Genomic DNA, 55262 nt, shown 5'->3' on the forward strand with positions numbered 1-55262 from the left:
GGCTGAGAACGCGTGGACCAACTGGATCGCGGTCACGGAAATACCGTAGCCGTAAGACAGCGTGGCGGTTTCAGCCTTGCGCCATTCGCGGTAGTTCGGCAGGTTGCCGACTCGCTCGCCCGGGAAGCCCAGGCCGGTGTCCTGGCCGAGGCCGACTTTCTGCGCCAGGCGGAAAATGGTTTCGCCACCGATATCGAAAGCGATCTTGCTCATGCCGACGTTACTGGAATTGATCAGGATACCGGTCAGGTCAAGTACCGGCCCTTCGGACTTGGAAACGTCCTTGATGGTGTATTTGCCGATCTGCAAGGTACCTGGGTAAACCTCGACAGTATCGGTCGGTTTCCAGCGGCCGGACTCGATCGCGGCGCTCATGGAAATCGCTTTCATGGTCGAACCCGGCTCGAACACGTCGATCATCGCGCGGTTGCGCATCATCGCCGGCTGCAGGTTGCGACGGTTGTTCGGGTTGTAGGTCGGCTGGTTGACCATGGCGAGGATTTCGCCGGTCTTCACATCCATGATCACCAGGCTGCCGGCTTTGGCGCCGTTCTCGATGATCGCGTTGCGCAGCTCGCGGTTGGCCAGATATTGCAGGCGCAGGTCAATCGACAACGCCAAGGGCTTGCCGGCCTTGGCGTTTTTGGTGACCTGGACATCCTTGATCAGTCGGCCGCGCCGGTCCTTGATGACCTGGCGTTTGCCCGGGACACCGGCGAGCCATTCGTCATAGGCCAGCTCGACACCTTCGCGACCGTGGTCGTCGATGTCGGTAAACCCGACCATGTGCGCGGTGACTTCACCGGCAGGATAAAAACGCCGGAATTCTTCGATGCCGTAGACACCTGGCACTTTCAGATCGAGGACCGACTGGCCTTGTTCCGGGGTCAACCCCCGCACCAGGTAAATGAATTCCTTGTTGGCCTGGGCTTCGAGACGCTCGCTCAGGGCTTTCGGGTCCTGGCCCAACGCAGCCGCCAATGCCGGCCATTTCTCCTTGGCCAGTTGCATTTCCTTGGCGTTGGCCCACAGCGTGGTGACCGGAGTACTGACCGCCAAAGGCTCGCCGTTACGATCGGTGATCAGGCCGCGGTGAGCTGGAATCGGAATATGCCGCACGCTGCGCGCGTCGCCCTGGCCTTTAAGGAAGGCACGGTCGACGATCTGCAGGTCGATGATGCGCCAGCAGATAGCCGCGACCATGACGCCGAGCAAGCCCAGGACCAGGCGAAACCGCCATGGGAACAGTGCGCCTTCGAGTTTCATCATGGCGCCACCATCTGGACTTCAGCGGCGCCGGGGATGCGCATCTTCAGCTGCTCGGAGGCCAGGACTTCGATTCGGCTGTGCGCGGTCCAGGTGCTCTGCTCGAGAATCAAGCGGCCCCACTCTGCCTGCGCCTTGTCGCGCACGCTCAATTCGTTGTAAAGCGTGTTCAGCAGCTGACGGTTCCAGTGGGCACTGTAGGAAACACCGATAGCCGACACGAGCACGCCGACAAACAACAGCAGCATGAAAAAGCTTCCGCCGGGAAGTGGCTTGGCGAAAAGCTTGCTCACCGCAACTTCTCCGCGACACGCATGACGGCGCTACGGGAACGTGGGTTGGCTTTGAGTTCGGCCTCGGAGGCGGACTGCGCTTTGCCATGGACTTTGATTTTTGGCTCGAAGGCCACGTGCCGGACTGGCAGATTGCGCGGCAGGTTGTCGGCTTCGCCCTTCACCAGCTTGCGCATGAACAGTTTGACGATGCGGTCTTCCAGGGAGTGAAAGCTGATCACTACCAGGCGGCCGCCGACTTCCAGGCACTCCAGGGCAGCTTCGAGACCGGCTTCCAGGTCGCCCAGCTCGTTGTTGACGTGGATACGCAAACCCTGGAATGCACGGGTCGCCGGGTTCTTGCCCTTCTCCCAGGCAGGGTTGGCCACTTTCAACACTTCAGCCAGGTCGGCGGTGCGCTCGAATGGCTTGATGTCACGACGCTCGGCGACAGCGCGGGCCATGCGTCCGGAGAAACGTTCTTCGCCGTATTCCTTGAACACCCGGGCGATCTCTTCCACAGGCGCAGTGTTGACGAATTCGGCAGCGCTGACCCCTCGCGAAGGATCCATGCGCATGTCCAGCGGGCCATCGTTGAGGAAACTGAATCCGCGTTCCGGATCATCAAGCTGCGGCGAAGACACGCCGAGGTCGAGCAGAATGCCGCTGACCTTGCCCGCCAGGCCGCGCTCGGCAACTTCCGAACCCAGCTCGGCAAAGCTGCGCTGCACAACGACAAAGCGGCCGTCTTCGGCCGCCAGCGTTTGCCCTGTGGCAATCGCTTGAGGATCTTTGTCGAATCCGAGCAACCGGCCATCGGGACCGAGCTGGCTGAGGATCAAACGGCTATGCCCGCCGCGTCCGAACGTACCGTCCAGATAGCAGCCATCAGGACGTACGGCGAGTGCCTCGACGGCTTCGTCAAGCAGTACGGTGATGTGGTTGAAGCCGCTATCAATAGTCACAGAATTAAATCACGCAGTTCATCAGGCATGGCGCCCGGTTGTTGAATAGCAGCCAGGTCAGCGGCAGAAACCGCATCCCAGGCATCCTCGTCCCATAATTGGAACTTGTTCAGCTGGCCTACCAACATCGCGCGTTTATCCAACTTGGCATATTCACGCAAACGCGGTGGAACCAGAAAACGACCGCTGCCATCGAGCTCGAGGTCGACGGCATTACCGATCAGTAAACGTTGCAGCCGGCGGTTTTCTTCGCGAAGCGAAGGCAGTGCGCGCAGTTTGGTTTCAATAATTTCCCACTCATCGAGGGGGTAAACACATAAACATGGATCAACGGCATCGATTGTGACGATTAATTGCCCGGAACTACGCGAAACGAGCTCGTCGCGATACCGGCTCGGCATAGCGAGACGGCCCTTTGCGTCGAGACTGATAGCGTTAGCTCCGCGAAACACGTCAGCGTTTCTCCAAATTTTAGCGTTTTGAGCTCAAAAAACCCACTTCATGCCACTTTCCGCCACTTGCGCACACTATAGGAATGCGCCCACCACACCGTCAAGGCGCGCGGTAAAGGAAAAGTCTTACATAACTGTGATTTAGGAGCGCAAAAGGAGGGGTAACGGGAATCTGACACATAATCTTGCTCAATAACTTGAACCAGCACTGAGGGCTGCGCTCGGAAGTTAAAGTAGTTTGTTAAGAGTAAGATTTTTTTGGTATTACGAAAGTGCTTCTGCTGACGTTTCTGGAAGGGGAAAAAGCGTTACTGTCTGCGCCCTGTCCATTGCTGCAAACAGGGAGGGAAAAAAGGTGGAGAGTCGATCTGTAAGCCGGGTTCTGTCTTGAACAGTCATTCGTCTACGATGGCCATCACTGGACACCTTTAGCAACCTACCCGGTCCCAGCGCGGGCCACGCCTTGGGACCCTATTTGGTCTTGCTCCAAGTGGGGTTTACCTAGCCACGAACTGTTGCCAGACGTGCGGTGCGCTCTTACCGCACCTTTTCACCCTTACCGGCGCCGAAGCGCTTAGGCGGTTATTTTCTGTGGCACTTTCCGTAGGCTCACGCCTCCCAGGCATTACCTGGCACTTCGCCCTATGGAGCCCGGACTTTCCTCCCCCCCCTAATTTTCATAGAGGGCAGCGACTGTCCGATCGACTCTCCGCCGCGAAGGTTAACGGCACAGCGCCCGAAGAACAAGCGCTAAACGCCTTTGGCCGCTCCTGCGCGTCGGGTTTTTACTCGCCCTTCTGTTTATCCAGGGCGACTTGATAAAGCACATTCTTGCGTTCGCCAGTGATTTGCGCGGCCAGAGCGGCGGCACGCTTGAGCGGCATTTCTTCGAGCAGCAGATTGAGAATGCGCATCGCCTCGCTGCTGACCGCGTCTTCAGTCTCGGGGACAGACCAACCCGCCACCAGCACCACGCACTCTCCGCGCTGCTGGTTGCTGTCCGACTCGACGAACTCGCGCAACTCGGCCAGCGGCAAGCCTTTGAGGGTTTCAAAAGTCTTGGTGATCTCCCGGGCCAGCAACGCCGGCCGCTCACCACCAAACACCAGCTCCATATCCTGCAGGCACTCCAGGATACGGTGCGGCGCCTCATAGAAGATCAGCGTGCGCGGCTCTTCCTTGACCAGCTCCAGGCGGGCCCGGCGCCCTACGGCCTTGGCAGGCAGAAAGCCTTCGAAGATGAACCGGTCCGACGGCAGGCCCGCCGCCGACAATGCCGCAATCAGTGCACAGGCACCCGGTACCGGCACCACATTAATACCCGCCGCGCGGGCCTGGCGCACCAGGTGATAACCCGGATCGGAAATCAACGGAGTGCCAGCATCGGATATCAATGCCACATCGTCACCGGCCAACAGACGGGTAATAAAGCGACTACCTTCATCCCGCTCGTTGTGCTCATGGCAGGCCGCCAACGGCGTTGGAATGCCGAAGTGCTGCATCAGGCGCTGGGAGTGCCGGGTGTCTTCGGCGGCAATCAGCGCGACATCGCGGAGGATCTTCAGGGCGCGCGCACTGATGTCGTCCAGGTTGCCGATGGGCGTCGCCACCACATAAAGCGAGCCAGCAGCGGAATTCAAAGCACCTGGAGCAGTCAAAGCGCACACCTCATGATCGGTAAAAGTCGCCATTGTAGCGCGTAGCGCCGCCGGCGACAGGCGTCAGGTAATGCGGGTTTTCCAGCTGCAGATGCCGCGCTGCAACATTTGCATGAGCTAAATTGATCGATTCACGCCAGTAACATCGCGCCCCGGCCAGTGCTTGGGTACAATTCCACGCTAATTTGATCGAGTATCAGGAACACTACATGATCGCTTGCCTGCGGCTGTTCACTGCCCTCTGCCTCGCTGCCTTGCTGGCGGCTTGCGCCAGCTCGCCCTCTTCCAGCCTTGGCGACCTTCCACGGACTCCGGATGCCAGCATCGAGCAACTGCTCGAACAGGCTTCCCAGAGCAAAGACCCGGAGAAAGCTGCACTGTTGCGCCTGAGCGCCGCCGACCTGGCTTATCGCCAGGGTAACGCCGGGCAATCCGCGCAAATTCTCCAGCAAGTGCCTGTGGAACAACTCAAACCTGGCCAACAGGTGTTCGCCAGCACCCTGGCGGCGGAACTGGCGATGGTGCGCAACCAGCCCAAGGCAGCCTTGACCGCCTTGAGCCACCCGAGCCTGCAACGCCTGAGCGAACTGCCGGTCGAGCAACAGGTGCGTACCGGCACCGTGCATGCCCGCGCGCTTGAAGCCGACGGCCAGACCCTGGCAGCCGCACGGGAGCGCATTTTCATTGCCCCGATGCTCGAAGGCGAAGCGGCCAGCAAGAATCATGAAGCGATCTGGACCCTGATCGCTTCGTTGCCAACCGATCAACTGCAGCCGACTTCCACCGACGACCTCGGTGGCTGGATGAGCCTGGCGCTGGCCGTGAAGACGGCGGGCACCCTGGAACAACAGCAAGCCGCAATCGATAACTGGCGCGCACAGAATCCCAAGCACCCGGCCGCCATCCAGCTGCCGATCCCCCTGACCAAACTCAAGGAGCTGGCCAGCCAGCCCCTGGGCAAGATCGGCTTGCTGCTGCCGCAGGACGGGCCACTGGCCGCAGTCGGCAAGGCGCTGCGTGAAGGCTTCATGGCGGCTCACTACCAGGCGCAGCAAGCGGGCCAGAATCCTCCAGCGATCGAGTTCTATGACAGCTCGCGCCTGACCTCCATGGACGAGTTCTACCGCAAGGCCCAGGCCGACGGCGTGCAACTGGTGGTTGGGCCGCTGGAGAAGCCGCTGGTCAAACAGCTCAGCACTCGCCTGCAACTGCCGATCACCACCCTGGCCCTGAACTACAGCGAAGGCACCCAGGGTCCGGCGCAATTGTTCCAGTTCGGCCTGGCCGCAGAAGACGAAGCCCGCGAAGTTTCCCGTCGCGCTCGCGCCGATGGCCTGACCCGCGCCGCCATCATGGTGCCGAAAGGCGAATGGGGCGATCGTGTGTTGCGCGCGTTCAGCCAGGATTGGCAAGCCAACGGTGGCAGCATCGTCGCCACCGAACGTGTTGACCAACCGGTGCAACTGGCCCAGCAGATCGCCGACATGTTCCAGCTGCGTCAGAGTGAAGGTCGCGCCAAGAGCCTGCAAAGCACCGTTGGTTCGCAGGTCGCTGCCCAGCCTTCACGCCGCCAGGACATCGAGTTCATCTTCCTCGCGGCAACTCCACAACAGGCCCAGCAGATCAAACCGACGCTGAACTTCCAGTACGCGGGTGACGTGCCGGTCTATGCCACTTCCCACGTTTACAGCGCCAGCGGTGATGTGAACCAGTACAACGACATGAACGGCGTGCGCTTTTGCGAAACCCCGTGGCTGCTGGACGTCAACGATCCGCTGCGCAAGCAGGTTACCGCGCAGTGGCCGCAAGCCGCCGGCAGCCTCGGTCGCCTGTATGCGATGGGCGCCGATGCCTACCGCCTGGCACCTCGCCTGGGGCAGCTCAAGGCTTTGCCGGACAGCCGCATCGAAGGTGAGTCGGGCAGCCTGGGCATGACCCAGAACCAGCGCGTCGAACGCCAGTTGCCATGGGCGCAGTTCGTCAATGGCCAGGTCCAGCGCCTGCCGGACACCTCGCGCTGATGCCCGAGAGGTCTCGTCGACAAAGCGGTCAGGATGCCGAGCGCCACGCGCTCGAGCATCTGCAACAACAGGGTCTGCGCCTGGTGGCGCAGAACTGGTTATGCAAACGCGGTGAGCTTGATCTGGTCATGCTCGATGGCGATACAGTAGTATTCGTTGAAGTCCGCTACAGAAAAAACACTCAATGGGGTGGCGCGCTCGATAGCATCGATGAGCGCAAACGGCAGAAGCTGATTTTTGCCGCGCAGTATTTTCTTCAGCGAGAGTCGCGCTGGGCCAATTCCCCTTGCCGTTTCGACGTGATTGCCATCGACAGCAATCTCGATCAGTTGAACTGGTTGCAAAATGCCTTCGACAGCTGACCGACCGCGCGCTGAACCGGACACTTCCACCCAACACTTTTGCTCTTTGCTTTGCGGGCTGCACATCCCTGTGCCAAGTAGCCGCGCCAATTAAGGTCACACAGATGGACATGCAATCCCGAATTCGCCAGCTTTTTCAGGCCAGTATCGATACCAAGCAAATGGCGATGGACGTACTTGCACCGCACATCGAGCAAGCCAGCCAGGTGATGGTCAACGCCCTGCTCAACGAGGGCAAGATGCTGTCCTGCGGCAATGGCGGCTCGGCTGGCGACGCCCAGCATTTCTCCTCGGAGCTGCTCAACCGCTTCGAACGCGAGCGCCCGAGCCTGCCAGCCATTGCACTGACCACCGACAGCTCGACGATTACCTCGATCGCCAACGATTACAGCTACAACGAAATCTTCTCCAAGCAGATCCGCGCCTTGGGCCAACCGGGCGATGTACTGCTGGCGATTTCGACCAGCGGCAACTCGGCAAACATTATTCAAGCGATCCAGGCCGCACATGATCGCGAAATGATTGTCGTAGCAATGACGGGCCGCGACGGTGGCGGCATGGCGTCGCTGCTTTTGCCCGAGGACGTCGAGATCCGCGTCCCGGCCAACGTCACTGCACGTATTCAGGAAGTCCACCTGCTGGCGATCCATTGCCTCTGCGACTTGATCGACAGCCAACTGTTCGGGAGTGAAGAATGACCCCTAATCGCCTAGGCCTACTGGCCCTGACACTGTGCCTCGGCATCAGCGGCTGCACTTCGGTGGTTAACGCCAGCCGTGAAGCGCCAATTGATGATGACCGCGGAACCCGTACTTTCGGCAGCAAGATCGATGACACCCTGATCGAAACCAAGGTCGGCGTGAACGTCGCCAAGGCCGATCCAGCCCTGGACAACGATTCGCACATCGTCGTCACCAGCTTTAACGGCGTCGTACTGCTGGCCGGGCAAACGCCTACCGCCGAACTCAAGGCCAAGGCCGAACAGGCCGCATCCACAGTCCAGCGCGTGAAGAAGGTGCATAACGAACTGCAGGTGCTGCCTCCTTCCGGTTTCCTGGCTCGCCAGAACGACACCTGGCTGACCTCCAAGATCAAGACCCAGATGCTCACCGATGCGAGCATTCCGGGTTCGCGCATCAAGGTTGTCACCGAGAACGGTATCGTCTACCTGCTGGGCCTGCTGACCAAGCAGGAAGCGGCCCAGGCGACCAATCTGGTGCAGGGCGTTTCTGGGGTGCAGAAGATTGTTAAGTTGTTTGAATATATCGACTGACACCTGTGGGAGCGGGCTTGCTCGCGAAGACGGTTTAACATTCAACGACGATGTTGACTGACGCTCCGCTTTCGCGAGCAAGCCCGCTCCCACATGAATTGTTGCGCACAAAAAAGGCGATCCATTCGGATCGCCTTTTTTATTACTTCACCACCTTCAAACTTGGCCGTCCGCTTGGTCGCGGCGGCTCGCTGTCGGGCGGCGGGATATCGTCATCCGGCTCGATCTCTTCCTCGTCTTCCATAGGCGATTCCAGATCAAACACCATGCCCTGACCGTTCTCCCGAGCGTAAATGCCCAGGATCGATGCGATAGGCACGTACAGGGTGTGCGGCACGCCACCGAAGCGCCCTTCGAAGCTGACCGCTTCGTTGTCCATGTGCAAATGCCGCACGGCTGCCGGCGATACGTTCAGGACAATCTGTCCGTCACTGGCAAAGCCCTGAGGCACCTGAACCGACGGATACTCGGAATTGACCAGCATGTGCGGGGTGCAATCGTTATCTACAATCCACTCATAGAGCGCGCGGACCAGATAAGGTCGACTGGAGTTCATAGCGGCTCCTTAAGCCTTAGCGCATATCGCGTTCGACGCCAGACAGACTCGCCTGGAAAGCCTCACGCGCAAACGAGCGCTCCATATAATCAAGCAGCGGCTTCGCAGGCCGCGGCAATTCGATACCCAGAATCGGCAAGCGCCAGAGTATGGGTAATAGGCAGCAATCCACCAGACTTTGTTCCTCGCTGAGGAAAAACGGCTTGTCCGCGAACAACGGCGACACGCCTGTCAGGCTTTCGCGCAGCTCCTTGCGGGCCACGACTCGGGCTGCTTCCTTGGTCCGCGAATCCAGGATCAGATCCACCAGGCCACACCAGTCACGCTGGATACGATGGATCAGCAGACGGCTGTTGGCACGCGCCACGGGATAAACCGGCAGTAGCGGCGGGTGCGGGTAACGCTCATCCAGATATTCCATCACTACGGTCGATTCCCACAACGCCAGGTCACGATCGACCAGGGTGGGCAAACTTCCGTAAGGGTTCACTTCGATCAGTTTAGGCGGCTGGCGACCAGCTTCCACATAAATGATCTCGGCGCTGACACCCTTCTCTGCGAGTACGATACGTACCCGGTGGGAATAGTGGTCGGCGGGGTCGGAGTAACAGGCCAACCGATTGGTCACGCCCATGGCGGTCCTCCTCGCTTGTTGAAATTTCGAAAGCGGAAAAACGAGCGCGCCCAGAGGGCGCCTCTCCGTAACGTCTGGATCACCAGATACGTTACATCTTCAGAGACGCCCTTGGGCGCGCGCGATTAACAGCAATTGCTTGAAACGTTATCAGTGCACGTCTTTCCAGTATTCGCGCTTGAGCAGGTAAGCGAATACGAAGAAGAACGCCAGGTACAGCAATACGTACGTACCGATGCGCTGATGTTGCAGCTTAACCGGGTTAGCCGAGTAAGCGAGGAAGGTTACCAGATTCTTGACCTTCTCATCGAACTGCTCTTCGGTCAGCGCTCCACTTTTCGGCACGATAGTCAGCTGATCACAAGCTTCATGAGTCAGCGGCGTACCGGTCAGAGGGTCATATTGCTTCTTCCCGTCCTCGACGATCTGCACCTGTTTGCAGCCAACTACCTGGCGACCCTGCAGGCCGACCAGCACGTTAGGCATGCCGACGTTCGGGAAGACCTTGTTATTGACACCCCAAGGGCGCGACGGATCTTCGTAGAACGACTTCAGGTAACCGTAGAGCCAGTCGGTGCCACGTACGCGGGCAACCAGGGTCAGGTCGGGCGGTGCCGCACCGAACCAGGTCTTGGCGTCTGCAGGCTGCATGCCGATGCTCATGTGATCGCCGATCTTGGCACCCGTGAACACCAGGTTCGAGAGCATCAGGTCGTGCGGGATGCCCAGGTCGTCGGCCACTCGCTCGTAACGCTGGAACTTGGCGCTGTGGCAGCCCATGCAGTAGTTGGCGAACGTACGAGCGCCGTCCTGCATGGCCGCTTTGTCGGAAACGTCGATATCGACCTTTTCCAGCTCCGGGCCACCATGTTCAGCGGCAAAGGACAGCACAGGCATTGCAGCAAGAATCAGTACAGCAAATAGCTTTTTCATCAGCCAGTCACCCTTTCCGGAACCGGTTTGGTCTTCTCGAGCCTGGTGTAGAACGGCATCAGAATGAAGTAGGCGAAGTACAGGAAGGTACACACCTGCGACAGCAAGGTACGGCCTGGAGTCGGAGCCAGGACACCGAGGATGCCGAGGATCACGAACGAAACGCAGAACACCACCAGCCAGATCTTGCTTAGCCAGCCCTTGTAGCGCATCGACTTGACCGGACTGCGATCCAGCCAAGGCAGGACGAACAACACCGCAATGGCCGCGCCCATGGCGATAACACCTAGGAGCTTGTCCGGAACCGCACGCAAGATCGCGTAGAACGGAGTGAAGTACCAGACCGGAGCAATGTGCTCTGGGGTCTTGAAGGCGTTGGCCACTTCAAAGTTCGGCTTCTCGAGGAAATAACCGCCCATCTCCGGGAAGAAGAACACGATCGAGCAGAAGATGAACAGGAACACCACCACGCCGACGATATCTTTCACGGTGTAGTACGGGTGGAAAGCGATGCCATCCAGCGGTACGCCGTTTTCGTCCTTGTGTTTCTTGATGTCTACGCCGTCCGGGTTGTTGGACCCGACTTCGTGCAGCGCAAGAACGTGCAGCACCACCAGACCCAGAATCACGATCGGCAAGGCCACGACATGGAGCGCGAAGAAGCGGTTCAGGGTGATCCCGGAAATCAGGTAGTCACCACGGATCCACTGGGTCAGGTCGTCACCGATGAGCGGGATCGCACCGAACAGCGAGATGATCACCTGGGCACCCCAGTAGGACATCTGGCCCCACGGCAGCAGGTAGCCCATGAAGGCTTCAGCCATCAACGCCAGGTAGATCAGCATGCCGAAGACCCACACCAGCTCACGCGGCTTCTGGTACGAACCGTAGAGCAAGCCACGGAACATGTGCAGGTAGACCACGATGAAGAACATCGAAGCACCGACCGCATGCAGCAGACGCAGGATCGAGCCGTATTCGACGTCACGCATGATGTATTCGACGGAAGCAAAGGCTTCTTCCGCCGACGGGGTGTAGCTCATGGTCAGCCAGACACCAGTGACGATCTGGTTGACCAGAACGAGCAGCGCCAGCGAGCCAAAGAAATAGAAGAAGTTGAAGTTCTTCGGAGCGTAATACTTGCTGAGATGGTCTTCCCACATTTTAGTGGCGGGAAAGCGCGCATCAACCCAATCCATGAACTTGCTCATCACGCGTTCTCCTTATCGACGCCGATTACGATGATCTCATCGGTCTCATAGGAATGCGGGGGAACTGGCAGGTTCAAAGGCGCAGGTTGCGACTTGTAGACGCGACCAGCCAGGTCGTAGTGGGAGCCGTGGCAAGGGCAGAAATAACCACCTACCCAGTCCTTGCCCAGATCAGCAGGTGCCACTTCCGGACGGAAAGTCGGCGAGCAACCCAGGTGCGTGCAGATTCCGATCAGCAGCAGAACCTCTGGCTTGATCGAACGCGTTTCCGGGTCGACATAAGTCGGTTGTGTCGAGTTCTTGGAGGTCGGGTCAGACAGCTGGCCCTCGATCTTTTTCAGATTCCCCAGGATTTCCTCGGTACGGCGGACGATGAATACCGGCTGACCGCGCCACTCAGCAATCATCTGCTGGCCTGGTTCGATTTTGCTGACATTCACTTTCACCGGTGCACCTGCGGCTTTCGCCTTGGCACTGGGAAACCATGACCCCACGAACGGGACCGCAGCCCCCACCGCTCCTGCAGCACCCACCACGGATGTGGCTGCTACCAAGAAGCGACGCCGGCCTGCATTCACGCCGTCATTGCTCATTCAGTCCTCTCCCATCAGCTTTGTGGCCTGTTAAATCAGGCATCTACTAAGTAAATCTATGTACTTATAAAAATTTTGCCGAATGGTAATGAAAAGCCCCAATTCTGACAAGGTAATTACCCAAGGGCTCCACTGCCAAGCCTTGCAGTATAGGGCCTCTACGGCTGTGGCAAGTTGTCACAGAGCAATTCTTTGATAAATCGCTCCCATAAAAAAACGCCCAGCTCCGTGAGGAAACTGGGCGTTCTTTTTTGAACGTGGAAGCGAATTAACGCTTCGAGTACTGCGGACGCTTACGCGCTTTACGCAGACCAACTTTCTTACGTTCAACTTCACGAGCATCGCGAGTCACGAAGCCAGCTTTGCGCAGAGCGCCACGCAGGGTTTCGTCGTACTGCATCAGAGCGCGAGTGATACCGTGGCGGATTGCGCCAGCTTGACCACTTACACCACCGCCGATCACGGTGACGTAGATGTCGAACTTCTCGACAGTCTCAGTCAATTCCAGCGGCTGACGAACTACCATGCGGGCAGTTTCGCGGCCGAAGAAATTATCCAGCGAACGGTTGTTGATGGAGATGTTACCAGTACCCGGACGCAGGAAAACGCGTGCGGTTGCGGTCTTGCGACGGCCAGTGCCGTAATTTTGAGTCGCCGACATAATGAACTATTCCGTTAAAACTTCAGTTCTTGGGGCTGCTGAGCAGTATGAGGGTGTACAGCGCCCGCATAGACTTTCAGCTTACGATACATGTCGCGACCCAGCGGGTTCTTAGGCAGCATGCCTTTGACCGCGGTCTCGATCACGCGCTCAGGGGCTTTAGCGATCAGCTTTTCAAAGTTGATCGACTTGATGCCGCCCGGGAAACCGGAGTGGGAGTAGTAGATTTTGTCGGTGGTTTTAGCACCGGTTACACGAATCTGCTCGGCATTGATAACGACGATGTAGTCGCCGGTGTCAACGTGAGGAGTGTACTCAGCTTTATGCTTGCCACGCAGACGGCTCGCGATTTCGGTGGCCAGACGACCCAGGGTCTGACCTGCAGCGTCGACGACAAACCAGTCGCGCTGTACTGTTTCCGGTTTAGCAGTAAAAGTTTTCATTCTTTATAGCCTCAGGGGCCGCCCTGTAAATTAGACGGCGGATCTTACTGAATAGTGCGTACTTTGACAAGTCAAAGGCAGCCGGATACAGACGCTTTCGGGGGCTCGGGTCGGCGCGTCCGTTCAACGGCAAGATTCTTCGGCGGCGGCGCATCACTTCCACTGCAGAAAGAGGTGCGCAATTATGCAGATTGCGAAAAATATTTCAACCTGCTTTTATGATTGTTTTGCCCAAGGAGCACCCGATGGACTATCGACAGCTAGGCCGGACCAACCTGAACGTGAGTGCCATCTGCCTCGGAACCATGACCTGGGGCGAGCAAAACACTGAAGCTGAAGCCTTCGCGCAGATCGAACGGGCCAAGGAAGCCGGGATCAATTTCATCGACACCGCAGAAATGTACCCGGTGCCGCCCAAGGCCGAAACCTACGCGACCACCGAGCGCTACATCGGCAACTACTTCAAAAGCCGCGGCGATCGCGCCGACTGGATCCTCGCCAGCAAGATCGCCGGCCCCGGCAACACCATCGACTATATCCGCGACAAGAACCTGCGCCACAACCGCCAGCACATCACCGCAGCCGTGGACGCGAGCCTCAAGCGCCTGCAAACCGACTATATCGATCTGTACCAGTTGCACTGGCCGGAACGCAGTACCAATTTCTTCGGCCAGCTTGGCTACAAACACCAGACGGAAGCCAACCTGACGCCACTTGAGGACACCTTGGAAGCACTGGACGAGCAAGTCCGGGCCGGCAAGATCCGCCATATCGGCCTGTCGAATGAAACGCCGTGGGGCACCATGCGCTTTCTGGCACTGGCCGAAGCCCGTGGCTGGCCGCGCGCGGTGTCGATCCAGAACCCTTACAACCTGCTCAACCGCAGTTTCGAGGTCGGCCTGGCGGAAATCGCCATCCGCGAACAATGCGGCCTGCTCGCCTACTCGCCTCTGGCGTTCGGTTTCCTGTCAGGCAAGTACGAAGGCGGCGCCCGCCCGCCAAAAGGCCGCCTGAGCCTGTACAGCCGCTTCAGCCGCTATTTCAACCCACAGTCGGAAGCGGCCTGCAGCCGTTATGTGGCCCTGGCCCGCGAACATGGCCTGGACCCGGCGCAAATGGCGCTGGCGTTCGTCAACCAGCAGCCGTTCGTCACCAGCAACATCATTGGCGCCACGACCCTGGAGCAGTTGGAGAGCAACATTGCCAGCTTCGAGCTGAAGCTGTCGGATGAAGTGCTTGAGGGGATTGAGGCGATTCACAAGGATCATCCGAATCCGGCACCTTGATCGCCCGATAAAAAGCCATCGCGAGCAGGCTCACTTCTACAGCTGGAATGCGTTCCCCTGTAGGAGTGAGCCTGCTCGCGATGGCGATTTAACAGGCGCCGTAGATCAAAGCGACCGCGCAATAATCTCCTTCATGATCTCATTGGTCCCCGCATAAATCCGCTGCACCCGCGCATCCGCCCACGCGCGCGCCACCGGGTATTCCCACATGAATCCGTAGCCGCCATGCAACTGCACGCACTCGTCGAGCACCTTGCATTGCAGGTCAGTCCCCCAATACTTGGCCATCGCCGCCGTCGGCACATCCAGCTTGCCCTGCAAGTGCAGCTCCAGGCAACGATCGACGAAGACCCGGCCAATCTGAATTTCAGTGGCCATTTCCGCGAGCTTGAACCGGGTATTCTGGAAGTCCGCAATCGCCTTGCCGAACGCCTTGCGCTCACGGGTGTAATCGAGCGTCCACTGCAGCGCCGCCTCGGCCGATGCCAGGCCACCGATAGCCACGGTGAGCCGCTCCTGTGGCAACTCCTGCATCAGGTAAGCAAAGCCCATCCCCGCCTGCCCCAGAAGATTTTCCTTGGGTACCCGCACGTCCTGGAAAAACAACTCCGAAGTGTCCTGCGCCTTCATGCCGACTTTCTCCAGGCGCTTGCCCTTGTCGAAGCCCGGCGTATCGGCCTCCACCAGGAACAGGCTGGTGCCCTTCGCGCCGGCCTTCGGGTCGGTCTTGGCCACGACGATCACCAGGTCGGCCAGAAAGCCATTGGTAATGAAGGTCTTGGAGCCGTTGATCACATACTCGTCGCCATCCAGTACCGCAGTGGTCTTGACCCCCTGCAAGTCGGAACCGGCACCCGGCTCGGTCATGGCAATCGCGGTGACCATCTCGCCAGAGACCAGTTTTGGCAGGTATTTATGCTTCAGCGCCTCGCTGCCGTAATGCAGGATGTATGGCGCAACAATGTCCGAATGGAGAGAAAAACCAATGCCGGTCAGGCCGAGTCGGCCAACCTCTTCGATCACCACCGCGCTATACAGAAAATCCGCCCCGAGCCCGCCATATTCTTCCGGAAGATGGGAGCACAGCATCCCCGCCTCCCCCGCCTTGTTCCAGAGCTTACGGTCGATGTAGCCCTGTTTCTCCCATTGCCCATGGAACGGCACCGCCTCCTTTTCGAGGAACGTTCGAACGCTGTCGCGAAAGAGTTCGTGCTCGGAACTGAACAAGGTTCTGGGGATCATGCGGCACCTGTCGTTATTGTTGGAGGGAGTGGCCTCCAGAGACTATGCCTCGCCTCCGATACAGGACACTGGACACATCAGACAAAAAATAAGACGATCCAGCCGTCTGGTGACCACTTTCCCTTATAAAAATAAAGTTGAATTATGTCCAACCAAGTCTCCACGCCGTTACGGCGCGTCAGCATCCTGGCTATCGATCGGGTTTTCGCTTCCACTCTCATGCAAGCCAAGGATTTCTTCCACCTTGCCAGCCTGCGCTACGGCAAACAGCTGGGCCACGGCCTCGTGCCGGCCTTCGAGACTCGCCTGGTCAGCCCGGATGGCAAGCCAGTGAACAGCTTCAGTGATGTGATCATGCCGGTGGATGGCGGCCTGGAAAACGCCGACATCATCGTCCTGCCAGCGTTCTGGGACGACTTCGAAACCCTTTGCCAACGCTATCCGCAAGTCCTGCCATGGCTGCGCCAGCAACATGCCCGCGGTGCTGTGCTGTGCGGCGAAGCGACCGGCGTGTTCTGGCTCGCCGAAGCCGGGCTGCTCGACGGCAAGGAAGCCACCACTTACTGGCGCTTCTTCAATGCCTTCGCCGAACGCTTCCCCAAGGTGCAGCTCAATCAGGACAAACACCTGACCGACGCCGACAACCTGTATTGCGCCGGCGGCACCACATCCGCCTGCGACCTGTATATCTACCTGATCGAGCGCTTCTGCGGCGCCAACGTGTCACAAGCCGTGGCCCGTGACATCCTTTATGAAGTGCAGCGCAGCTACTCCCCCGGCCGCATCGGCTTCGGCGGACAAAAACTGCATCAGGACGTGATCATCCTGCAGATCCAGCACTGGCTCGAAGAACACTTCGCCGACAAATTCCGCTTCGAAGACGTCGCCCGCGAACACGGCATGAGCATCCGCAACTTCATGCGCCGCTTCCAGACCGCCACCGGCGACAAACCCCTGCATTACCTGCAGCGCCTGCGCATCGAAACCGCCAAGGGCCTGCTGTCCGGCAGTCGCAAGAGCATCAAGACCATCAGCTATGAGGTGGGTTACGACGATGCGAGCTTCTTTGCGCGGCTGTTTCGCCAGCATACGGAGCTGTCGCCGAATCAGTATCGGCAGCAGTTTCAGCAGGCTGCTTGATGTATTAGCCAACCTCCAATCCAATCTTGAAATCCAATATGGGTGCGCCTGCTCGCGATGAACGATGATTTTGTTTTACGAGATAAACCGAATCGTTGTATTCACGGCCAAGCCCATCCATGCAAGTTCATGGTCCGCTGCTAACATTCTTCCTACATAAATATAGGAAAACACTTCACCTTGCAGTTGTATTTTACTACTGCAGCGAGACACTAAAAGATCAAACATACTTCCCGAGCAAATCTACTACAACGCATCAGGGAAGATAAACAGATGACCATCGGTTCCAGCTACAACTACCCCTCAGAAATCGCAGAGAGCGCGCCTCGAACAAAGCGCTCAGTTCAAAACAAATGGCACGGCCGTTTTCCTAACCCTCCTGACTTATGCTTCGACTACCGCTCTTTGGTGGAACAAGCTAATGGTATCGCTCGAGCAACGAATTCAGATCATAAAATTTGCATAATTGGTGCTGGCATAACTGGGCTCACTGCTGCGCGCGAGCTATACCGCTGCGGCTTTAATAATGTAACCCTCATCGAGCAGTCCAAACGAATAGGAGGCAGACACTTGACTGTGTCCGGCAGCCTAAGCTCTCCAAAGAGTCACACCCCTTTCGAAATGGGCGCCATGCGGATGCCTTTCTTCAACCGCGCAGGGGAGCCACCGAAAGATGGCCGCTCGTTGATGGCTTACTACGCGAGTGAATTCGGACTGAGTATTTCAGACTTTGCAAACCCAGGCAGTCCATGGGTGGCGTCTACGGGCATATATCTTCGAGAAGGCAGTGTGGGCGGCCGATCGCTACCACATATGCTGATATGGAAGAATGAAGACGGCCTCACTCCGCCCCCAGGAGAAGAGCTCCAACGTGTATACGCCAAATGGAGAGCCTTCGCCGACCGAATGAGCCTCCACATTTCGGAGGAGTATGCTACCCAAAAATGGGAGCAGATGTGGGCTGCCATCGTCCAGAAATATGAAAGCACTTCGTTTCGCGACTTGGTTACCATGCCCGCCATCAATGCCTGGGAAGAAAACTCTCCCGGAAATTTCGGCGGTATGGGCATGACAGCGGATGAGTCCGCGATTTTCTATGCCATCGGAATTGGTGACGGAAGCTGGGGCGCCTTCTACGATGTCTGCTCTCTTTACCCGCTGCGCACTGCGATTTTTGGATTCAGCAGCCAGCTGCAATTGATCCACGGGCGAGTCGATTCAACTGGCGACCCCGTCGAATCCCCTCACCTCAGTAGTGCAGCAGTTTACGACTCACGGGGCTTAGCGTTTGACAAACCAAGATACATCGGGCTCGCTGCTTTAGACGAATGTATGTTGTTCATGGAGACAGACACAACCGGGACGTCTTATTACGAGCATGCATTGGAGAGAAGAGATGCCTTTTTAACCGACTCGCCGGTAACGAAGCTTCAAAAACTCGATGACGGTAAAGTGCGAGTCTTTTACAACTGGAATGACAGCGATCCAGATCAAGCTGAGGAGCAATTTGCCGACTACGACTCAGTTGTCATGACCCTCCCTTCCTGGCTGATCGAGACTCGAATAACGCTGGAAAACTTCACTCAGGAAATGCTTCCGTTCGAAACAATAAACGCTTATAAAACGGCTCATTGGGAAACCAGCTGCAAAGTCTTTGCGCCCCTGAAGAAATCTTTTCTGAACAAAAATAAAAAAATCCCACAAACGATCGTCACTGATAGTTTCATTCACGATGTATACACCTATCGCTATAATAAAAACTATAGCTACGACTGCATTCTTTTAAGCTACACGTGGGAAGACGATGCAACCAAGCTGGCTTTATTTACGGACAAGGAACTGGTCAAAAAATGCGTCAAAGAGCTCGACCGAATACTCATGAACTCCGAAAACATTCGAGAGCGGATCTCACCTTACATCGGCATGGATCAAGCCGTCGTGCAACGCTGGATGACCGACAAAAACGCCTTAGGGTGTGCAAAATTGTATAGGCCAGGTACCTATTACGACGCGGTCAGCCTGATGAAATATAACAGGGACTACGCCCATATTTCCGGTTTGTACTTTTCGGGAGAGTCTTTTTCGGTAGACGCGGGCTGGACCGAACCCTGCTTTCGCGGTGCCGTCGATGCCGTCATTCATATCTGCAACAAAACGGGAGCCACCTTCAACGGAGGTTTTACGATGGCGGAATATCCTGAATACAAACTAAAAACCTGAGTAAATTTCCTCGTATCGAATTCCAATATAGCCCCTTTGCATTAGCTTGCTTTTCGCCATCTTGGGATTTGGACTACAACCAAAAAGGAAACGGCTGACTTTCTCGATCTTGGATCTTCAACGCCTAATGCATGCGCAATTAAACGGGTTGAAGAAAAATAAAAACGAGGTCGTCATGAGCAAGTCAGTCAGTCCTGTCCGTGTAGCAGTCGTGCAATTCGATCCACAAGTCGGCATGGAAAATCGTGAGGGAAATCTGTGCCGCAGCCTGGAATTGGCTTTGGAGGCAGTCAGTGGTGGTGCGAACCTCATAGTCCTGCCGGAGCTTTCCAACACAGGTTACTTCTTCAGCAACCGGAAAGACGCCTTCGAACATTCAGAGGCGGTTCCCTCGGGACCAAGCGTCCAAAGCTGGATGGATTTTGCCATCGAGCACAAGGTGTATCTGATTGCTGGGTTGACCGAGCGAGATGGTATGCAGCTCTTCAACACCGGTGTACTGGTGGGCCCGGATGGGTTCATTGGCAAATACCGAAAAGCCCACTTGTGGAACCTCGAAAAGCTTTGGTTCACCCCGGGCGATACAGGCTTTCCGGTGTTCGATACGCCGATCGGTCGAATCGGGTTGTTGATCTGCTGGGATATCTGGTTTCCCGAAGTGCCGCGCATTCTTAGTCAACAAGGCGCGGACATCATTTGCAGCTTGAACAATTGGGTATGGACACCTCCACCATTGTTCGATTGTGCCGGCAAATGCATGGCATCGTACTTGACGATGACCGCCGCTCACGTCAACAACGTATTCATTGCCGCTGCCAGTCGGATCGGCGAAGAACGAGGCGCTCGTTACCTGGGCTGCTCACTGATTGCAGGCACTAATGGATGGCCTATTGGGGAAGTGGCGTCAGCAGATAAACAGGAAATTTTGTTTGCCGATATCGACCTGACCAGTTCTCGCAGTGCTCCGATCTGGAACAACTTGAACGATCTACATCGCGATCGCCGGACCGATCTCTTCGATCAGATGCTCGGATACACCCAGCACCCTCCCCTCCCACGCTGACCGAGGAATTCAATCATGAAATCCGATACCGATCGGCTGGACCCGCTCGACCGCACGAAACTCGATACGTCGATTATCGTGCTAGTGCTAGCCACTGGATTGCTTATTCCCTGGCTTACATTTACCTACCGCTCGTCATGGTCAATGCTTTGGCCTGACTACAACCATATGGTGTCGAATCTCCCTGACCTGGCGGCATGGCTGCGCTGGATCGTGGGAGATATCAGTGAGGTAGCATTCTACAAGCACGAGTTCGCCTCCTTGGGACTGTTAGCCGGAGCATATCTGGCTTACTGGGCTAATCGCACTGGGAAATCATGGCAAGGTTTTGCCATCTCATACGGCACCGGGCTGTGGCCGTGGTTAGTCACAAGCTCTCTACTTGGCTTGTTGCTGAGCAACCTGCTGTGGGGCTGGACGGTAACAGCGACCAGCTGGCAACCAACATTTGCCGCCTTCGTTTCACTGCCGGCAGCAATGGTGCTGATGTTTGGAGGTGGGTGGAAGGTCACGATCAATGGCGCCGTAATGGGGGCCACGCTTGTAACTCCCATGTGTTTGCTCATCGTGAACTACGTGTGCATTCCAATGAACTTGCCTGCGGTCATTGGTAATGTCTCTGGAATGGCGGTTGCCAGCGTCGCGGCGTTCCTCCTGTGTCGGTACATCCCCGGCCTGGTCAAGACTGAATCATCGGGGCCACCCGGAAATCAATCCAGCAACACAGTCGTTCCCTTAAAACCCAAAACACCTGACTACGGAATAATCTGGGGTCTACGTCGGGTATTGGCTGATTTTTCGGAAGCGCCATTTTTCGGCAACGAATGGGCAAGCGTGGGTCTTTTGGTGGGCGCACTACTCGCCTTTACGTTGAACCCCTTAAGCCCCGCCTACGGTTCGGGCTTGTTACCACACCTGATCGGAGCACAGGCGCTGACGTCAGCGATCGGTGTGGTGATCTGGCGCAGGCAATGGAAGTTGCTCGGCTGGTACCCCACCTATGTCCCGTTGGTTTCGGTCGTCCCAGCGGCCGTTCTGACATACGGCGGCAGCTGGCATGTAATTGCAATTAGCGCAGTGCTGGGTGCACTCATCGCTCCGCCACTAGCATGCGCAATAGCCAGGCGAATTCCTAAGGACATGCACCCTTACATTGGAAACGTCCTGTCCATGGCTATCAGTACTTTGCTGATCATTCCGTTTATCGGTTGGTTCTTGTCTGTTTAATACAACCTGCGGGCGGGCTGTAACGATGATTGCAGCCTGCCCTGGTCATCTTACGCGAGGTATTACATGGATCTGCCCACACTGGCCATTGCGGCTTTAGGCGGCACGGTGAGCATGCAACCCAGGAATTTCGGTGAAGGAGTCATCCCGACCATCAGCGGTGACACTTTGTTGGACGCTGTACCAGAACTGAAAACTCTCGCCAGGATCAACGTTGAAACACCTGGACTGCATCCGAGCGCTTCATTGAGTTTCGATTTTTTGCTAAGGGTTCTCTGCTGGGCGAACGATCAGGTAGAGAACGGTGCTACGGCTGTTGTCATCACGCAAGGTACGGACACCCTTGAAGAGACAGCGGCATTTTTTCATCACTTGTGGAGCCACGAGGCGCCTCTGATCCTCACCGGAGCCATGCGCTCGGCAAATCAGGCGGGAGCCGATGGCCCAGCTAATCTTCTGGATGCTTGCCGGGTTGCCCTGTCGCAATCGAGTCGATGCCGCGGCGTTCAAGTGGTGATTAACGGACAGGTTCACCACGCGAGCGTCGTGCGCAAATCCGATTCATTGGCGTTGCATGCATTTACATCTCCCATGGTTGGGCCCACAGGCATTCTTCTGGAGGGACAGGTTCGCTATTTCCACGGGCCAATCAAGCGACAGTTGCTTCCCCTCCCGCAACAGACAACACAACAGGTTGCCCTACTGGAAAGTACCTTGTCGGCTGACACCCTGGTGCTGGAGAAGATCGTGGAGCTGGGCTACGACGGCCTTGTGATCGCTGGGTTCGGGGCGGGACATGTCTCGGAGCATTGGGCAGAAGCAATTGCAAAGATCGCGACAAAAATTCCGGTAATCATCGCTACTCGCACCGGTTCAGGACCAACGGCTCAAGCCTCATATGGTTTTATTGGCAGCGAGATGGATCTGATCCGCAGAGGCGCATTGATGGCAGGTTTTCTATGTCCACGCAAAGCCAGGATACTGCTGTGGCTGCTAATTGGCTGCCAACGTCTAGAAGAACTGCAGTCTTTCCTCGACGAGGGCTGATGCATCAGTATTTGCGCTTCTGTGGAAAGAAAAAAGGGCCTGCATATGCAGGCCCTTTTTAATGATTTCGAATTGCCTACGGCTTATGCGCCCGCGACAGGAATTCGTGCGACTGCATCTCCAGCAAACGACTCAGCGTGCGCTGGAATTCGAAGTTCAGGCGACCGCCGGTGTAGAGATCTTTCAGCTCGACTTCTGCCGAGATGATCAGCTTCACGTTGCGGTCGTAGAATTCGTCGACCATGTTGATGAAGCGCCGGGCGATGTCGTCGGTGGTGACGCTCATCTGCTCAACTCCGCTCAGCAGGACCGCGTGGAAGATCTTGCCCAGTTCGATGTAGTCGTTCTGGCTGCGCGGGCCGTCGCAGAGCTCGCGGAAGTCGAACCAGGCCACGTCGTCGCAAGTACGCAGGGCGCGGATTTCGCGGTTTTCGATGATCAGCACGTCGTTCTCGACCGCTGCGGTGCATTCCGGCGTCAGGGCGCGGAAGCTCTTGCGCAGGCTTTCGTGGGACGCTTCGTCCAGCGGAAAATGGAACAGCTCTGCTTGCTCAAGGTGGCGCAGGCGATAATCGACGCCGCTGTCGACGTTGACGATCTCGGTGTTCTGCTTGATCAGCGCGATGGCCGGCAGGAAGCGTGCACGCTGCAGGCCGTCCTTGTACAAACCATCTGGCACGATGTTCGAGGTCGCAACCAGGGTCACGCCGTTCTTGAACAGCTCTTCCATCAGGGTGCCGAGGATCATGGCGTCGGTGATGTCGGAGACGAAGAACTCATCGAAGCAGATCACCCGAGACTCATCGGAGAAACGCTTGGCGATGATGGTCAGCGGGTTCTTTTCACCGCCCAGGGTCTTCATTTCTTCGTGCACGCGCTTCATGAAGCGGTGGAAGTGGGTGCGAGTCTTTTCCTTGAACGGCAGCGCTTCGAAGAAGGTGTCGACCAGGTAAGTCTTGCCGCGACCCACGCCGCCCCAGAAGTACAGGCCCTTGATCGGCGCCTGGTCTTTCTTGCCGAACAGTTTACCGAGGAAACCCGGTTTGTTCTGCGAGGCCGCCACCAGATCGTCGTACAGGCGCTGCAAATGGCGCACGGCAGTTTCCTGCGCGGCATCATGGAAGAATTCCGGGCGTTTCAGATCAGCTTGATATCGTTCTAGGGGCGTCATAATTCGTTAGCAAGGCAACAAAAACGGGCCGTCACTGTAGCGACGGCCCGTGGGAATGGCAATCAGCCCTTGGTCGGACCGAGCCGTTGATTTATTCCTGAACCGGGGTCAGTGCGATCCGCAGTGCGTCTATGCCAGCGTCGCGAGCGGCGCTGTCAGCGAACGTGGCGCTGTCGGCAACGCACTCGCCTTCCAGCCACACGCTGAAGCTCAGGTCTTCGCTGCGCACGTCCAGAGCCTGGCCCGCCTGCAGCTGCTTGGTCACCTGGCCTGCAGTTTTGCCATCGGCAAAGTTACGCGACAGCAGCAATTGCTCGCCATCGGCCGCCAGCAGGCGGAAGCGGAAGCTGCCGTCATCTTCGCGGAAGCTGACGAAGCGCGCGGCCTTGGCAGCTTTCTTTTTGGTGGAGGCAGCCACTTGCGTCTGGGCGACGAACGACCGCAGGCCGACGGCTTCGCGCAACTCGTTAAGGAACGGAGTGGCCACGGCGCGGGCCTTTTTGGCGCCGATCTGCAAGATGTCTTCCAGATCTGCCGGACGCTCGATCAGCTGGTGGTAACGCTCGCGGGATTCGCCCAGCTCGCTGTCCAGCAGCTGGAACAGGCGGTTCTTCGCCTCGCCCCAACCCAGGCCCTGCAGCAGTTCGCTGCGGAATTCGTCCGCCTGCGCCGGCGTTGCGAACGCCTGGAACAGGGTGAACAGGTGTGAGTTGTCCGGGTCTTTCGCTTCGCCCGGTGCACGGGAGTCGGTGACGATCCGCGAAATCGCGTCTTTCATGTCTTTGGCGCTGCTGAACAACGGGATAGTGTTGTCGTAGCTCTTCGACATCTTGCGACCGTCGAGGCCGGGCAGCGTGGCGACGCTTTCTTCGATCAGCGCCTCGGGCATGGTGAAAAACTCCTTGCCCTGGCCGAACAGGTGGTTAAAACGCTGGCCGATATCCCGGGCCATTTCCACGTGTTGTATCTGGTCGCGGCCGACCGGCACCTTGTGCGCGTTAAACATCAGGATGTCCGCGGCCATCAGCACCGGGTAGCTGTACAAGCCCATGGTGATGCCGGCATCCGGGTCTTCGCCGGTTTCGACGTTCTTGTCCACCGAGGCCTTGTAGGCATGCGCACGGTTGAGCAGGCCCTTGGCGGCGACGCAGGTCAGCAGCCAGGTCAGCTCCGGGATTTCCGGAATGTCGGACTGGCGATAGAAGGTCACGCGCTCGACATCCAGGCCACCGGCCAGCCAGGTCGCGGCGATTTCCAGACGCGAGCGCTGGATGCGCAGCGGGTCATCGCATTTGATCAGGGCGTGGTAGTCGGCCAGGAAGTAGAACGAGTCGGTATTGCTGTCACGGCTGGCCAGGATCGCCGGACGGATGGCGCCGGCGTAGTTGCCCAGGTGCGGCGTGCCGGTGGTGGTGATGCCGGTGAGGATACGGGTACGAGTCGTCATGGGTAATCGCTTGTCAGACTGCAATCAGTTCGAGAGACGCGGCAGGATCAGATCCTTGAGATCAGTCAGCTTGCCATGAAAAAAGTGTCCGCATTCTGCCACTTTCAGCAGCTCATGGGGGCGATCGAGTTTGTCGGACCAGTCGTAGACCAGCTGCGGATCGATGACTTCGTCGGTTTCCGGCTGAATCAGGGTCAGCTCGCCCTGCTGCGGTAGCTGATCCTGATCACTCAGGCGCATGACGGCCGGTGCCACCATGAACAAATGCTTGAGCTGCTCGCCTTGGGCTTCCAGGCGACCGCCGAGACTTGCTGCAACAAAACCGCCGAAGGAGAAACCGAACAGCGTCAATGGTAAATCAGGATGTTTCGCCCGCAGCCAGGCAGCTGCGGCCTGGGCGTCATCGACTTCGCCGGTGCCCATATCGTGGGAGCCTGAACTGGCACCTACTCCACGGTAATTGAAGCGCAGGGTCACCAGACCGGCGTCGCGAGCCGTGCGCTGCAGGGTCGAGACCACCTTGTTGAGCATGGTGCCGCCCTGGACCGGGTTAGGATGGCAGATCAGCGCAATACCGCGCGACTGCTCATTATCCAGGTACAAACTTTCCAGTTCACCGACTGGGCCATCAATCACTACAGGGGTTTCGCGCATAAGCAAGGAAGGAACTCCGTGACCTCGAATCGGGTCGACTCGTCTAGCAAATTGTCTGTGCCAATCTATCTGCGAGTGAATCGCGGTATACAGCGCAGGTTCGAGCCGTTAACGTAAAGCAAAGCCGTTTATAGAGGAAGGACTCGTGGAACACTCGCTCTTAGTTTGGTTGTTGCCGACTCTTGCCCTGGTTGTGGGTGTCGCCATTGGTTTCCTGATCGCTCGCCTGGTGCCGAATGCCGCGCCTAACAGCACGCAACGTCAGCTGGATGATATTCAGGAACGTTTCGACAGTTATCAGAATGAGGTGGTCACCCACTTCAACAGCACGGCGACCCTGGTCAAGAAAATGACCCAGAGTTACCAGGAGGTGCAGGATCATCTCGCCGATGGCGCCAACCGTCTTGCCCTGGATGAGCAGACGCGCCAACGCTTGCTGGCCGCACTGCATGCCGACGCCGCCCAGCCGCCCCGTGAGCGCCTGACGCCGCCGCGCAACCAGGAGCCGCCGCGCGACTACGCACCAAAAGCCCCGAACGCGCCGGGCATGCTCGATGAGCATTACGGCCTGAAGAAGTAATTAGGTTTCGCGCGACCTGCAAAAGCCCCCGGATGAGTGATTGTCCGGGGGCTTTTTTATGGTCAAGCCTTTTGCTGCCTGACCTGGCCCCATCGCGAGCAGGCTCACTCCTACAGTTTAGAAGCGCGCTCCCCCCCTGTAGGAGTGAGCCCGCTCGCGATGAGGCCAGGACAGAGTCCACAAAAAAACCCGCCCGATCAGTTAAGGATCGGGCGGGTTATTTTCACACCAGGGGTTCACCCAAACGCTTACGGATATTGCTGAACACTACCCTGCTGCTGCCCACCATACTGCTGACCGGGAATCGCCTTAAGGTTGACCTCAACCCGACGGTTCTGCGCGCGGCCATTGACGTCAGCGTTGCTGGCAACCGGGTTATCCGGACCCGCACCACGGGCCGTCAGGTTGGCACCGCTGACGCCCTGGGACGTCAGGTAAGTCGCCACGCTCTGCGCGCGACGCTGGGACAGGTCCATGTTGTGCTGGCGGCTGCCGGTGCTGTCGGTATAGCCGACGATTTCGATCTGGTTCTGGTTGAACTCCTTCAACGAGCCCGCCAGGTTGTTCAACGGCTGATAGAAGCTCGAAGCGATGTTCGCCGAATCGGTAGCGAACGTGATGTTGCCCGGCATGATCAGCTTGATCTGATCGCCTTGGCGCTGCACTTCCACGCCCGTGTTGGCCATGCTGGCGCGCAGCTTTTTCTCCTGCTGGTCGGCGTAGTAGCCGTAACCGGCGGCGGAAGCACCGACCACAGCGGCGCCAATCAGCGCGCCTTTGCCACGGTTGTTGTGGTCAATGGCGGCACCCGCCAGCGCACCGGCCAGAGCACCGAGCCCGCCGTACTTGGCGGTTTTGCTCATACCCTGGGAGCCGCTGTCGGCCTGACCCTGGTTGTCATACGGGTTAGGCGAGGCACAGCCAGACAGCACGGCGATGGCAGTAGCGGCAATAATCAGACGAGGCGTGGTGAACATGAAGAGCTCCTACTTTTTGCATTCTGTGGTGCAACGGACTTAAGCATTGAACCTTTGCCGGCGTTGGATCATTTTGCGCGATAAAAATTCCGTCGGGCAGACATCATGCACGCACAAACGGGTTCTCGCGCATCTCATCGCCAAGGCGTGTGTCCGGGCCATGCCCGGTCACTACGGTCGCCTCTTCATCGAGGGTATACAGGCGCTGCTTGATCGACCGTACGATAGTTGCCTGATCCCCACCCCACAAATCCGTGCGCCCTACCCCGCGCCGAAACAAGGTGTCGCCGGCAATCAACAGCTTGGCCTCGGCAAACCAGAAACTCATGGAGCCGGGAGTATGACCAGGTGTGTGCAAGGCTACGCCACAACCGCAGGCCAGTTCCTCATCGTCGGCCAACCAGCGGTCCGGCGAAGGCACTGGCGTGTAAGGCACGCCGAACATCTGGCACTGCATCTCCAGGTTATCCCAAAGGAACTGGTCTTCCTTGTGCAGGTGCAGGGTCGCCCCGGTTTTCTCTTTCATCTGCCCGGAAGCCAGGAAGTGATCCAGGTGAGCGTGGGTATGGATGATGCTCACCACCTTGAGCCCGAGCGCGTCGAGACGCGCCAGGATCAGCTCATGATTGCCACCCGGATCGACGACGATGGCCTTTTTCGTGATCGGATCGCCGATGATCGTGCAGTTGCACTGCAACGGCCCGACGGGGAAGGTTTCGCGGATCAGCTTGGGTTTGGCGGCGTCCATGGTGGTTCCTGGAAGAATGGATGGCCTATTCTGGCGGAACAAGTCTGCGATTACCTCCAATAAAATATCTCTGCCGCATATGCTCAAAGCGTTATCTCATGACCCTGGAAGTCGCGAAATCACGGGATCGGGATTGAAAAGTCCACGGCAGTGGCGTGCGATGGGCTAGGTGAGACGCGTTGGTTGGGGGCGTTGGGTCATATTACGCATGCTGCCGAACACTCACCCCAACACCCCCAACTCCTTCGCCCGCGCCACCGCCTGGGTCCTGCGCTCTACCCCCAGCTTGCTGTTGATGTGGCTGGCGTGGGTCTTCACCGTATGCAGGGAAATGAACAGTTGATCGCTGATCTCCTGATTCGAGCAGCCTTGGGCAATCAGTTTCAGGACGGCCAGTTCACGGGCACTCAGTTGCTCGCAGGTGTGGGAGGCTTCCGAGGCAATGCGCGGGGCTATGGCGGGCAGGTGCTCGGCGAGGGTGAAGGACGCTGAAGTCCGGGCATTAACCTGAAGCTGTTCGCGCAACCAGGCCGGGTGTTTGCTCAGCAAGCCGTCGAAAGGCTGCAGGACGCCGCCGCTGGCCGCCTCAAGGGCCTGGGTGACGGCTTGCCGGGCTTCAGGTTCGCGGTTGCTGGCCAGTAGCAGTTCGGTCTTCTGGGTCAGCGCCATCACGCTGAGCATCTGGCGCCCGGTTTGCTGGCCGTTTTGCAGCAGCGCATTCAGCCGCCCTTCCGCCAGCATCGGCTGGCCTTGAATGACCTCCAGCAAAGCTTGCTGCAGTTCGATATGCAATGGCAGTTGCGGATGAAACTCCGGCGGCGCGGCGGGGTGTTCGCCGTTGTAGGTCTGGCTCAGGCGCGCCAGCCAGGCTTCGGCCAGGTCGGTGCGGCCCTGGGCCAGCCACAATTCGCATTTGACCAGGGTGATCATTGCCAGGTAATAAATCGGCGGCACATCCCAGATATGCATCAGGCGCTCGGCTTCGGCGAGTTCGGCGAAGGCTTTGGCAAATTCGCCGCTGCTGCCTTCGAGCCTGGCGATCACGCAATGGCCGATCAATACGCTGATATCGCGACAGGCGCGTGCTTCGTTCAGGCCGGCCTGCAGCCGACCGCGCGCGGCCTGTGGCTGCAGGCGCATGGCCAACAGAAACCCTTCGTATAACGTCAGACGCGCGCGCACGGCATACAGTCGTTGCGGGGACAGCCCCTGCAGGCGCTGCAGGCCCTGACGCACTTCATCCAGCGCGCGCAGGATTTCCCCGCGCGCCTGGAGCACTCGGGCACGGTCGTAGTGCGCCAGCGCCTCGAACAATGGATTACCGACCCGCTGCGCCAACTCCAGGGAGTCGCGGTTCAAACCGCGGGCGCGCCACAGGTCGCCGTCGGCGATGGCCAGGTTGGACAGGGTCGACAGGCACATCAGGCGCTGGCCGTAACGCTTGGACGGCAAGCTCTCCAGGGCTTCGGTGCAATACAGCAGGGTCAATTCGCGATTGCCGCGCCCGCGGGCGATGATCCCGCTCAGGGCCAGCCACTGCGCCAGCATGGATTTTTGCGCGGTGGCCGACGGTGCCGGCAGGAAGCGACTCAGATGGCTGGCCAGCTCCTCGGCGGCGTCCAATTGGCAAGCCAGCCCCAGGGCCCAGCTGTACAGCACGATCAAGCGCGGAGTGCTGATCAACAGGCTGTCGGGCAAGTCCATCTTCCAGCGCAGCAACATGCCGACGTTCTGCTCGGCCAGCAGCTGTTCCTCAGAAAGGTTCTGGACCAGGTTCGCCGCGACGTCCAGGTGGCCGGCGCGCAATGCCTGCTCCACCGCTTCATCGAGCAATCCCTGGGCGTTGAACCAGCGACACGCACGCAAGTGCAGGCTCGCCGCCGGTACGATGGCCTGGGCGGTCGGGCGAGTGCGCAGCAGATCGGAAAACAGATGGTGATAACGGTACCAGTGACCCTGTTCGTCCAGCGGTACCAGAAACACCTGATGAGCCAGCAGGTAGCGCAGGATTTCAGCGCTATCGTGAGCCTCGCGAACGGCGTCGCACAGCTCGCTGCAAAAGCGTTCCTGGGGCGCGGTGTCGTAGAGAAATGCCTGCACCTCGACGGGCAGGCAATCGATGACTTCTTCCAGCAGGTAATCGCGGATCAGCCCTTCCCCACCGTGCAGGGACTGTGGCAATGCACCGTCACCACCCGCCTCGGAGGCGGCCAGCAGCCAGAACCGCAGGCCAGCGACCCAGCCTTCGCTGCGCTGGATCAGGTTTTCCAGGGCTTCGCCGCGCAGCGAGGTGCTGTGGCGATCCAGCAGGGTCAGGGCTTCGTCGTGAGTCAGGCGCAAGTCCTGCTCATGCAGTTCGAGCAATTGCCGGGACAAGCGCAGGCGGGCCAAATGCCAGTCCGGACGCTGGCGACTGGTGACCATCACCAGCAGGCCGTCGGGCAGGTGGTTGAGGAAAAATTGCAGGCAACGGTCGAGCACCGGGCCCTGGGCCAGGTGGTAGTCATCGAGCACCAGCAATAGTGGAGCCGTTGGCAGCAAGTGCACCGACAGCTCATCGAGCAAGCCGTCCAGCCACTCTTCAAAGGCAAACGGCTGATGACGCTGACGCATTTTCAGCAGGCCAAGGGACTGGTTACCAAGCTTGGGATAAAAATCCTGCAGGCCTTCGAGCAGCCGCTCCAGAAACCTCCCCGGGTCGCTGTCACGCGGGCTCAGGCCCAGCCACAGACTCTGCCAGTGCGCCGGCAAGCCCTGGCAGAACTCCACCGCCAGCGAACTCTTGCCAAACCCCGCCGGAGCGCTGACCAGCAGCAGCCTGCCCCCCAGCCCGGCACTGAGCCGCTCGCACAGGCGCGGCCGTAGTACATGGCCATCAGGCAGCGGAGGCCGAAAGAAACGTCCGTCCAATGCCGCGACGGCAACGCTTGCAGGGCCCGGGATGGGGGACAGATCAGTCATGGCCGGCTCTTGTTTGATGGCGGGTGGCGGCGTTGCAGATGTCCGCAGACTAGCGGTAAACGAAGAGGTAATGAAGGTTGTTGCTACAAATGGCTACAAAAAGACTACAGCGGACGGCTACACGGAACCGGACGACCCGCAAAAAAAAACGCCCCGAACCAGTCGGGGCGTTTTTCCAGAGGGTGCGGCCTCTGCTCAGTGCAGCTTAGCGAACACCATCCTGGCGCAGCGCAGCCGGGGTGAAATCGCTGGTGGTGGCAGTGAAGCCGAAGTCATACGCCGACTTCTCTTCGTTTTTCATGCCCAGCGCCAGGTAACGACCCGATTGCAGGTCATACAGGGTTTCCAGGGCATACCACGGTACTTGCTTGTCGTAGTAGTTCTCGGCATGGGCTTCGGCAACGCGCCACAGTTGGTTACGACCGTCGTAGTGGTCGATCACCGCAGCCTGCCAGGTGTCTTCGTCGATGTAGAAGTCACGCTTGGCGTAGATATGGCGCTGGCCTTCCTTCAGGGTTGCAACCACATGCCACACACGGCGCAGCTCGTAGCGGGCCAGGTCCTGGTTGATGTGGCCGGCCTTGATGATGTCGGCATACTTGAGTTTCGGATCGTCGAGCTTGTAGCTGTCGGAGGCAATGTACATCTCTTTCTTGCCTTCGAGTTTCCAGTCGTAGCGATCCGGCGCACCGTTGTACATGTCCAGGTTGTCGGAGGTACGCAGGCCATCGGCAGCAGTACCCGGCCCGTCATACGATACTTGCGGAGCACGACGTACCCGGCGCTGACCGGCGTTGTAGACCCACGCCGAGCGCGGTTCCTTGACCTGGTCGAGGGTTTCATGAACCAGCAGCACACCACCAGCCAGACGTGCCGGCGCGGTCACTTTCTGCTTGAAGTAGAACAGGATGTTGCCCGGGTTCGCCGGATCGTAGTCCTTCATCTTGTCGCGGAACACGAACTGGTCCTGGAAGTACACCAGGCTGAACGAGCCGTTTGGCTGTGGCGTGGCCTGGGTTACCAGGCGAGTCACGCTGCCACCGCGATAGCGTGTGATGTGGTTCCAGATAACCTCTACACCGGTTTTCGGGATAGGGAACGGGACGGCAGTCTCGAAGTTTTCCAGCCCGTTACCACCGGACACCAGTTTGGTGTTGACCGCGTTTTTCTTGATGGAGGCGAACACCTCATCCGGCACGGTGGCACCGCGGTGGGACGGGTAGACCGGCATCTTGAAGGATTCCGGGTAACGCTTGAACATCGCGTACTGGCCCGGAGCAAGCTTTTCCTTGTACTGATCGACGTTCTGCGCAGTGATGGTGAACAGCGGTTTTTCACCGGCGTACGGGTCGGACAGGAAGCCCTTGCTGTCCACGGTGCCCGCATTTTTGGCCATGGGTTTCCAGGCCGGAATCGACCCGTCGGCATTGCCCGCCATCTCGGCGCCCATCGGCGTCAGGCTTTTGCCCAGCTTGTCTGCTTCGGCAGCGGGAACCGCCGCCATGACGCTGGTTGCCAGCAACGAAAGTCCCAGAACACCGGCTTGGAACAGACTCTTTGTTATTTTCATATGTGTGTTCGTCCTGAAAATACTGTGCTTAGAAGTTCACGCCGACGCTGAGCGCAACAAAGTCGCGATCGTCCACAGTGGTGTACTTGCCGTCAAAGAAGTTGGTGTAGGCCAGGCTCGCGGTGTAGGTGTTCTGGTACTCGGCATCGACGCCCAGGCTGACCGCTTTGCGACCTTCCTCGAAGTTGCCGCCAGGACCTGGCGAGTAACCGCTCACGTCATGGGACCAGGCTACGTTCGGCTTGAGGTTTACACCGGCGAATACGTCGTTGTATTCCCAGATCGCACGACCGCGATAGCCCCACGAGGTAGCCGTGGTGAAGCCTTCGTTGGTGCAATTACGACTGCGGTTGTTCTGCGGCGAACCAGCACCGGCACCGTTGATGGTGCTGGCGTTGAGGATGTTGGCGCAGGTGTCGGTGCCGGCTGGGCCAGTCGGCGGCAGTTCACCTGGACCGTAGACCGGATCGCGGCCGTAGCGTACGTCAGAAGAGCTTTCCAGGCCGCCGACGTGAGTCACGCCCACTTCACCGACCAGGGTCAGACGGCTGGCGCCCATGACTTGATCGAAGAAGTGCGTCAGGGTGGTCTGGAACTGGGTGATTTCCTTGCGACGATAACCGTGCAGGTCCTGGCCCGGAACGCCAGTCAGCAGCGAAGCATTGCCCAGGGCGCCGCCCAACGGACGAACGCCGGCGAACAGGATGTCGGTGGAGTTGAGCTGCACCGGCGCGTTTGGACGGTAGCTGATCTCACCGCTCCACGCCGTGCCGGTAGGCAGGGTGGTGGAGAAGCTCAGGCCGTACAGGCGGATATCTTCCGGGTATTCGATGAAGTACTGCGAGTTGCCCGCCACCAGCAAAGGCGCCAGTGCAGCGAACGGACCCGGCAGGCCGGCGGCAGTGTTGTACACCGACTGCGGTGCACCCGTGGCGCTGAAGATCGGCGCACGGCTGTGGTAGTTCATGAAGTAGGCACCGAACTCGGTGTCCAGCGGATCGAACATGTACTTCAGGGACGCGCCCCACTGGCCGCTGTCACGGGCATCGCGGTCAGGGCCGCGACGCACCAGAACGCCTTCCTCGTTGACGTCTACGCCAGCACCGGCCAACGGGCCCAAGGCAATGGCCGGAATAGTCGAGCGTTTGTTCAATACGCGCAGGTTGCTGTCACAGCCATCGGCAACGATGTCCGGCTGGGAGAAGAACGTGCCGCAGTTGTCGACAACAGTCTGGTCCCATTCCAGCTGGTAGAACGCTTCGGCCGAGAGATTCTCGGTGAGGCTCTGGGAGACGTAGAACATGTTGACCGGAATCAGGCCTTCCTTGATCTCGGCACCTGGACGACGGAATGCGGACACGTCGATCGGGTTGATCGAGTTGATGCCGCCGCCGATGAAGGTACTTTCGCCCCAGCTCACTACTTGCTTGCCCAGACGTACCGAGCCCGGCTGATCGGCGATGGAGTAGTTGTGGTAGACGAAGGCGTCGAGGATCTGGCCGCCGGAGGACTTGGCGCCCTCCTTGCGGTTGTCGTTGCTCACGTTCTTGAATTCGAGGTCTTCGTTTTGCAATGCGAAGTCGTACCAGTATTTGCCCCGCACGAACACACCGGTGTCGCCATATTTCAATTCAAGGTCATGGATACCCTTGAAGATCTTCGAGAAGGCCTGGCCGCTCTTGAAGTTCAGGTGACCGTCATCGGAGGTCTGGGACAGCCCGTGACCGCCGTTGTTGACCCCGATCAGGTTCTTGTTCGGCGACTGGGTGGAAACGCTCATGCCCAGGGAGAGAGAAGAGTCGAACTGACCTTCAATTTCACCAACGTTGAAACTGACGCCGAATGCGGGCCCGGCGAGCGTAGAAGCAAGACTGACCGCCAATGGCAATTTCGCCCGGCGCCAGAACTGGTTTACTGATGTCATCGACGCTACTCCATGTGCATTATTGTTATGGCAGTGAGTACTTTTAAAAACGTTGTGGATGACCGGAAGCCAGGGCGTTCCGAATTCAATCCAATGTGCATCGCCCCATTTGTGCGTTTGCTGCGTTCTTAAAAATCCTTGAACGGACTATAGCCAGCAGGTAGTAGAGCTTGATCCCTCTAAAGTGTGATTTGCAGCTGCCAGCCACTCTGGAACAGTCCTTTCGCCAGTCCGACAACTGTCGGCACCGGAAGAATGGCTGAAAATTCAGATTTCACAAGCCAAGCGCTTGCTTGGTGGGGCTGGCGTGCCATTTCGGGCACGCCAGGATTGCTCAAAGCGTCGAGAGGAAGGTGCTGTTGTTGGCCTGCCACTCGGTGATGTCGAGGCGGATTTTTTTCTTGTCGAGCTTGCCGACGCTGGTCTTGGGAATTTCGGTAACAAGCGCGATCTGGCTCGGGATGGCCCACTTGCTCAGGTGCCCCAGTTCCACGAACGGCTTGAGATGCTCCTTGAGTTCCTTGGCCCCAATTACGTGGCCCTCGCGGATCACCAGCAAGGCAAACGGACGCTCGCCCCACTGCGGATCGGCGATGCCCACCACTGCTACTTCGCGTACCGCCGCATGACGACTGATCAGGTCTTCGAGGTCCAGGGAGGAAATCCACTCGCCGCCGGTCTTGATCACGTCCTTGATGCGGTCGCGAATATCGATCACGCCCATGGTGTCCAGGGTTGCCACGTCACCGGTATGCAGCCAGCCGCCCGCCCACAGCTCGGCGCCCTTCTGCGGTTCATTGAAATAGCCTTCGGTGAGCCATGGCGCGCGCAGCACCAGTTCGCCCTGGGTCTCGCCATCTGCCGGGAGGAAATTGCCCTCGGAGTCGACGATCGCCGCCTCCACCAGCGGGCCTGGAACACCGGCCTTGATGCGGTAGGTGGTGCGCTCGTCTTCGCTGCCGGCCATCAGCTCGTCGTTGAGGTGAGCGCAGGACACCAGCGGTCCGGTTTCCGACATGCCGTAGGCCGCGGTCAACTGAATGCCCTTGGCCTTGGCGGCTTCATAAAGGGCGCGGTTCAGGGCACTGCCGCCGATGACGATCTTCCAGCCGCCAAAATCGGTATTCTGCGCAGCCTTGGAATTGAGCACCATCTGCAGGATGGTCGGTACGCAGTGAGAAAAGGTGACCTTCTCCTTGCGCCACAGCTCCACCAGAAATTCAGGGTCGTAGCGACCGGGATAAACCTGCTTGAGCCCGAGCATGGTTGCCACGTACGGCAAGCCCCAGGCATGCACGTGGAACATCGGGGTGATCGGCATGTACACATCATTGGTGCCCAGCAGGCGCACGCTGTCGATGGCGCCCATGATGGTCGACACGCCCATGGTGTGCAGCACCAGTTGCCGATGGGTGAAGTACACACCCTTGGGATTGCCGGTGGTGCCGGTGGTGTAGAAGGTGGTGGCGACCGAGTTTTCGTCGAAGTCCTGGAAGTCGTACTGCGGGCTCGCGGCCGACAGCAGTTGCTCGTATTCCCCCACGAGATTGGGCAAGTCAGCGGTTTTTTCCGGCAGGTCGGTCAGCAGCAAGGTCTTCTCGACCGTCGTCAGGTGCCCGGCAATTGCATTGTAGAGGCCCACGAACTCGCTGTTGACCAATACAAAACGGTCCTCGGCGTGATTCATGGTGTAGAGGATCTGTTCCGGGGACAGGCGCACGTTGATGGTGTGAATCACCGCGCCGATCATCGGGATGGCGAACATGCATTCCAGGTAGCGATGACTGTCCCAGTCCATCACCGCCACGGTATCCCCGGGCTTGACGCCGGCGGCAGTCAGTACGTTGGCGAGCCGTGCCACGCGCTCGATCAGGGTCGGGTAGCTGTAGCGCAATTGATCGCGATAGACGATCTCGCGGGTTTTCTCGTACCGGGCACCCGACATCAACAAGCGTTTTATCAGCAGCGGATATTGGTAAGCGCCTTCGGCTGGGGGGATAACGCGAGTCTGCAACATAAGAATCCCTTTTCCTGACTGCACGGTCGTGGCTGAAAAACAGCACTCTAATCCGCCGGCCCGGGCATCAAATCAGCCAAAGGAATGATTTCTCTTACCGGCCGATTGATAGCCTTGAGCCACTATCCGCGCACTCTGACAGCTGCTTTGATAGCCGGTGCAGGTCAACTTGTAATGGATGCCAATGCAGGTTTCGTGCGAGCCTATGTATCTTTATCGACACAATGACAACGATGAACACTGAAGTGCCCACCCCTCTGGATTGCTCCAGCAAACAAGCGCCCCTGGTCTCCATCGTGGCGCCCTGCTACAACGCGGAGAAATACCTGGAAGAGGCAATCAAAAGCATCTTTGCCCAGGACTACCCGAATTTTGAAGTCATCATTGTCGACGATGGCTCCAGCGACAACAGCGTCGCGATGCTCAGGCAATTGCAGCAAACCCACGACTTCCAGCTGTATACCCAGGCGAATCAGGGCGTCAGTGCCGCACTCAACCACGGCTTGCGTCATGCCAAGGGCGACTATGTTTCGACGCCGGACTTGGACGACGTCATGTTGCCGGAGTCGGTGCGCATCCGTGTGGACTACCTCGAACAGCATCCGCAAGTCGGTTGCGTTGGCGCGCTGATCATCTACATGGACAGCGACGGCAATACCATCAAGCAGCAACAACGCGAGGAGATCCGCACGTACGACTTCGACAAGGTGCTCAGCGGCGCCGTGGTGATCGGTGCCCCGGTCGCGCTGTACCGCATGAGCGCCATGCGCAGTGCGGGGTTCTACGCGCCGAGCCTGCGGGTCCAGGATTTCCAGATGACCCTGCGCATCGCCCGCCTGGGTTACGAGGTGCACGAGCTGCCGGTGTGCGTGACCCGCTATCGGCGTCACCCCAACAACCTGTCGAGAAAGTACAAGGTCCTGCTACAGGCAGACCTTGAAGCCATCGCGCCGTACCTGAGCCATCCCGCGTACCAGAGCGCTCGCACCCAATTGGTGAACAAGGCCCTCAAGTACGCGGTAGTCGAAGACAAGAAAGAGGCCTGGAAGCTGTTGCGCTCCATTCCCTGGCGTCACTTGAACCGAACCAGCTTCCGTCGTTTGAAACGGCTGATGCTGCATCGCTGAACGCGCCCTTCCCGTTTCTCCAGGCCCTGTCATGAAATTCCTCGAAAAACTCAAAGAACGAAAAACCCGAAAACATCTCAAGCGCCTGGAAAAACTGCAGCGGGCTCCGGAAAAAATCCGCCTGCGTTACCCCCGCTATGAAATAGGCGTGGGCACCTACGGCATTCCCGAAGTCATGGAGTTTGGCGACGATACGATCCTCAAGGTCGGCTCGTACACCTCGATCGCCGAAGGTGTGCAAATTCTGCTCGGTGGCGGGCATCGCACCGACTGGGTCAGCACCTACCCGTTCCCGTTGATGATCGACGAAGCCCGGGACATTCCCGGCTGCAGTCCAACCAAGGGTGATGTGGTGATCGGCAGCGACTGCTGGATCTGCGCCAATGTGCTGATCCTGTCGGGCGTTACCATCGGTCACGGTGCGGTCGTCGCGGCGGGGGCAGTAGTGACCCGCGACGTCGAGCCCTACTCAATCGTGGGCGGCAACCCGAGCCGACACATTCGCTGGCGCTTCGAAGAAGACGTGCGCCAGGAACTGCTGGCGTCGGCCTGGTGGGATTGGCCGATGGAAGAGGTGAAGACTGCATCGCGCATTCTGTGCAGCAGTGACATGGACGGCTTTCTGGATTACGTCCGCCGCCGCCAGGCGTCTTGACCTTGTAGGAGCGGGCTCGCTCCTACAGGGGGCTTGCGTTGGATAGGGTTCCAACTGCCTCAATGCATTTCGGTAAACGCCAGTTTCACCCCGATGGCAATCAGCACCGCGCCCATGGTCCGGTCGAACCAGTGGCCCATGCGCGCAAATCCGGCGCGCACTCGCTGCTGGCTGAACAACATCGCAACCAGGCAGAACCAGATCGCCGTTGCCACCGCCAGATAAACTCCGTAGCCGGCCTGCACCGACAAAGGCGTGTGCGGATTGATCACCACGGTAAACAGCGATAGGAAGAACAGCGTGGCCTTGGGGTTCAAGCCATTGGTGACAAAGCCCGAAGTAAAGGCGCCACGGGCGGTGCGCTCGCCGGCTTCCTGGTGCAGGTCATCGGTTACCGGTTTAGCCGGTTGCGAGCGCAGCGCCTTGAAGCCGATGTACAGCAGATAAGCCGCAGCCGCCCATTTCAAGGCGTTGAACAGCACAATCGACTGCGACACGATCAGCCCGATGCCCAGCAGCGAATAACCCACGTGTAGAAAGATTGCCGAGCCGACCCCCAGCGCGGTCCATGTGCCAGCGCGACGACCGTGGGTCACGCTTTCGCGCACCACTACCGCAAAGTCCGGCCCGGGACTGGCCACGGCAAGCAGGTGGATGAGGGCGACGGTCAAGAACTCTGTCCAGTACATGTGAAAATCCTTTGTGGCAGGCCTGGCGAAATCTTGTGAGTTGGATGCCAGCCCCGCGATGAGTAACTGATTGTTTCATCTGTTAGGCTCGGCAGATTACGCCTTCAGATCAATGCACAAAAGGTACAGTTGATGACGAACACTCACCGCGCAGTTTTCCTCGACCACCCTTCCCTGGACCTCGGCGACCTCGACCTGACACCGTTGCGCGACTGTTTCAGCGACTTGCAACTGTTCGCCCAGACCGCGCCGGACCAGGTGATCGAGCGCCTCAAGGGTGCCACCGTCGCTATCAGCAACAAAATCCTGATCGACGCTGCGGCCATCGCGGCGAGCCCGCAGCTGAAGCTGATCCTGATCACCGCCACCGGCACCAACAACATTGATCTGGCCGCCGCCCGCGCCCATGGCGTCACCGTCTGCAACTGCCAGGGCTACGGCACGCCTTCGGTGGCGCAACATACCATCATGTTGCTGTTGAACCTGGCAACGCGCCTGGCCGACTACCAGAAAGCCGTGGGCGAAGGTCGCTGGCAGCAAGCGAAACAGTTCTGCCTGCTGGACTATCCAATTACCGAGCTGGAGGGCAAAACCCTTGGGTTGCTCGGACATGGCGAACTGGGTGGCGCGGTGGCCCGGCTAGCAGAGGCATTCGGCATGCGCGTGCTGCTGGGCCAGATCCCGGGGCGCCCTGCCCGGCCGGATCGTCTGCCGCTGGCTGAGTTGCTGCCGCAAATCGACGCGCTGACCCTGCACTGTCCGCTGAACGAGCACACTCGCCATTTCATCGCCGCCGCGGAACTGGCGTCGATGAAACCCGGCGCGTTTGTGGTGAACACAGCCCGTGGTGGCTTGATCGACGAGCAGGCACTGGCCGACGCTTTGCGCAGCGGCCATCTGGGCGGCGCCGCCACCGACGTGCTGAGCGTCGAGCCACCGACCGCAGGCAATCCATTACTGGCCGACGATATCCCTCGGCTGATCGTCACCCCGCACAATGCCTGGGGCAGTCGAGAGGCGCGCCAGCGCATCGTCGGGCAACTGACCGAAAACGCGCAGGGATACTTCAGCGGTAAAGCGCTGCGGGTCGTCAGTTGATAGACTGCGGCACTTTTTTCCAGGGAGCAGATTATGGATCCGCGCAGTGAAGTACTGCTTCGTCAGGCCGAGTTATTCCAGGGTTCGGTGTTGCTCGCCGGTTTGCCCGCCGATGATCTGCTGGGGCGTCTGCCCGATGCTCACGGCTGGTGCTGGCACGCCGGTGATCAAGCGGCGCTCGACGCCCGCTTCGCCAGGCGCAGCCATTTTGGCGTGACCGCGCCCGAGCGCGAGTTCGATGCCGCCGTGCTGTTCCTACCCAAGTCCAAGGACCTCACCGACTACATCCTCAACGCCCTGGCCTCGCGCCTGGCCGGTCGCGAGCTGTTCCTGGTCGGCGAGAAGCGCAGCGGCATCGAAGGCGCGGCGAAGCAGCTCAACCCATTCGGCAAACCGCGCAAGCTCGACAGCGCCCGCCACTGCCAGTTGTGGCAGGTCACCGTGGCCACCGCGCCCGCCGCAAAATCCCTGGAAAGCCTGGCTCAGACTTATGAGCTGGAGCTGTCTGAAGGGCCGCTGACCGTTATCAGCTTGCCTGGGGTGTTCAGCCACGGTCGATTGGATCGCGGCAGCGCGCTGCTTCTCGAACACCTCGACAAACTGCCAAGCGGCCATCTGCTGGACTTTGGCTGCGGTGCCGGGGTGCTGGGGGCAGCGGTCAAGCGTCGCTACCCGCACAACCAGGTGACTTTGCTCGACGTGGACGCTTTCGCGGCTGCCAGCAGTCGCCTGACCCTGGCGGCAAACGGCCTTGAAGCAGAGGTGCTGACCGGTGACGGTATCGATGCGGCACCGATGGGCTTGAGTGCGATCCTGAGTAATCCGCCGTTCCATGTCGGCGTGCATACCGACTACTTCGCCACGGAGAACTTGTTGCGAAAAGCGGCCAAACATCTGAAAAACGGCGGCGAACTGCGACTGGTTGCCAACAGCTTCCTGAAGTATCAGCCGTTGATCGAGGAGCACCTTGGGGTGTGCGCGATCAAGGCCGAAGGCCAGGGCTTCAGGATCTATCGCGCCAAGCGTGGTTGAAACTTTTTCTTAAAAAAGGGGCTTGCTCATTCGGTTTTGCCTAGGCAGAATCCGCTCCGTCCTAGGGGAGTAGTCTCCCACGAGCGCCACGCTCGTCCGGCATACGTCAACATACTTGGTCCTCAGACCATGGCGTATGCGACCTCAAGGTCCGCACAGACGGACCTCAGGGTTTGACAAGACCTATGACACGAACACCTTACCCGGGGCGGGGAGGCTGTACGTGTCATAGCCGTGTCGACCCGCCCCCTTAGGAAAATCCCTGATGCTGGACTCTCTACTCGTTCCCACCGCGATCGTTGCCTTGGCCGAAATTGGCGACAAGACGCAATTGCTTGCACTCATCCTCGCCGCGCGCTTTCGCAAGCCCTGGCCGATCATCGCCGGCATCGTCGCCGCGACCCTGGCCAACCATGCAGCTGCCGGCGCGGTAGGCGCCTGGGTCGGAAGTTTCTTCTCGGATGCGATGCTGCACTGGATCCTCGCCGCGAGCTTCGCCGCAACAGCACTGTGGACCCTGGTCCCGGACAAGATGGATGACGACGAAGCCAGCACCGGGCGCAAATTCGGACCGTTCCTCACGACGCTGATCGCGTTCTTCCTCGCTGAAATCGGCGACAAGACCCAGATCGCCACGGTGATCCTCGCCGCGCAGTATCCGGAATTGTGGCTGGTGATCATTGGCACCACCCTGGGCATGCTGATTGCCAACGTGCCGGTGGTTTTGGCGGGTAACTTTGCCGCGGAAAAACTGCCATTGACCCTGATTCGCCGGCTGGCGGCTTCGGCGTTCTTCATCCTGGCGATCGTGGCGGTGTACAAGGCGATGCAGAGCAGCGGGTGGGTGTGACGGGGTAGTTCGCTAGACCGCGTTATCGTTCATCGCGAGCAGGCTCACTCATTCCACTGTAGGAGTGAGCCTGCTCGCGATGGCGATTCACAGGCGCATAAGATCCATCAGGATTTCGGCGCTTTCTCGTATAGCGGCATCACTTTCGGAATGGCGGCTTCCAGCGAAGCGATCCGACTGGCCGAAGCCGGGTGAGTGCTCATGAACTCCGGTGGCGAACCTTCCGACACCTTGCTCATCTTGTTCCACAAGGTAATCGCGGCATTCGGGTTGTAACCGGCACGAGCGGCCAGCTCCAGGCCGATCAGGTCCGCCTCGTTCTCGTTGGAGCGACTGTTGGGCAAGGTCATGCCGTAATTGGCCACCGTGTCTGCCAGCGCCAGGCTGTCCTGGCCCAGCCCGAACAACGCACCTGCGCCCTGCTTGGCCATCTCGATGCCGTAAGCCTTGGACATTGCCTCACGCCCGTGCTCGCGCAGGGCGTGAGCAATTTCATGGCCCATGATTGCGGCGATCTCATCGTCGGTCAGCTTCAAGGTGTCGATGAGCCCGGTGTAGAAAATGATCTTGCCGCCAGGTCCGCAGTTGGCGTTGAGTTCGTCACTCTTGATCAGGTTGACTTCCCACTTCCATTGGGCCGAATCCGGACGGAACACCGGCGCCTGGGCAATCAGGCGGCTGGCAATCGCCTGGACTCGCTTGGCATCGTTGCTGGTCTTGTCCAGGACGCCCTTGGTGGTCGCTTCACCGACGGTCTTCTGGTAGGACTGGGCATACATCTGGTTGACCTCGTCGGTCGACAACATGCTGAACATGTACTGCTTGCGCTCAACACCGACTGCGCCACCGCTGGTGGTATTGACCGACTGACAACCGGCGAGCAGCAGACTTGCGCTCAGTGCACACAAAACCAATGTCTTGTTCATCGAAAAGCTCCTTGAAAACATGCCGGTATCCTAGGCGCGGAATGGTATCGGCGCCAGACACAACTGATATACAGACGCGCATTTCAGGAAAAGGTCCGAACCCGAGCAAAAATTCGCCCACGACTGTGCCTATCCCGGCGTCAAACACTCCGGGCCATTGAGCTTCGGATCGTTCACCAGATTGGCCAACACCCGCTCACGCAACGCCGCAGGCTCGCTGGCCAGCAGTGCCTGCAAGGCGTGCAGCGGGGTCTCGGGGTCGAGCCACGCTTGCTGCCCTGCGGCATCCAGAATCAAGGGGCGACGCTGGCTCGCGGCAGGCTGCGTGATCACCGCAGTACTCAGCCACACCTGCTCCTGCACCGGATACGCCTCCCAGATCGCCGCGAAAAACAGCGATGCGCCTTCACCCGGTGTCAGCCAGTACGGACGCTTGCGCGCAGTGCCGCGCCATTCGTAGAACCCGTTCGCCGGCAGCAGGCAACGGCGCAGGCGCAGGGCCTCGCGAAACATCGGTTGTTCAGCCACGGTTTCGGCCCGCGCATGCGCTGGCGTACGGGACAGATCGGTCAACCACGGCGGGGTCAGCCCCCAGCGCGCACGGGCCAACTCGCGCTGGCCATCGGCACCAGCGCGCAGCATCAGTACCGAGTCGGTGGGGGAAATGTTCCACTGGGCCTGCTGATCGGCGGGAAAACCAGGCAGGGCCGCAAAAGCGGGGTTCCAGCGAAACAGGGCATAACGTCCACACATGGGGCAGCACAACTCTTGATCAAACGAACGCCAGCCTAACAGACCAGCGTGCCGGGGAAACTCTCCGGTTCATCCCCAGGCAGCGGTAGCGCGGCATTGTATGCGCTGATCAGCTCGCGAGCGTAGGCGGCCTGGTCATTGTCAACGGATAGCCCGAGCAACCCGCAGGCTGGCAGCTCGCCGGTACCACCGAGCAGATCCCGCCCCACCAGATGAGCCTCAATGCCCTCACTGGCCAGCATGCCCTGCAGCAATTCGCCTTCCATCAGGTTTTCCGGTTCGTAGATTCGCTGCATAACCGCCCCTTACTCGTTTTCGCCGAACACTTCGAGATGCCACTCCTCTCCCTCGACCTGCAAGACGAAAGTGATCGGTCGACAACAGACCTGACAGTCTTCGATGTAAGTCTGATCGCCGCCGGAAATATCCACCGACGTCTCGACCTCTTCACCACAATACGGACAATCGTACAGCGCAGTTTCCAGCATCGCGGTCTCCCAGGTGACTTGTGCGTATAATCGCCGGTCTATTTGCAGGGCTATTTTTGTCTGCCTATTTTTCAGACCGTGCCCCGCTGGTTTTCGATCAAAACCTTTACTTACCCTAGCCGTTTCCAACAAGAGAGCATGATGGGCGAATTCGATACCATCCGACCTTACGACGACAGCGAAGTCCCGGCAGTGCTGGCACGGCTGCTCAGCGACAAGGCGTTTCTAGATATCCTCACCCACTTCCGCTTCCCGCGTTTTGCCGGAGCCCTTGGCTGGGCGCTCAAACCTCTTATAGCTCATCGGCTGCGTCGTGAGTTCGCCGGCGTGAATTCAGTGGCCAGTTTGCAGGATAAAGTCGAAGTGTATGTCGACCACACCATCGAACGTGCCACCGACGGCGTCACCTACAGCGGCGTCGAGCAGTTCAAGTCCGGCAGCGCTTATCTGTTCATCGCCAACCACCGCGATATCGTGATGGACCCGGCTTTCGTCAACTACGCGGTGTACCACGCCGGCCTGCCGACCCCGCGTATCGCGATTGGCGACAACCTGTTGCAGAAGCCCTTCGTCAGCGACCTGATGCGCCTGAACAAGAGCTTCATCGTGCATCGCTCGATTACCGGTCGCCGGGAAAAGATGGCGGCGTACCAGTTGCTCTCGGCCTACATCAATCATTCGATCCGTAACGACTGCGCTTCGATCTGGATCGCCCAGGCTGAAGGCCGGGCCAAGGACGGCGATGACCGTACCGAATCGGCGATCCTCAAGATGTTCCACATGAGCCGCAAGGACGAGCCGTTCGGCGAGGTCATTCGTTCGCTGAACCTGACTCCGGTATCGATCAGTTACGAATATGACCCGTGCGATCAAGCCAAGGCCCGCGAACTGTTCATCCGTGCCACCACGGGCACCTACACCAAAGTGCCGGGCGAGGACGATGTCAGCATTGCCAAGGGCATTACCGGCTACAAGGGACGCGTGCATGTGAACTTCGCCGCGCCGATCACCCAGGTCTTCGACGACACCAAGCAACTGGCGATCGAAATGGACAAGCAGATCCTCGGCGGCTACCGGCTGTTTCCGGTGCATTACCTGGCCTACGCCCAATGGCAGGATGCCGATCCGCAGTTGCAAGTGCCGGTCGCGGCCAAGGTGTTTGCGGCGGATGAACTGGCCAAGGCCCAGGAAGAATGGCAGCGGCGCCTGGATGATTGCCCGGCGGAGCATCGACCGTATCTGGTGCAGCAATATGCGACGCCGGTGCGCAATCAGTATCGGGTGAAGGCCGGGCTGCCCCTGTAGGAGCTGCCGCAGGCTGCGATCTTCGTTTAGAGGGTCAAAACTGCGTGCTGATCCACGACACCACCAGCGCCAACCCCAGGCACGCGAAGCCGAAGCGATAGAAAAATCGGTTCATGCGCAAGGTCGCCCAATCCAGCGTCGGCTCCACGCTAGGGCGGCTGTGGCGCTGCGCCTCGATACTGGCCAGCGCGCGTTGCTCGCGGCGTCGAGTGGCATGCAACAGCCAACTGCCCGGGAAGGCGAGCAGCAAGGCCAACAGGTTGATCAATTTGGCGGGATGGGCGGTAAACAGCGTCATCAAATGCAGCGACATCACGAACCTCGGGCAGATCAGGTGTGGCAAGTCGCCAGATCGGCGACTGCGGCGCGGATTCTACCGAAAGCCCGTTCACCTGCCCCGCCTTTCCGACAAATAACGGAAAACTGAGCAAATGCTGTTCTGTGTCACGCAGGCGTCATCTGACTGGGTCAGTCTGGCGCCCCTCGAAACCGACACGGAAACCGTCATGCTGCACGCCGAAAACCAGGATCGCCTCTACCTGATCGCTCCGAGCGACGAACAACAGACCCTCGTGGGCAGTCTGTCCTTCAATGTCCAGGATCGTCGCTGGCTGGTGTATTGCGCCTTGGGCGGGCATCAGCACGAGGACTTGCCCGAGACGGATCTGCTGACGGGGATCAGTGTGCTGGACTTCTATTCCCAGGCTGCCTGACACAAAAAAGCCCGGGCCATTTTCTGGCGCCGGGCTTTTCCGTCTTGCGAAGGCTTATTGGCCCAGCACTTGGCCCACTGTCGGGTCCTTGAACAGGCGAGTCAACGCATCGCTCAACACGTCGCTGACCAGCTTGGTGTTGGTTTCCTGGTTAGGCGCCATGCCGAAACGTTGATCCAGGGAGGCGCCGTAGCGACCGCTGTAGCGACGATTGGCGTTCTGCACGTCGGAACGGAAAGTCGCGCCGATGGTGGCCTCGGTGACGTACATGCCTTCCTTGGGCGACTGATACTTCAGCTCGGCCAGGGTCACGGTCAATTGTGGCGCGTTATTGCCGCTGGAAACCGGGGTAAAGCCCAGCAAACGCACGGCCGCTTCGGCCTGGGCCTGCAACTTCGGCAGGATCTGCGCACCTTGCACGGTAATCGCGCTGGTCTCCGGGTACATGCCACCGCGAGTACCCAGGGTTGGCGAAGGGCGGCCATCCACTACCCGCACCACCACCTGCTGGCCATGGCCAACTGGCGCCAGCTGAGTGGTCAGCTTTGGCTCCGGGTTCAGTTGTTGCGGGCTGTGGGCGCAGCCGACGAGGGTCAAACTGGTCACAGTGATCAAACCGAACAACAAGCGTTGCAACATGCTCTTCTCTCCAGAATCAGGTACAGACAAGGCCGCAGTATAGCTGTGCGCTACAGTGGGGAACCAGCGCAACAATCAGGGAAAAGTCCCACAGACATTTCAGACGGCAAAGCCTGTCACACAGGTGTCATCGCCCATACACTTTCACGTCACGACCCTGTGCCAACCTTCAGGCAGTCCCCAAGAAGGAATCTTGCCATGCGCTTTCTCATTTCGCTGTTCGCCCCTCGCCCACTGCACCGCAGCTTCGCCCTGCTCGACCGCCAGGGTCGCTGCCAGGCGTTCAAGCAGTGCAGCCTGCAGCCAATGGGCGACGGCTGGGTCGAAATCGACGAGATCCGCCTCAACTGGCTGCACCAGCCACTGCCGCAAAGTGCCCGGGTGATCCAGCGCCAGCCACGTGCGCGGGCCCAGCGTATGCTGACCACCTGACCAGAAGCCGAACAAAAGTCATAAAACACGACCATTTCCCTGCGTTTCTTCGCTACAATCTCCCCCCGATTATAAGGACGTCTCCTGATCGGGCCCCGCAACATCGTCAATACGCCAGTATTGACCCTCGACACCGCCCACAGAGAGCCGCCCACACAGATCGAGTGAAGCTGGCGTGCTTGCTGTTTCCTGAGCAGAACCCCTACTTTTCGCGAATCTGCAGAGCTGTCATTACGCTCGGTCACTGAGCTATTTGCCCGTTTTGCCTGTCATGTACTCCATGAAGGCAATCCATCCGGGCACAGTGCCAGGCTGGGGCAGCCCTTTTTGAGGTTCACGTCTTCAAAAGAGCGTGAAAAAAACGGGTTTTCACAACTTCACAAGAGTGTGGCGAGCAAATGAATAGTTTTGCGTCTGAACATGCACCATTAGCGTCTGGAACAGCCCAACGACACAGGACCGAGTACTCCTCGAACACCGGAGCCTGAAGCCTGTCCGCTACGGATTTGGTTGCACAAACGGATGTATCGACCATAAGTCGAATTGCCTCCCGCGCGCTGAAATGAGTTCATGTAGCTCATAAGCCCGGCCGGTAGCGTCCGTCGAAGTTGCGATAAATTGCGAAGATTCGGACATGGCGATCCTGGCCATGGGTACCTGGGGCATCACTGACACGCCCCGTCACTCCTGGCAGCCATGCCGACAATTTGGTGCTGCAGATTTTGGAGACGCGTTAAATGGCGCATAACGAAGCAGTCGACGTAGTACTGGTAGGGGCCGGCATCATGAGTGCCACCCTGGCTGTACTGCTCAAAGAGCTCGACCCCGCGATCAAGCTGGAAGTCGTCGAGTTGATGGATTCCGGTGCCGCGGAGAGTTCCAACCCGTGGAACAACGCCGGTACCGGTCACGCCGGGCTGTGTGAGCTCAACTACACGCCGCAGGCCGCCGACGGCACCGTCGACATCAAGAAAGCCGTGCACATCAACACCCAGTTCGAGGTGTCGAAGCAGTTCTGGTCGTACCTGACCCGTAAAGGCACCTTCGGCTCGTGCAAATCGTTCATCAGCCCGGTGCCGCACCTGAGCTTTGTGCAGGGTGACAGCGGCGTGTCTTTCCTCAAGGAGCGTTTCAACGTCCTGAGCAAGCACCACGCTTTCTCGGACATGGAATACACCGAAGACAAGGCCACCATGGCCGAGTGGATGCCGCTGATGATGCCGGGGCGCCCAGCCGCCGAAGTGCTGGCTGCCACCCGCGTGATGAACGGTACCGACGTCAACTTCGGCGCCCTGACCAATCAATTGCTCAAGCACCTGACCAGCGCACCCGATGCCCAGGTCAAGTACTGCAAGCGCGTCACTGGCCTGAAGCGCAACAACGGCGGCTGGACCGTCAGCATCAAGGACGTCAACAGCGGCAGCACCCGTGAAGTCGACGCCAAGTTTGTCTTCCTCGGCGCGGGCGGCGCGGCCCTGCCGTTGCTGCAGGCGTCCGGCATCGAGGAAAGCAAAGGCTTCGGCGGCTTCCCGATCAGCGGCCAGTGGCTGCGTTGCGACAACCCGGAAGTGGTCAAGCACCACCAGGCCAAAGTCTACAGCCAGGCAGCCGTCGGCTCGCCGCCGATGTCCGTGCCGCACCTGGACACTCGTGTGGTCGATGGCAAGAAATCCCTGTTGTTCGGACCTTACGCCGGTTTCACCACCAAGTTCCTCAAGCACGGCTCCTTCATGGACCTGCCGCTGTCGGTTCGCGCCGGCAATATCGGCCCGATGCTGGCGGTCGCGAAAAACAACATGGACCTGACCAAGTACCTGGTCAGCGAAGTGATGCAATCGATGGAGCAGCGCCTGGAATCCTTGCGCCGCTTCTACCCTGAAGCGAAAGCCGAAGACTGGCGCCTGGAAGTGGCCGGCCAACGAGTGCAGATCATCAAGAAGGATCCGAAAAAAGGCGGCGTCCTGCAGTTCGGGACCGAACTGGTCGCAGCCAAGGACGGTTCCCTGGCGGCACTGCTCGGCGCTTCACCGGGTGCATCGGTGACTGTTTCGATCATGCTCGAACTGATCGAGAAGTGCTTCCCGAACAAGGCTTCCGGTGAATGGGCAGCCAAGCTGGCGGAAATTTTCCCGGCTCGGGAGAAGGTCCTGGAAACCGACGCTGCGCTGTATCGCAAGATCAACACGCAGAACAACGTTGCGCTGGAGCTGGTTGAAGCCAGTAGCGAGACTGAAAGCTACGCTTGATCGTCGCGCATAAAAAACGCCCCGTCCTCATTGAGAGCGGGGCGTTTTTTATTTTTGCTGAAAAGCCAGAGATCGCAGCCTTCGGCAGCTCCTACAGAGTGAACACAAATTCCCTGTAGGAGCTGCCGAAGGCTGCGATCTTTTGATCTTAACCGCGGGCCTTGTCGATCAGCTCGATGTATTCTGCGGCGTTACGCTGATCCTTGATCTGATCGACAAACGTCTGGCCCTGCTCATCCTTGCCATCCAGGTCATACCCGGCCTCGACGAAAAACGTCAGGAACCGTTCGAAATCATCGATCCGCAAGCCGCGATAGGCCTTGATCAGTTTGTGCAGCGACGGCGAAGTGGCGTCGACCGGCTCGAAATCAAGAAACAACTTGATCTGCTCATCGCCAATCTCGTCACCAATCACTTGCTTCTTATCTTTACGCATTGCCGACTCCAGCTCGCAGACATTTCACGGGGCGGGCAGTTTACCCCTCACTTGGCGCCGCACTCAACGCGGACGGACGCTGCCCGTGTGCAGATCGGCCCAGATATGACCGTTCGAGTAGCTGAGGAACTGGCAGTACACCGTGTCGTTGCGCAACAAGTCGATCACTACCCGATACTGGGCCATTGGGTAGAAGAGCGTCAGGGTCTTGCTGGCACTGTCGTAGGTCGGCTTCTTCAAACTCTTGCTTTCGCCATCGAAGTTGACCAGCACCTGATTGATCGTTGCGCCCTTGTTCAGGGACTTGCCCTTGAGGCGGATCATCAGCGGTGAGGTGACGGGAATGGGTTGCTGGTTCGACTGGCGCTGACTGCCCACCACCACCGAATAGTCGGTAACCTGGAGCAATTGTTGTTGCTCAGGCTCTTCGCCACGCAGGGTCAGGTCATCAGGGGGCAGGAACTGCGCGTGCATCGGCGCCGGGGCGGCGGCCAGGGGCAGGCTTGCGGTCAGTAACAGAACGGCGCAGCTGCGGATCAAAAGGCTCATGACGGGCTCCCAACAAGAAGCTGAGCACTGTAGCAGCTGGCGCAGCCTGCGTCCGGCGGCGCAGCCGTCGTAAACCCTGAATGCAGGGTTCAACTGAACGACTGCAGCGCCTGATGTCACGACGGCGGCGCCGCCGAACGCAGGCTGCGCCAGCTGCTACAGATCGCGGTGGTCAATCAAACTGCGCGCGCATCCAGGCATGGTATTCGGCCACACCAGGCTCGCCTTCACGCGGCGCCCAATCGGGGAGCTCACCCTCACCTACCGGGCGATATGGGCCGGCCTTGCACTCGAACATCAGGCTGTCGGCTTCCAGCACCACCAGGCCATGAAACACACCCGTAGGCAGATCAACGCCGATGCTGTCGCCACCGGCCTGCAGGACGCGCTTGCTCACCACCGCGCCGGACTCATTAAAGATCAGCAGCCCAAGACGGCCCTTGAGCACCAACAGGGTTTCCGCCTTGTTATCACCCAGATGCCGATGAGGCGGGATATAGGTACTCGGCTGCAGACCTACCGCCATACGGTGACAGGCATCTTCCATCTGATGAAAGTTGTGATGCTGGCGTCCGCGCGGATTGGCCGCAGCTTTCTCGGCCAATTGCGTGAACAGCGTTTGATCAAGAAAGCTCGGCGTAGTCATTGCTCACATTCCTTTAACGGCAAAAATCCCGTTGGCGTTGCGCCAGTAACCCTTGTAGTCCATGCCGTAACCGAAGATGTAACGGTCGATGCAGGGCAAACCGACGAAATCGGCCTTGAGGTCCGGGCGAGCCTTGCGGTCGTGGTCCTTGTCGATCAGCACAGCGGTGTGCACCTTGCGCGCGCCGGCGTGTTTGCAGAAATCGATGATCGCGCCCAGGGTGTGACCTTCATCGAGGATATCGTCGATGATCAGCACGTCACGGTCGATGAACGACACTTCCGGCTTGGCTTTCCAGAACAGGTCACCGCCGCTGGTTTCGTTGCGATAGCGGGTGGCGTGCAGGTAGGAGGCTTCCAGCGGGAACTGCAAATGGGTGAGCAGCTTGCCGGCGAAAATCAGGCCGCCGTTCATCACACAGAACACCACCGGATTGCTTTCAGCCAGTTCTTCGTTGATGTGCGCACCGACGCGGGCGATGGCCGCCTCGACTTCAGCTTCGGTGTACAGGCAGTCAGCCTCTCGCATGATTTGACGGATATGCTCGAGATCAGCGGACATGGCGCTCTCCGGGGGTTGGGAATCAGGAAAAGCGGGCAAAGGTACGCATCCCGCACGGCCAGATCAAGCGTTTGTGGACTAACGTACTGTATGTCTATAGGACAACACCCTCGGATAGATTAATCTAGGCCGGTTTTTTTGCCCGCCGCCGGAGCTTTTCCCATGCCCATCCTCGAGATCCGCCATCCGCTGATCCGTCATAAACTTGGCCTAATGCGCCGTGCAGACATCAGCACCAAGAACTTTCGCGAGCTCGCTCAGGAAGTCGGTGCCCTGCTGACCTATGAAGCCACCAAAGACCTGCCCCTGGAAGCCTACGATATCGAAGGCTGGTGCGGCACCGTGTCGGTCGAGAAAATCGCCGGCAAGAAAATTACCGTGGTGCCGATCCTGCGCGCCGGTATCGGCATGCTCGAAGGCGTACTCAGCCTGATCCCGGGCGCCAAGGTCAGCGCCGTGGGCGTGGCCCGCAATGAAGAAACCTTGCAGGCTCACACCTACCTGGAAAAACTGGTTCCGGAGATCAACGAGCGCCTGGCGATGATCATCGACCCGATGCTGGCCACCGGCAGCTCCATGGTTGCGACCATCGACCTGCTGAAGAAAGCCGGTTGCCGCGACATCCGCGCCATGGTGCTGGTGGCTGCGCCAGAAGGCATCGCCGCTGTCGAGAAGGCTCACCCGGACGTGACCATCTATACCGCCTCGATCGACGAACGCCTGAACGAACACGGTTACATCATCCCTGGCCTGGGCGATGCCGGTGACAAGATCTTCGGCACCAAGCAGAAGGACGCTTGAGCATGCAGGATGAGTTCAACGATCCGCTCTGGCGTACGGTACTGTCCGGCGCGCAGATGCTGTTCGTGGCCTTCGGCGCCCTGGTCCTGATGCCGCTGATTACCGGTCTGGACCCCAACGTCGCGCTGTTCACCGCTGGCCTGGGGACGATTCTGTTCCAGATCGTCACCGGCCGGCAGGTCCCGGTATTCCTGGCGTCGAGCTTTGCCTTCATCACCCCGATCATTCTCGCCAAGGGCCAGTTCGGCCTTGCCGCGACCATGGGCGGCGTGATGGCGGCAGGTTTCGTCTATACCTTCCTCGGTCTCGCCGTGAAGATCAAAGGCACCGGCTTCATCGACCGCCTGCTGCCACCGGTGGTGATTGGCCCGGTGATCATCTCCATCGGCCTGGCCATGGCGCCGATTGCCGCCAACATGGCGATGGGCAAGGCCGGCGACGGTAGCGAGCTGATTCATTACCAGACGGCGATGCTGATTTCGATGCCGGCCCTGCTCACGACCCTGATCGTAGCGGTGTTCGGCAAAGGCATTTTCCGCCTGGTGCCGATCATCTCCGGGGTGCTGGTGGGCTTCGCCATGGCGTTCTATTTCGGCGTGGTCGACACCGCGAAAATAGCCGCCGCGCCCTGGTTTGCGATCCCGCACTTCACCGCACCGGAATTCAACTGGCAGGCGATCCTGTTCATCGTGCCAGTCGCCCTGGCGCCTGCGATCGAACACATCGGCGGGGTAATTGCCGTCGGCAGCGTGACCGGTCGCGACTACCTGAAGAAACCTGGCCTGCATCGCACCCTCTTGGGTGACGGCATTGCGACCACGGCAGCCGGACTGTTCGGTGGCCCGCCCAACACCACTTATGCCGAAGTGACTGGCGCGGTGATGCTGACCAAGAACTACAACCCGAAAATCATGACCTGGGCGGCGATCTTCGCGATCAGCCTGGCGTTCGTCGGCAAGTTCGGCGCGCTGCTGCAAAGCATTCCGGTGCCGGTGATGGGCGGGATTCTCTGCCTGTTGTTCGGTTCGATCGCGGCAGTGGGGATGAACACGTTGATTCGCCACAAGATCGATCTCGGCGAAGCGCGCAACCTGGTGATTGTTTCGGTCACGCTGGTGTTCGGAATTGGTGGGGTGCTGGTTGGCACAGGCACCGGACCGGACGATTTTGGCCTGAAGGGCATTGCGCTGTGCGCGGTGGTGGCCATTGCGCTGAACCTGCTGCTGCCGGGAAATGACAGCTGGAAGCACAAGAAGGCGGATGAGCCGCTGATCTAACCCTTTCGATCTTTGGTGCCTGACATATTGCTATCGCGAGCAGGCTCACTCCTACAGGTATTGCGTTGGACCTTGTAGGAGTGAGCCTGCTCGCGATGCTTTTAGAGGGCCAGCGGCGCTCGTTCACATAGGGTGGCCAATGCCTTCGCCCATTGCGGGTCGTCATTGAGGCACGGCACCAGCACCAACTCCTCGCCCCCCGCTTCGCGAAACTGCTCCAGACCGCGATCACCAATCTCTTCCAGGGTCTCGATGCAATCGGCGACAAACGCCGGACACATCACCAGCACCTTCTTCACCCCCATTCCGGCCAGCTCATCCAGACGGGCTTCGGTGTAGGGTTCGATCCACTTCGCCCGGCCCAGGCGCGACTGGAATGACACCGACCATTTGCCCTTCGCCAACCCCATCCGCTTGGCGAACTCCGATGCAGTACGCAGGCACTGCGCGCGATAACAGGTGGCCAATACTTCTGGCGAAGCATTCTTGCAGCAGTCTTCATTCTTGAAACAGTGCTGCCCCGTGGGATCGAGCTTGGTCAGGTGGCGCTCGGGCAGGCCATGAAAACTCAGCAACAGGTGATCGTATGGCTGCGCAAGGTGCGGCTTGGCACTGGCAACCAGCGCGTCGAGGTATTCCGGCTCATCGTAGAACGGCTGCAGCACCGAGAACTGCACATCCAGCTTGCGCTCGCGCACGACCCGCCGCGCCTCCTCGATCACCGTAGTCACGGTGCTGTCGGCAAATTGCGGATACAGCGGGGCAAGGGTAATTTGCTTATGGCCCTGGGCGACCAGTTGCAGCAGCTTCGACTCGATCGATGGTTCGCCGTAACGCATGGCCAACTCAACCGGCCCATGGGTCCACTGCGAGGTCATGGCCTGCTGCAGTCGACGACTGAGTACCACCAGTGGCGAGCCCTCCTCCCACCAGATCGAGGCATAGGCGTGAGCCGACTGTTCCGGGCGCTTGATCAGGATCAGCGACACCAGCAGGCGACGCACCGGCCATGGCAGGTCGATCACATAAGGGTCCATCAGAAACTGATTGAGGTAACTGCGCACATCCGCCACCGAAGTGGAGGCCGGAGAGCCCAGGTTGACCAGAAGCAATGCGTGAGCGGTCATGCAACGTCCTATTTCAAAGGCGGCTGGACAAGTCGTCCAGAGCCGCACGCAAATCGGTGAACTGGAAGGTGAAACCCGCTTCCAGCAAGCGGACCGGCATGGCCTTCTGGCCACCCAGCAACAGCAGGGACATTTCCCCCAGGCACACTTTTAATGCCAGGGTCGGCATCGGCATGAACGCCGGCCGATGCAACACCGCCCCCAAAGTCTTGGCGAACTCGCTGTTGCGCACCGGTTTCGGCGCGCAGGCATTATAAGGACCGCTGGCCGTTTCCTGGTGCAGAAGAAAATCAATCAGGGCGATCTGATCCTTGATATGGATCCACGGCATCCATTGC

General features: G+C 58.9%; 57 protein-coding genes, 1 other RNA gene and 1 riboswitch (2 of these 59 cut by a window edge). Of the genes, 22 read left to right on the plus strand and 36 right to left on the minus strand.

Annotated elements, in window-relative coordinates:
• From ORL50_RS19125 to rsmI, 6 genes are all read right to left on the minus strand, one after another.
• Window positions 1-1266, minus strand: partial view of a peptidoglycan D,D-transpeptidase FtsI family protein gene (locus ORL50_RS19125; protein ID WP_205940065.1) — the 5' portion only. 474 nt of this gene lie to the left of the window's left edge; the window shows 1266 of its 1740 coding nt (coding positions 1-1266); its start codon is at window positions 1264-1266; the stop codon falls past the left edge of the window.
• Complete coding sequence (gene ftsL / locus ORL50_RS19130) at window positions 1266-1559, minus strand: cell division protein FtsL (RefSeq protein ID WP_266017235.1); 294 nt, start codon at window positions 1557-1559, stop codon at window positions 1266-1268. The genes ORL50_RS19125 and ftsL overlap by 1 nt, the downstream gene beginning before the upstream one ends.
• Window positions 1556-2503 carry a 16S rRNA (cytosine(1402)-N(4))-methyltransferase RsmH gene (gene rsmH / locus ORL50_RS19135; protein ID WP_416236034.1) on the minus strand — a complete coding sequence of 316 codons (948 nt, stop codon included), beginning with the start codon at window positions 2501-2503 and terminating at the stop codon, window positions 1556-1558. The genes ftsL and rsmH overlap by 4 nt, the downstream gene beginning before the upstream one ends.
• Entirely contained in the window at window positions 2500-2955 is a 456-nt protein-coding gene (gene mraZ, locus ORL50_RS19140) for a division/cell wall cluster transcriptional repressor MraZ (protein WP_008147486.1), read from the minus strand. The genes rsmH and mraZ overlap by 4 nt, the downstream gene beginning before the upstream one ends.
• Window positions 2956-3310: 355 nt before the next feature.
• Window positions 3311-3664, minus strand: an RNA gene (rnpB, locus tag ORL50_RS19145) — RNase P RNA component class A.
• Window positions 3665-3740: 76 nt separating this feature from the next.
• Window positions 3741-4646, minus strand: coding sequence for a 16S rRNA (cytidine(1402)-2'-O)-methyltransferase (gene rsmI / locus ORL50_RS19150; protein WP_266017241.1), 906 nt, complete (start codon window positions 4644-4646; stop codon window positions 3741-3743).
• A gap of 176 nt (window positions 4647-4822) precedes the next feature.
• On the opposite strand from rsmI, the gene ORL50_RS19155 reads away from it, so the two are divergent.
• The 4 genes from ORL50_RS19155 (at window position 4823) to ORL50_RS19170 (ending at window position 8269) form a co-directional block, all read left to right on the plus strand.
• A complete protein-coding gene (locus ORL50_RS19155) occupies window positions 4823-6634 on the plus strand; it encodes a penicillin-binding protein activator (protein ID WP_266017243.1) in 1812 nt (603 codons plus the stop codon).
• Complete coding sequence (locus tag ORL50_RS19160; protein WP_247292088.1) at window positions 6634-6996, plus strand: YraN family protein; 363 nt, start codon at window positions 6634-6636, stop codon at window positions 6994-6996. The genes ORL50_RS19155 and ORL50_RS19160 overlap by 1 nt, the downstream gene beginning before the upstream one ends.
• A 104-nt stretch (window positions 6997-7100) precedes the next feature.
• On the plus strand, window positions 7101-7694 hold the full coding sequence (locus tag ORL50_RS19165) for a phosphoheptose isomerase (protein ID WP_045059278.1): 594 nt from the start codon (window positions 7101-7103) through the stop codon (window positions 7692-7694).
• The gene (locus ORL50_RS19170) at window positions 7691-8269 is read left to right on the plus strand and encodes a BON domain-containing protein (protein ID WP_266017246.1); all 579 of its coding nucleotides are present in this window, start codon (window positions 7691-7693) and stop codon (window positions 8267-8269) included. The genes ORL50_RS19165 and ORL50_RS19170 overlap by 4 nt, the downstream gene beginning before the upstream one ends.
• A 142-nt stretch (window positions 8270-8411) precedes the next feature.
• On the opposite strand, the gene ORL50_RS19175 is transcribed toward ORL50_RS19170, so the two are convergent.
• The 7 genes from ORL50_RS19175 to rplM all read right to left on the minus strand — a co-directional run bounded on the left by ORL50_RS19175 (window position 8412) and on the right by rplM (window position 13300).
• Window positions 8412-8825, minus strand: a complete 414-nt coding sequence (locus ORL50_RS19175; protein ID WP_008155980.1) for a ClpXP protease specificity-enhancing factor — start codon at window positions 8823-8825, stop codon at window positions 8412-8414.
• A gap of 16 nt (window positions 8826-8841) precedes the next feature.
• A complete protein-coding gene (locus ORL50_RS19180) occupies window positions 8842-9459 on the minus strand; it encodes a glutathione S-transferase N-terminal domain-containing protein (RefSeq protein WP_007905304.1) in 618 nt (205 codons plus the stop codon).
• Window positions 9460-9609: 150 nt separating this feature from the next.
• Window positions 9610-10392: a cytochrome c1 gene (locus ORL50_RS19185; RefSeq protein ID WP_266017250.1), complete on the minus strand. Its 783-nt coding sequence runs from the start codon at window positions 10390-10392 to the stop codon at window positions 9610-9612.
• A complete protein-coding gene (locus tag ORL50_RS19190) occupies window positions 10392-11603 on the minus strand; it encodes a cytochrome b (protein WP_266017252.1) in 1212 nt (403 codons plus the stop codon). The genes ORL50_RS19185 and ORL50_RS19190 overlap by 1 nt, the downstream gene beginning before the upstream one ends.
• On the minus strand, window positions 11603-12196 hold the full coding sequence (petA, locus tag ORL50_RS19195; RefSeq protein WP_266017253.1) for a ubiquinol-cytochrome c reductase iron-sulfur subunit: 594 nt from the start codon (window positions 12194-12196) through the stop codon (window positions 11603-11605). Before petA ends, ORL50_RS19190 begins: the two co-directional genes overlap by 1 nt.
• A 268-nt stretch (window positions 12197-12464) precedes the next feature.
• On the minus strand, window positions 12465-12857 hold the full coding sequence (gene rpsI, locus ORL50_RS19200; protein WP_002555064.1) for a 30S ribosomal protein S9: 393 nt from the start codon (window positions 12855-12857) through the stop codon (window positions 12465-12467).
• A gap of 14 nt (window positions 12858-12871) precedes the next feature.
• Window positions 12872-13300, minus strand: coding sequence for a 50S ribosomal protein L13 (gene rplM, locus ORL50_RS19205; protein ID WP_007905295.1), 429 nt, complete (start codon window positions 13298-13300; stop codon window positions 12872-12874).
• A 245-nt stretch (window positions 13301-13545) separates the two neighbouring features.
• On the opposite strand from rplM, the gene ORL50_RS19210 reads away from it, so the two are divergent.
• Complete coding sequence (locus ORL50_RS19210; protein WP_266017254.1) at window positions 13546-14586, plus strand: NADP(H)-dependent aldo-keto reductase; 1041 nt, start codon at window positions 13546-13548, stop codon at window positions 14584-14586.
• 105 nt (window positions 14587-14691) lie between these two features.
• On the opposite strand, the gene ORL50_RS19215 is transcribed toward ORL50_RS19210, so the two are convergent.
• The gene (locus ORL50_RS19215; protein ID WP_247292081.1) at window positions 14692-15828 is read right to left on the minus strand and encodes an acyl-CoA dehydrogenase family protein; all 1137 of its coding nucleotides are present in this window, start codon (window positions 15826-15828) and stop codon (window positions 14692-14694) included.
• A 219-nt stretch (window positions 15829-16047) separates the two neighbouring features.
• Here ORL50_RS19215 and ORL50_RS19220 point away from each other — a divergent pair, with 219 nt between their 5' ends.
• The 5 genes from ORL50_RS19220 to ORL50_RS19240 all read left to right on the plus strand — a co-directional run bounded on the left by ORL50_RS19220 (window position 16048) and on the right by ORL50_RS19240 (window position 22525).
• Entirely contained in the window at window positions 16048-16968 is a 921-nt protein-coding gene (locus ORL50_RS19220; RefSeq protein ID WP_247292157.1) for a GlxA family transcriptional regulator, read from the plus strand.
• A 273-nt stretch (window positions 16969-17241) separates the two neighbouring features.
• Window positions 17242-19188, plus strand: coding sequence for a flavin monoamine oxidase family protein (locus ORL50_RS19225; RefSeq protein WP_266017256.1), 1947 nt, complete (start codon window positions 17242-17244; stop codon window positions 19186-19188).
• A gap of 175 nt (window positions 19189-19363) precedes the next feature.
• Window positions 19364-20251 (plus strand): nitrilase family protein, encoded by an 888-nt coding sequence (locus tag ORL50_RS19230; RefSeq protein WP_266017257.1) that lies wholly within the window; start codon window positions 19364-19366, stop codon window positions 20249-20251.
• A 15-nt stretch (window positions 20252-20266) separates the two neighbouring features.
• Window positions 20267-21478: a hypothetical protein gene (locus ORL50_RS19235; RefSeq protein WP_266017258.1), complete on the plus strand. Its 1212-nt coding sequence runs from the start codon at window positions 20267-20269 to the stop codon at window positions 21476-21478.
• Window positions 21479-21544: 66 nt separating this feature from the next.
• Window positions 21545-22525, plus strand: a complete 981-nt coding sequence (locus ORL50_RS19240) for an asparaginase (RefSeq protein WP_266017259.1) — start codon at window positions 21545-21547, stop codon at window positions 22523-22525.
• Window positions 22526-22601: 76 nt separating this feature from the next.
• Here the strand turns inward: ORL50_RS19240 and zapE are convergent, their stop codons facing one another.
• The 3 genes from zapE to ORL50_RS19255 form a co-directional block, all read right to left on the minus strand.
• Window positions 22602-23696 carry a cell division protein ZapE gene (zapE, locus tag ORL50_RS19245; protein ID WP_266017260.1) on the minus strand — a complete coding sequence of 365 codons (1095 nt, stop codon included), beginning with the start codon at window positions 23694-23696 and terminating at the stop codon, window positions 22602-22604.
• A 91-nt stretch (window positions 23697-23787) separates the two neighbouring features.
• Window positions 23788-25143 carry a tryptophan--tRNA ligase gene (locus tag ORL50_RS19250; RefSeq protein WP_266017262.1) on the minus strand — a complete coding sequence of 452 codons (1356 nt, stop codon included), beginning with the start codon at window positions 25141-25143 and terminating at the stop codon, window positions 23788-23790.
• Between the two features lie 24 nt (window positions 25144-25167).
• Complete coding sequence (locus ORL50_RS19255) at window positions 25168-25797, minus strand: alpha/beta hydrolase (RefSeq protein ID WP_266017263.1); 630 nt, start codon at window positions 25795-25797, stop codon at window positions 25168-25170.
• 145 nt (window positions 25798-25942) lie between these two features.
• Between ORL50_RS19255 and ORL50_RS19260 the strand changes: the two genes are divergently transcribed.
• Window positions 25943-26377, plus strand: a complete 435-nt coding sequence (locus ORL50_RS19260; RefSeq protein WP_247292077.1) for a Z-ring associated ZapG family protein — start codon at window positions 25943-25945, stop codon at window positions 26375-26377.
• A gap of 248 nt (window positions 26378-26625) precedes the next feature.
• On the opposite strand, the gene ORL50_RS19265 is transcribed toward ORL50_RS19260, so the two are convergent.
• The 6 genes from ORL50_RS19265 to ORL50_RS19290 form a co-directional block, all read right to left on the minus strand.
• The gene (locus ORL50_RS19265; protein ID WP_266017264.1) at window positions 26626-27354 is read right to left on the minus strand and encodes a YiaD family glycine zipper/OmpA-like lipoprotein; all 729 of its coding nucleotides are present in this window, start codon (window positions 27352-27354) and stop codon (window positions 26626-26628) included.
• A 103-nt stretch (window positions 27355-27457) separates the two neighbouring features.
• Window positions 27458-28102, minus strand: coding sequence for an MBL fold metallo-hydrolase (locus tag ORL50_RS19270; protein ID WP_266017265.1), 645 nt, complete (start codon window positions 28100-28102; stop codon window positions 27458-27460).
• Between the two features lie 222 nt (window positions 28103-28324).
• Window positions 28325-31063 (minus strand): winged helix-turn-helix domain-containing protein, encoded by a 2739-nt coding sequence (locus ORL50_RS19275; protein ID WP_266017267.1) that lies wholly within the window; start codon window positions 31061-31063, stop codon window positions 28325-28327.
• A 205-nt stretch (window positions 31064-31268) separates the two neighbouring features.
• Entirely contained in the window at window positions 31269-32633 is a 1365-nt protein-coding gene (locus ORL50_RS19280) for a DUF1329 domain-containing protein (RefSeq protein ID WP_266017268.1), read from the minus strand.
• Between the two features lie 28 nt (window positions 32634-32661).
• Window positions 32662-34557, minus strand: a complete 1896-nt coding sequence (locus ORL50_RS19285) for a DUF1302 domain-containing protein (protein ID WP_266017269.1) — start codon at window positions 34555-34557, stop codon at window positions 32662-32664.
• 334 nt (window positions 34558-34891) lie between these two features.
• A complete protein-coding gene (locus ORL50_RS19290) occupies window positions 34892-36574 on the minus strand; it encodes a fatty acid--CoA ligase (protein ID WP_266017270.1) in 1683 nt (560 codons plus the stop codon).
• A 233-nt stretch (window positions 36575-36807) separates the two neighbouring features.
• Between ORL50_RS19290 and ORL50_RS19295 the strand changes: the two genes are divergently transcribed.
• Window positions 36808-37701 (plus strand): glycosyltransferase family 2 protein, encoded by an 894-nt coding sequence (locus ORL50_RS19295; protein WP_266017272.1) that lies wholly within the window; start codon window positions 36808-36810, stop codon window positions 37699-37701.
• A 31-nt stretch (window positions 37702-37732) separates the two neighbouring features.
• Window positions 37733-38356, plus strand: a complete 624-nt coding sequence (locus tag ORL50_RS19300; protein WP_266017273.1) for a CatB-related O-acetyltransferase — start codon at window positions 37733-37735, stop codon at window positions 38354-38356.
• A 59-nt stretch (window positions 38357-38415) separates the two neighbouring features.
• On the opposite strand, the gene ORL50_RS19305 is transcribed toward ORL50_RS19300, so the two are convergent.
• Window positions 38416-39045, minus strand: coding sequence for a LysE family translocator (locus ORL50_RS19305; protein WP_266017274.1), 630 nt, complete (start codon window positions 39043-39045; stop codon window positions 38416-38418).
• Between the two features lie 132 nt (window positions 39046-39177).
• Between ORL50_RS19305 and ORL50_RS19310 the strand changes: the two genes are divergently transcribed.
• The 3 genes from ORL50_RS19310 to ORL50_RS19320 all read left to right on the plus strand — a co-directional run bounded on the left by ORL50_RS19310 (window position 39178) and on the right by ORL50_RS19320 (window position 42025).
• Window positions 39178-40143, plus strand: coding sequence for a 2-hydroxyacid dehydrogenase (locus ORL50_RS19310; protein ID WP_266017275.1), 966 nt, complete (start codon window positions 39178-39180; stop codon window positions 40141-40143).
• A gap of 33 nt (window positions 40144-40176) precedes the next feature.
• Window positions 40177-41175 (plus strand): methyltransferase, encoded by a 999-nt coding sequence (locus ORL50_RS19315; RefSeq protein ID WP_266017277.1) that lies wholly within the window; start codon window positions 40177-40179, stop codon window positions 41173-41175.
• A 51-nt stretch (window positions 41176-41226) separates the two neighbouring features.
• Window positions 41227-41349: riboswitch (yybP-ykoY riboswitch) on the plus strand.
• A gap of 91 nt (window positions 41350-41440) precedes the next feature.
• Window positions 41441-42025, plus strand: a complete 585-nt coding sequence (locus ORL50_RS19320) for a TMEM165/GDT1 family protein (protein WP_266017278.1) — start codon at window positions 41441-41443, stop codon at window positions 42023-42025.
• 107 nt (window positions 42026-42132) lie between these two features.
• On the opposite strand, the gene ORL50_RS19325 is transcribed toward ORL50_RS19320, so the two are convergent.
• From ORL50_RS19325 to ORL50_RS19340, 4 genes are all read right to left on the minus strand, one after another.
• Window positions 42133-42951, minus strand: coding sequence for a M48 family metallopeptidase (locus tag ORL50_RS19325; RefSeq protein WP_266017279.1), 819 nt, complete (start codon window positions 42949-42951; stop codon window positions 42133-42135).
• A gap of 129 nt (window positions 42952-43080) precedes the next feature.
• Window positions 43081-43704, minus strand: coding sequence for an SOS response-associated peptidase (locus ORL50_RS19330; protein ID WP_266017280.1), 624 nt, complete (start codon window positions 43702-43704; stop codon window positions 43081-43083).
• 35 nt (window positions 43705-43739) lie between these two features.
• On the minus strand, window positions 43740-44000 hold the full coding sequence (locus ORL50_RS19335; RefSeq protein WP_266017281.1) for a putative signal transducing protein: 261 nt from the start codon (window positions 43998-44000) through the stop codon (window positions 43740-43742).
• A 9-nt stretch (window positions 44001-44009) separates the two neighbouring features.
• Entirely contained in the window at window positions 44010-44192 is a 183-nt protein-coding gene (locus ORL50_RS19340) for a CPXCG motif-containing cysteine-rich protein (protein WP_266017282.1), read from the minus strand.
• 138 nt (window positions 44193-44330) lie between these two features.
• On the opposite strand from ORL50_RS19340, the gene ORL50_RS19345 reads away from it, so the two are divergent.
• Entirely contained in the window at window positions 44331-45497 is a 1167-nt protein-coding gene (locus tag ORL50_RS19345; protein WP_266017283.1) for a 1-acyl-sn-glycerol-3-phosphate acyltransferase, read from the plus strand.
• Between the two features lie 34 nt (window positions 45498-45531).
• Here ORL50_RS19345 and ORL50_RS19350 read toward each other — a convergent pair whose 3' ends face one another.
• On the minus strand, window positions 45532-45810 hold the full coding sequence (locus ORL50_RS19350) for a hypothetical protein (RefSeq protein WP_266017284.1): 279 nt from the start codon (window positions 45808-45810) through the stop codon (window positions 45532-45534).
• Between the two features lie 193 nt (window positions 45811-46003).
• Between ORL50_RS19350 and ORL50_RS19355 the strand changes: the two genes are divergently transcribed.
• Window positions 46004-46210, plus strand: coding sequence for a hypothetical protein (locus ORL50_RS19355; RefSeq protein WP_266017285.1), 207 nt, complete (start codon window positions 46004-46006; stop codon window positions 46208-46210).
• Between the two features lie 54 nt (window positions 46211-46264).
• Here the strand turns inward: ORL50_RS19355 and ORL50_RS19360 are convergent, their stop codons facing one another.
• The gene (locus ORL50_RS19360) at window positions 46265-46849 is read right to left on the minus strand and encodes a YajG family lipoprotein (protein WP_266017286.1); all 585 of its coding nucleotides are present in this window, start codon (window positions 46847-46849) and stop codon (window positions 46265-46267) included.
• A 198-nt stretch (window positions 46850-47047) separates the two neighbouring features.
• On the opposite strand from ORL50_RS19360, the gene ORL50_RS19365 reads away from it, so the two are divergent.
• A complete protein-coding gene (locus ORL50_RS19365; protein ID WP_266017287.1) occupies window positions 47048-47281 on the plus strand; it encodes a hypothetical protein in 234 nt (77 codons plus the stop codon).
• 737 nt (window positions 47282-48018) lie between these two features.
• Window positions 48019-49527 carry a malate dehydrogenase (quinone) gene (gene mqo, locus ORL50_RS19370; protein WP_266017288.1) on the plus strand — a complete coding sequence of 503 codons (1509 nt, stop codon included), beginning with the start codon at window positions 48019-48021 and terminating at the stop codon, window positions 49525-49527.
• A 148-nt stretch (window positions 49528-49675) separates the two neighbouring features.
• Here the strand turns inward: mqo and ORL50_RS19375 are convergent, their stop codons facing one another.
• The 4 genes from ORL50_RS19375 to ORL50_RS19390 all read right to left on the minus strand — a co-directional run bounded on the left by ORL50_RS19375 (window position 49676) and on the right by ORL50_RS19390 (window position 51719).
• Entirely contained in the window at window positions 49676-49963 is a 288-nt protein-coding gene (locus ORL50_RS19375; protein WP_266017289.1) for a PA4642 family protein, read from the minus strand.
• A gap of 63 nt (window positions 49964-50026) precedes the next feature.
• Window positions 50027-50512: a hypothetical protein gene (locus ORL50_RS19380; RefSeq protein WP_266017290.1), complete on the minus strand. Its 486-nt coding sequence runs from the start codon at window positions 50510-50512 to the stop codon at window positions 50027-50029.
• 172 nt (window positions 50513-50684) lie between these two features.
• Entirely contained in the window at window positions 50685-51158 is a 474-nt protein-coding gene (locus ORL50_RS19385) for a WbuC family cupin fold metalloprotein (RefSeq protein ID WP_266017291.1), read from the minus strand.
• A gap of 3 nt (window positions 51159-51161) precedes the next feature.
• On the minus strand, window positions 51162-51719 hold the full coding sequence (locus tag ORL50_RS19390; RefSeq protein WP_266017293.1) for a hypoxanthine-guanine phosphoribosyltransferase: 558 nt from the start codon (window positions 51717-51719) through the stop codon (window positions 51162-51164).
• 162 nt (window positions 51720-51881) lie between these two features.
• Here ORL50_RS19390 and upp point away from each other — a divergent pair, with 162 nt between their 5' ends.
• Both upp and ORL50_RS19400 read left to right on the plus strand, forming a co-directional pair.
• Complete coding sequence (gene upp, locus ORL50_RS19395) at window positions 51882-52520, plus strand: uracil phosphoribosyltransferase (protein WP_162437175.1); 639 nt, start codon at window positions 51882-51884, stop codon at window positions 52518-52520.
• A gap of 2 nt (window positions 52521-52522) precedes the next feature.
• On the plus strand, window positions 52523-53797 hold the full coding sequence (locus ORL50_RS19400) for a uracil-xanthine permease family protein (protein WP_266017296.1): 1275 nt from the start codon (window positions 52523-52525) through the stop codon (window positions 53795-53797).
• Window positions 53798-53898: 101 nt separating this feature from the next.
• Here the strand turns inward: ORL50_RS19400 and hemH are convergent, their stop codons facing one another.
• Complete coding sequence (gene hemH, locus ORL50_RS19405; RefSeq protein WP_266017297.1) at window positions 53899-54924, minus strand: ferrochelatase; 1026 nt, start codon at window positions 54922-54924, stop codon at window positions 53899-53901.
• A gap of 13 nt (window positions 54925-54937) precedes the next feature.
• Window positions 54938-55262, minus strand: the 3' portion of a protein-coding gene (locus ORL50_RS19410; protein WP_266017298.1) for a TIGR01777 family oxidoreductase. The gene runs 578 nt beyond the window's last position; the window shows 325 of its 903 coding nt (coding positions 579-903); its start codon lies beyond the right edge, outside the window — the gene reads right to left on this strand; the stop codon is at window positions 54938-54940.

This window comes from Pseudomonas sp. RIT-562, from assembly GCF_026241895.1.
In the GTDB taxonomy this organism is placed as follows: domain Bacteria; phylum Pseudomonadota; class Gammaproteobacteria; order Pseudomonadales; family Pseudomonadaceae; genus Aquipseudomonas; species Aquipseudomonas mandelii_F.

What these genes read in the sequence shown, in the direction of transcription:
- ORL50_RS19335 (WP_266017281.1), bottom strand. Translation starts at nt 44,000, where the DNA reads ATGCAGCGAATCTACGAACCGGAAAACCTGATGGAAGGCGAATTGCTG.
- ORL50_RS19360 (WP_266017286.1), bottom strand. Translation starts at nt 46,849, where the DNA reads ATGTTGCAACGCTTGTTGTTCGGTTTGATCACTGTGACCAGTTTGACC.
- rsmI (WP_266017241.1), bottom strand. Translation starts at nt 4,646, where the DNA reads ATGGCGACTTTTACCGATCATGAGGTGTGCGCTTTGACTGCTCCAGGT.
- ORL50_RS19315 (WP_266017277.1), top strand. Translation starts at nt 40,177, where the DNA reads ATGGATCCGCGCAGTGAAGTACTGCTTCGTCAGGCCGAGTTATTCCAG.
- ORL50_RS19265 (WP_266017264.1), bottom strand. Translation starts at nt 27,354, where the DNA reads ATGTTCACCACGCCTCGTCTGATTATTGCCGCTACTGCCATCGCCGTG.
- ORL50_RS19215 (WP_247292081.1), bottom strand. Translation starts at nt 15,828, where the DNA reads ATGATCCCCAGAACCTTGTTCAGTTCCGAGCACGAACTCTTTCGCGAC.
- ORL50_RS19390 (WP_266017293.1), bottom strand. Translation starts at nt 51,719, where the DNA reads ATGTCCGCTGATCTCGAGCATATCCGTCAAATCATGCGAGAGGCTGAC.
- ORL50_RS19290 (WP_266017270.1), bottom strand. Translation starts at nt 36,574, where the DNA reads ATGTTGCAGACTCGCGTTATCCCCCCAGCCGAAGGCGCTTACCAATAT.
- ORL50_RS19165 (WP_045059278.1), top strand. Translation starts at nt 7,101, where the DNA reads ATGGACATGCAATCCCGAATTCGCCAGCTTTTTCAGGCCAGTATCGAT.
- ORL50_RS19175 (WP_008155980.1), bottom strand. Translation starts at nt 8,825, where the DNA reads ATGAACTCCAGTCGACCTTATCTGGTCCGCGCGCTCTATGAGTGGATT.
- ORL50_RS19255 (WP_266017263.1), bottom strand. Translation starts at nt 25,797, where the DNA reads ATGCGCGAAACCCCTGTAGTGATTGATGGCCCAGTCGGTGAACTGGAA.
- ORL50_RS19155 (WP_266017243.1), top strand. Translation starts at nt 4,823, where the DNA reads ATGATCGCTTGCCTGCGGCTGTTCACTGCCCTCTGCCTCGCTGCCTTG.
- ORL50_RS19220 (WP_247292157.1), top strand. Translation starts at nt 16,048, where the DNA reads ATGCAAGCCAAGGATTTCTTCCACCTTGCCAGCCTGCGCTACGGCAAA.
- ORL50_RS19330 (WP_266017280.1), bottom strand. Translation starts at nt 43,704, where the DNA reads ATGTGTGGACGTTATGCCCTGTTTCGCTGGAACCCCGCTTTTGCGGCC.
- ORL50_RS19365 (WP_266017287.1), top strand. Translation starts at nt 47,048, where the DNA reads ATGCGCTTTCTCATTTCGCTGTTCGCCCCTCGCCCACTGCACCGCAGC.
- ORL50_RS19320 (WP_266017278.1), top strand. Translation starts at nt 41,441, where the DNA reads ATGCTGGACTCTCTACTCGTTCCCACCGCGATCGTTGCCTTGGCCGAA.
- ORL50_RS19325 (WP_266017279.1), bottom strand. Translation starts at nt 42,951, where the DNA reads ATGAACAAGACATTGGTTTTGTGTGCACTGAGCGCAAGTCTGCTGCTC.
- ORL50_RS19210 (WP_266017254.1), top strand. Translation starts at nt 13,546, where the DNA reads ATGGACTATCGACAGCTAGGCCGGACCAACCTGAACGTGAGTGCCATC.
- ORL50_RS19160 (WP_247292088.1), top strand. Translation starts at nt 6,634, where the DNA reads ATGCCCGAGAGGTCTCGTCGACAAAGCGGTCAGGATGCCGAGCGCCAC.
- rpsI (WP_002555064.1), bottom strand. Translation starts at nt 12,857, where the DNA reads ATGTCGGCGACTCAAAATTACGGCACTGGCCGTCGCAAGACCGCAACC.
- ORL50_RS19170 (WP_266017246.1), top strand. Translation starts at nt 7,691, where the DNA reads ATGACCCCTAATCGCCTAGGCCTACTGGCCCTGACACTGTGCCTCGGC.
- ORL50_RS19230 (WP_266017257.1), top strand. Translation starts at nt 19,364, where the DNA reads ATGAGCAAGTCAGTCAGTCCTGTCCGTGTAGCAGTCGTGCAATTCGAT.
- ORL50_RS19375 (WP_266017289.1), bottom strand. Translation starts at nt 49,963, where the DNA reads ATGCGTAAAGATAAGAAGCAAGTGATTGGTGACGAGATTGGCGATGAG.
- ORL50_RS19270 (WP_266017265.1), bottom strand. Translation starts at nt 28,102, where the DNA reads ATGGACGCCGCCAAACCCAAGCTGATCCGCGAAACCTTCCCCGTCGGG.
- ORL50_RS19385 (WP_266017291.1), bottom strand. Translation starts at nt 51,158, where the DNA reads ATGACTACGCCGAGCTTTCTTGATCAAACGCTGTTCACGCAATTGGCC.
- ORL50_RS19280 (WP_266017268.1), bottom strand. Translation starts at nt 32,633, where the DNA reads ATGAAAATAACAAAGAGTCTGTTCCAAGCCGGTGTTCTGGGACTTTCG.
- mqo (WP_266017288.1), top strand. Translation starts at nt 48,019, where the DNA reads ATGGCGCATAACGAAGCAGTCGACGTAGTACTGGTAGGGGCCGGCATC.
- ORL50_RS19350 (WP_266017284.1), bottom strand. Translation starts at nt 45,810, where the DNA reads ATGTCGCTGCATTTGATGACGCTGTTTACCGCCCATCCCGCCAAATTG.
- ORL50_RS19345 (WP_266017283.1), top strand. Translation starts at nt 44,331, where the DNA reads ATGATGGGCGAATTCGATACCATCCGACCTTACGACGACAGCGAAGTC.
- hemH (WP_266017297.1), bottom strand. Translation starts at nt 54,924, where the DNA reads ATGACCGCTCACGCATTGCTTCTGGTCAACCTGGGCTCTCCGGCCTCC.
- zapE (WP_266017260.1), bottom strand. Translation starts at nt 23,696, where the DNA reads ATGACGCCCCTAGAACGATATCAAGCTGATCTGAAACGCCCGGAATTC.
- rplM (WP_007905295.1), bottom strand. Translation starts at nt 13,300, where the DNA reads ATGAAAACTTTTACTGCTAAACCGGAAACAGTACAGCGCGACTGGTTT.
- ORL50_RS19400 (WP_266017296.1), top strand. Translation starts at nt 52,523, where the DNA reads ATGCAGGATGAGTTCAACGATCCGCTCTGGCGTACGGTACTGTCCGGC.
- ORL50_RS19295 (WP_266017272.1), top strand. Translation starts at nt 36,808, where the DNA reads ATGAACACTGAAGTGCCCACCCCTCTGGATTGCTCCAGCAAACAAGCG.
- ORL50_RS19275 (WP_266017267.1), bottom strand. Translation starts at nt 31,063, where the DNA reads ATGACTGATCTGTCCCCCATCCCGGGCCCTGCAAGCGTTGCCGTCGCG.
- petA (WP_266017253.1), bottom strand. Translation starts at nt 12,196, where the DNA reads ATGAGCAATGACGGCGTGAATGCAGGCCGGCGTCGCTTCTTGGTAGCA.
- ORL50_RS19380 (WP_266017290.1), bottom strand. Translation starts at nt 50,512, where the DNA reads ATGAGCCTTTTGATCCGCAGCTGCGCCGTTCTGTTACTGACCGCAAGC.
- ORL50_RS19240 (WP_266017259.1), top strand. Translation starts at nt 21,545, where the DNA reads ATGGATCTGCCCACACTGGCCATTGCGGCTTTAGGCGGCACGGTGAGC.
- ORL50_RS19340 (WP_266017282.1), bottom strand. Translation starts at nt 44,192, where the DNA reads ATGCTGGAAACTGCGCTGTACGATTGTCCGTATTGTGGTGAAGAGGTC.
- ORL50_RS19185 (WP_266017250.1), bottom strand. Translation starts at nt 10,392, where the DNA reads ATGAAAAAGCTATTTGCTGTACTGATTCTTGCTGCAATGCCTGTGCTG.
- ORL50_RS19285 (WP_266017269.1), bottom strand. Translation starts at nt 34,557, where the DNA reads ATGACATCAGTAAACCAGTTCTGGCGCCGGGCGAAATTGCCATTGGCG.
- ORL50_RS19305 (WP_266017274.1), bottom strand. Translation starts at nt 39,045, where the DNA reads ATGTACTGGACAGAGTTCTTGACCGTCGCCCTCATCCACCTGCTTGCC.
- ORL50_RS19310 (WP_266017275.1), top strand. Translation starts at nt 39,178, where the DNA reads ATGACGAACACTCACCGCGCAGTTTTCCTCGACCACCCTTCCCTGGAC.
- ORL50_RS19235 (WP_266017258.1), top strand. Translation starts at nt 20,267, where the DNA reads ATGAAATCCGATACCGATCGGCTGGACCCGCTCGACCGCACGAAACTC.
- ORL50_RS19300 (WP_266017273.1), top strand. Translation starts at nt 37,733, where the DNA reads ATGAAATTCCTCGAAAAACTCAAAGAACGAAAAACCCGAAAACATCTC.
- upp (WP_162437175.1), top strand. Translation starts at nt 51,882, where the DNA reads ATGCCCATCCTCGAGATCCGCCATCCGCTGATCCGTCATAAACTTGGC.
- ORL50_RS19225 (WP_266017256.1), top strand. Translation starts at nt 17,242, where the DNA reads ATGACCATCGGTTCCAGCTACAACTACCCCTCAGAAATCGCAGAGAGC.
- ORL50_RS19180 (WP_007905304.1), bottom strand. Translation starts at nt 9,459, where the DNA reads ATGGGCGTGACCAATCGGTTGGCCTGTTACTCCGACCCCGCCGACCAC.
- ORL50_RS19250 (WP_266017262.1), bottom strand. Translation starts at nt 25,143, where the DNA reads ATGACGACTCGTACCCGTATCCTCACCGGCATCACCACCACCGGCACG.
- ORL50_RS19355 (WP_266017285.1), top strand. Translation starts at nt 46,004, where the DNA reads ATGCTGCACGCCGAAAACCAGGATCGCCTCTACCTGATCGCTCCGAGC.
- ORL50_RS19190 (WP_266017252.1), bottom strand. Translation starts at nt 11,603, where the DNA reads ATGAGCAAGTTCATGGATTGGGTTGATGCGCGCTTTCCCGCCACTAAA.